A 55,524-nucleotide genomic window follows, 5' to 3' on the forward strand; every position below is an offset into this window, starting at 1 on the left:
GCCGTTGCCGCAATCGACCACGATCTTCATCGGCCGCGCCAGCCTGGTGTCGCTGACGATGCGCTGCAGATAGGCATGCTTGATATCGTGCCGGCGATAGCTGCCGCTTGGCACAGACACCGTCGCTTCGACGCTGCCGCTATCTATGGCCTGGTACAGCTGTTGGATCGTGTCGCCGTAGATCGCCTCGCCCGCCAGCACCATCTTGAAGCCGTTGTAATCGGGAGGATTATGGCTGCCGGTGACCATGATGCCGGACTGCGCGCCCAGCACATGGGTCGCAAAATACACCATCGGCGTCACGACAACACCGAGGTCGACGACATCGGCGCCGGCGTCGCGCAAGCCGGCAGCCAGCGCGGCGGCAAGTTCCGGCCCGGACAAGCGGCCGTCGCGGCCGATGATGACGGCTTTTTCACCCTTGGCGCGGGCGGCGATGCCGAAAGCCTGGCCGATCTGGCGCGCGATGCCGGCGTCCAGGGTTTTACCGACGATGCCGCGGATGTCGTAAGCCTTGAATATGGAAGGTTGGATCGGGAGCATGATGTTGTACCTGGTTGATTGCCTTAACAGCGTTTATAGATGTCTTCGAAACGCACGATGTCGTCTTCCCCCAGGTAGCTGCCCGACTGCACCTCGATCAGGTGCAGCGGCAGTTTCCCGGGATTTTCCAGCCGGTGGCGGACGCCGATGGGAATATAGGTGGATTCGTTCTCGGTAAGGAATTTCTCTTCCTCGCCGCAGACGATGCGCGCCGTGCCGCTGACCACCACCCAGTGTTCGGCCCGGTGGTGGTGCATCTGCAGCGACAGTTTGCCGCCGGGATTGACGGTAATCCGTTTCACCTGGAAGCGGTCGCCGCCGTCTATGCCTTCATAACAGCCCCACGGCCGGTAGACACGGATGTGGTTCATGTGTTCCGTGCGGCTGTCTTTCTTGAGCGCCTCGACGATTTTCTTGACGCCTTGCACCTGGTCCTTGTGCACCACCAGCACCGCATCCTTGGTTTCCACCACCACCGTGTCCTGCATCCCGATCACCGCCACGAAGCGGCTTTCGGCACGGATCAGCGAATCGCGGACACCGTCCGTGTACACATCGCCGCGCAGCACATTGCCGTCGGCATCGCCCTCCAGCACCTCCCACAGGGCGGACCAGGAACCGATATCGCTCCAGCCGATGGCAGCCGGCACCACCACCGCGTGCCGGGTCTGTTCCATGACCGCGTAATCGATGGACTCCGCCGGGCAGCCGGCGAAGGCGGCTTCATCCAGCCGGCAAAAATCGAGGTCATGGTAGGACGCCTCGAAAGCCTGCTTGCAGCTCGCGGCGATCGCCGGCCGGTACTCGCGCAGCTCCTCCAGGTAACGCGCCGGCTGGAACAGGAACATGCCGCTGTTCCAGCTGTAGGCGGGATCAGCCAGAAATTTTTCCGCAGTCGCCTTGTCCGGCTTCTCGACGAATTTTTCGACTGCATAACAACCGTCGATGCCGTTGAACGCGCTCTTGGCGCGGCGGATATAGCCATAACCGGTTTCAGCCGCGCCCGGCACGATGCCGAAGGTCGCCAGCGCTCCTTTTTCGACTGCCTGCGCCGCGCAGCTGACCGCCGCGTGGAACGCTTGCGCATCGCCGATCACATGGTCGGCCGGCAGCACCAGCATGACGGCGTCCTTGTCATGCTGCAGCAGGAAATGAGCCGCCACCGCGACCGTCGGCGCGGTATTCTTGCTTTCCGGCTCCAGCAGGATAGCCAGCGGCGCAATGCTGATGCCGCGCAGCTGTTCCGCCACCATGAAACGGTGTTCATTGCCGCAGGTGAGCAGCGGCGGCATCAGTTCAGGCCAGTCCGCCAGCCGCAGCAGCGTTTCCTGCAGCATCGAATGCTGCGAACGCAACGGCAGCAGCTGCTTGGGCATGGCTTCGCGCGAGAGCGGCCACAGGCGGGTGCCGGAACCTCCGGCCAGGATCACTGGATATATATTCATGCTCAGCTCACTTCAATGGCAGGTTCCGGCAGGCGGTCGCGCGCATCGCCCCAGTCGGGTACGCCTGCTTCGGGCAGGCGACGCATGTCGCCGGCGCGGTTTACGCTGTATTGCTTGAATACGATCGCTTCATCCAGGCGGGCGCCGCCCAGGATCCGCGTGTACTCGAACAGCACGCTGCGCACCACTTGCGTGTCGGAACAGATATGGCTGCCGTGCCCTATCCAGGTAGGGCCGACGATCTTGCAGCCGGCATCGATGCGGCAGCCAGAGCCGATGTATACCGGTCCTTCGATAGTGGTTCCCTCCCAGTCTATGCTGGTGTTGAGGCCGGCCCAGACGCCCTCGGCGATTTGCCTGCCCGGCATTTCCAGCTGCGCCACCTGGCCTTGCATCACATTCTGCAAGACGCTCCAGAAATCGGTCACGCTGCCGATGTCTGTCCAGTTGAAAAACCGCTGCTGCGCATAAAACGGCAAGCCTTTTTTCGCCATCAGCGGAAACAGCTCGGAGCCGATATCGAATACCGTATCGGCAGGAATCAGGTCGATCACTTCCGGCTCGAAAATGTAGATGCCGGTACTGGCGAAATTGGACAAGGCTTCATCCTGCTTCGGCTTTTCCTGGAACGACTGGACCCGGCCCTCCTGGTCCATCACCACTACGCCGTAATTGTCGACCTTGTCCCAGGGCACCTCTTTGGTGATGACGCTGGCCAAGGCGCCTTTTTGCTTGTGCTCGAACAGCGCCGAACTGAGATCGAGGTCGATCAAGGCGTCGCCGCAGATCACGATCACTGTATCGTCAAAAAACTGGCCGAACTGCTGGATCTTCTTGATGCCGCCGGCCGAACCCAGGGGTTCCGCCGTCACCTCGCCGAAGTCATTCACATAACCCTCGAACGAATAGCCTATCTGCACGCCGTACTGGCTGCCGTCGCCGAAGAATTCTTCGATCTTGTGGTGCAGGTGGCTGACGTTGACCATGATCTCGCGCACGCCGTAGCTGGCAAGATATTCAACCAGATAAGCCATCACAGGTTTGCCCAGGATCGGTATCATTGGCTTTGGCAGGTCGTAGGTCAGCGGACGCACACGGGTGCCTTTGCCGGCTGCTAGAATCATTGCTTTCATTTTTCACCTCACAAGTTGAATCAGGATTAGCTTCAGGTTTTCTGGTCAATTTTTCTGACTTCTGCTGCCATATTTCCGGCACAGCAGCAGGAACATCAGGATGTCTAAGGTATAGCGGCGCAACAGCCGCCGCGGTTCCAGGCACAGGCGGTACAGCCATTCCAGCCGCAGCCGTTGCACCAGCTGCGGTGCGCGCGGCTTGTAACCTCCCCAGAAATCGAACAGGGCGCCGACGCCGACCACGACTTTGGCGTTCAGCGCCTGGCGGTTGACGAGGATCCATTCTTCCTGCATCGGATTGCCTAGCGCCACCAGCACCACTTCCGCCTGTGAGCGGTTGATCAAGGCCACCAGGCCGGCGCGCTGCTCTTGCATGCCGCGGTAGCCGTCGCAGCTGCCGACCACCTTTTGTTTCAAGGTTTCGTTTACATGGGCGACTGCCTTGTCGAGGATTTCCGGCCTGCCTCCCAGCATGAACACGCGCTTGGGCTCGCCCGTGCCGCACAGGAGGCGGGGAATGAAATCGGTGCCGTTCAGGTTTTCCTTGAACGCTTCGCGGCCAAACAGGAAAGCCGCGATATCCATGCCGACGCCGTCGTTGACAATCGTCACCGAGGCGTTGCGCATTTTCTCCAGCAGGTGGTTGCAGCGCACGATGAAATTCGTATTGGCAAAAAACAGCGTTATCTTTTTATTGACCCACATCGCGTGCTGCAAGTACCTGGCCAGCACGTTGGTCGTGGTCTTGACCACCGGAAAACCGGCGATCGGGATTGTCTTCTTTGTATTCATGAAAAAACTCTCCTAAACGGCGTCCCCGGGGAAGAAAACCCGGCAAGACGCCTGAATCCATCACACTGCCGTCTATCGTGCGCGGCCCAGCCGCATAGCCGACAGCAATAATCCATGCCACGACGCGTTGACCGACCTGATCTGCCAGCCGGTGACAACCACCATGAACGGATACAACAAGCAGGCGATAAGGACACCGCCCGCAACCAAGGTCACATTGCTGATTCCCGGCGGCACCAGCCAGGCATATGCCGCCAGTCCAAGGACCAGGAAAGTGCTGCCCACCAGCGGCGGCGCCAGCGCGTACCACACCTGGCGCGCGTTGAGGCCGAGCTCGCGGTTGAGCAAAATTTGAGACAAGGGAAAAACCAGCAGGTAGGCGCCGCAAAACGACAGGCTCATGCCGAGCAGGCCGAAGCGGTAGCAGCTCACCGCCAGCGCAGTCGCCAGTATCAATTGGGCGATGCCGAGCCGTACCGGCAGGCGGTTCTTGCCTACGGCGAAAAACAGGTAGTCGTTCAGATGCACGATCGACGACAGCAGGTACAGCAGCGCCAGCGCGCTGACTACAGGTGCGGCAGGCAGCCACTTGGCGCCGAACACCGCCGCCACCAGCGGTTCGGCCAGCACTGCCTGGAAACACAGCAAGGGAGCGACGCAAAACAGCGTGATGCCGAGGATCTTCAGGTAACCGCGCCCCATCGCCGCCAGGTCCGAGCCGGCATCGGAGAACACCGGCAACGCCACTTTCTGCATGGAACTGGCGATCACCAGGTACACCGCCGAGGTCACCCGTTTTGCCAGGTTGTACAAGCCGGTGGCGTACGGTCCCAGGAACACGCTCACCAGCAGCGAATCGCCATTGGTATTGGCAAAATTCAGAATGCCGGTCAGCCCGACCTGGCGGATGTCGTGCCAGTATTTCCTGTTCAGCGCGCGGTCAAACACGATGCGCGGCAGCCAGCGGCTTTGCGCCACCACCAGCGCCAGCGCCAGCCCGGACGCTGCGACCTGCTGCACCACCAGCGACATCGCGCCCCAGCCGCCGGCAGCCAGTGCGATGCCGACCACGCCGCCGGTCATCACCGAACCGATCGAGCGGACCGCCAACTGGCGGAACATCATGTTGCGCACCAGCCTGGCCTCGTAGGCGCGCATCAGGCCGAAGAACAGCACCGACAGGCTCATGCCCTGCAATACCGCCTTCAGTTCCGGCGCCCGGTACAGCGACGACACCAGGCCTGCCGAAAAAAACATCAGGGCGGCAAGCAGCAAGCCGGCCAGCGCGCAGCAAGTGAACACCCAGGAGTAAAACCTGTCGTCCGGCAAGCCGGCACGTATCACCGGCATCGCAATCGCATCGAACACCACCAGCCGGGTAAACAGGATGAAAAGATGGGCGACCGTCAGCAAGCCGAATGCATCCGGCGCCAGGAAACGCGCCAGCACCGCAAAGATCACGAATGAAATGGCTTGCTGCGCGAGGTTATCCACGATCGACCAGATCGATCCGGACGCCAGGCCGCCGCCTACGCTTTTTTGATTCATGGCACTCCTAATCTCAGGCCAGGCATGGGGTTCTGCTCCGCTTGCTAGCCGCGCCAGCCGCGCACGCGGGCCAGCACGCTCAGGTATTTAAAGCGCGCCTTGAGGAAATCGCCCCTGGCCAGCGCCAGCGCGATGCCGCCGCAGGTCCGCAGGCAGGTAACGGGGAAATACCAGAACGGGTAATCGTTGATGCGCATCACGCGGCCGATCCCGGTTTCGTATTTCTTTTGCCGAAGGCAGGCGCTGGCGTCGAAATGCGCTGTCTTTACCGGGTGGTGCAAGGTCATGTCGGCCAGGAATTTCAGCTTGAAGCCGAGACGCAGGCTGCGCAGCAGGTAATCGGTTCCTTCGGCGGCGCCCCACACCGTGCCGGCGCCGACTCCCAGCGTTTCATCGAAGCCGCCGACGGCATCGACCACGCGCCGGCGCAGGAAAATGCTGAACTCGATCGCGCCGCGCCAGACGTTATAGCGGTTCAGCAGTGCGCTGCTTTCCAGCCAGCGTCCCTCGACCTTGCCGTCGCCGTCGGTGAAACGTCCGGTAATGCCGTCCAGTTCCCGATGGCTGGCCAGCACGGCGACCACCTTCTCCAGCAAGCCGGCCGGATACCAGCAATCGTCGTCGGGAAAGGCGATCACGTCGCCATCCACCAAGGCCAGGCCGGCATTGCGCGCGCGTGAGGCGCCATGCGCAGCCGAACGCACATGCCGCAGCGGAAATTTCTGGCGGTACAGGTCCAGCAGCGCCACCAGCCTGTCGTCGCCGTTCTGGTCGACCACGATCAGTTCAAAATTCCGGTAGTCTTGCGCGTCCAGCGATTCCAGGAAACGGGCAACTTCGTCAACGCGTCCTACCGTAGCCATTACCAGCGAAAATTTCATTTGTTTCCCTTTTCAATCTCGTTTCCGAGCGGGCAGTCCCAGCGGGCTGCCGTTCGTCCTAAGGCGATATGCCCTTCTTCAGGATGGCCGTTTGCGGCCGTTCGCCGTTGCTGTCGGGCTGCAGGCTGAATGGGTAAGTCCCCAGCCATTGCCCGGCGGCCCAGTAGGTCCAGCCGCCCCAGGCCGGGTTGCCCTTGATGGCATCCACCATCGCCGTCAAGGCTGCCAGGCACGACTGGTTGGCCGGCACGCCGAATTCGCCAAGGAACAGGCGACGCCTGGTCGAGGTCGCCCATAGGGCGACGTTGGCCATGATCGCGCTCAGGCGGGCCGGGTCCACGCAATCGTTGCCGGTGCCGGAAAAATTGGCATCGGCATACTGGTGGACTTCGATCATGTAGTTATCGGCGGGGTCGTGAAAGAAACGGAAGGCGTCGGCGTTCGAGACGGCGCCGTCTTTTGCATACCAGGAATGCGCCCCGCTCCAGCCGCCGCCGGGAACCAGGATCAGATGCCGCGAGCCTTTCCTGCGCAAGGCGTTCAGCGTCTCTTGCGCGGTTGCCGCCCATTCCGCGGTCGGCAGCTTGGCCGGTTCGTTCATCAGGCCGAAGGCGACATTGGCCGGGTCCTTGAAGCTGGCCAGCAGGCGCTGCCAGAGATCGACCAGTGCGGCGCGCGGCACTTCCGGCGAACCGATAGGCTTGCCGCGGTATTGGCCATAGTTGTGCACATCGAGGATCATGCACACGCCGATCGAACCGGCGGCCGCAACGCTATCCTTGATCCTCTGCAGTTCCGCCTGGTCCAGTTCGCCGAACAGCTTCGGCTGCACCCTCTCCCACAGGAACGGCAGGCGGAAGGTGTTCATGCCCATGGACTGGAACAGCCGCATTTCATCCAGGTCCGGGTACACATAGTCCGTAAACACCTTGCCAGGCAGTTTCTCGGCCGCGAACTCGGCGCCGCTCAGGTTGACGCCGGCCATCGGCTTGCCGTCCATGCAGCCGGCGGACGCCGCCTGGCAAAACAAGGCGCAGGCCAGGATTACTGAGGAAAACAGGAATTTGATCATCGGGTATCACCTCCTAAAGGCATGGACCGGTTGCCAGCCGCCATCGGAAACACGGCAAGGAATTTCCGCTTGAATAAGGAGCCCGCGGATTTGATCAGACGGGCGCCGGGTTTTTCGACCAGCCGGTAGTTAAGCCACGAAAACAAGAGGACAAGGACTGCAAAAGGAAGCAGGATGAAGAGTGAAAACGGCTCCGGATGGATTTTTCGCACCAGATAAATGACCGGCATATGCAGCAGGTAGATCGAGAAACTGCATTCACCGCATAAAACCATCAGCCTGTTTGCGAAAAAACCGTTACCGATGGCAGATGGAAAGGACAGGCTGAATACCAGGAAAGCGCCGAAAACAGCGGTCAGGATGCTGCTGTAGAACTCTTGATTGCCGGAGAATGGAAGAACCAGCCATCCCGCCACAATCGATCCGATCGCGGCCACCGATGCCGCATGCACCACGGCCAGCCAGCGCCGGTCCTGCGCCCGGCCCTGGATATGCGAGCGCATTGCGCCGGCAATCATGCCGAACAGGAAATAATGCAATTTCGAGCCGACGAAGGTGCCTGGAAAGCTATCCCGGTACGCCAGCAAAACAATGCTGCCCAGCGCCAGGAACAGCAGCCCGGCGACATCGGAGCGGATCAGGTAGCGGCTGCTCGCGGCCCAGGCCAGCACGAACAGGAAATAGAACTCCACTTCGGGCGTGATGCTCCAGAATACCGACGCATTGCCCGAGAAAAGAAGGTGGCGCAGGATATTCTTCCCTGATATCCCATAGACAAAATTCGGATCGATATTGACGTAGATGAAAAAGGAAACCAGGACAATCACAAGGTAGGCCGGCGCAATCCTGGAAAAACGGGAAACCGCATAATCGACCACATTGATCGCTGAAAACCGCTTCCCGAGATAAAGATAGGCCATGAGGAAGCCGCTCAAGGAAAAGAACACCGTCACGCCGACTTCGCCGAAAAGGTGGTTTTTCCAAGGCAGGGCAAACCAGTCGAGCGCATGGCCGTACACCACCAGCAGCGCCGCCAGTCCGCGCAATCCGGTGATGGCATCGATTTTTTCTCTATCCATGGATTGCACCAGATGCCTTGGGCTGCCGCCTCAACGCACCAGCTCCTTGTATACATCGATATATTTTTCCGCGATGCGCCGCCAGTCGTAACGCTCCACGAACTGCTGCATCTGCGCGCGCCGCTGGGCGTAATCGGCCTGCATCTCTTGATGCAGCATCAGCAGGCTCGCTATGTTCTGTTCCTCGGTCGGCGCCGACAGCAGCAGCCCTGCCCCCGATTGTTCAAGCAGGTTGCGGAATGGCGGGATGTCGCTCAAGACCGGCGTCAAGCCGGCGCTCATCGCTTCAATCGGGGCGATGCCGAAACCTTCATGGCGCGACAGGCAGATGAAGTAGCTGGATTGCGCAATCAGCGCCGCCAGCTCCTGGTCGGAAGGATTGGCCACGATCTGCACCGCATCCGCCAGCTGTTGCTGGCTTGCCCATGCGCGCAGTTCCTCGGCGCTGTGGTCATATTCGCGGCCGGCGATGATCAGCTTCCATCCCGGCTGGCGCCGCGCAAGCTGCTGGAACAAGGCCAGCGTTTCGAGCAGGCCTTTATTGATCGACCAGCGGCCGAAATAGATCAAGGTCCGGGTCGGCGCCAGCGCCGACTGGCCGCTGTATTTCTCGACGTTGACGCCGTTTTCAATCACCGCCAGCTTGGGCGGCTTGACGATGCCGGCAAACATGTCGCCGTCGTTGTCGCTGGTGGCGATGATCTTGTCGTAGGCCATGGACGAGGCGCGCGTGACCGTGTTGAAATAGACTTTCTTCAGCCCCGACGCGAACCTGGTGTGGAAAAAGCCGCCATGGGTCGACGCCACCAGCGGCCGCCGGTGCAAGGGACGGGTCAGCGCCAGGTAATCGAAAAAGAAATCGATGCCGTGCACATGGATGACATCGGCGTCCGCCACATGCTCCAGCACGCTTGGACAGAGCGGATACCGGCTGCTGCCGCGGAACGGCAGGCGCACCACGGCGACGCCGTTGACCATGGCTTCGGCGCCGAGGAATTCGGCCGAGTTCCTGAACAGGCGGTTGAGCGTAACCACCTTCGGCAGCTGGCCATGATGCTCGCGCTGCTGCCTGGCGATATTCTGCACCACGTCTTCCATGCCGCCGATCGAAGGGGAATACTGGCGCACGATGTGCGTGACTTTAATAGGCATTGTGTTGCTCCTTTGTTTTAGCCGATGGCCGTGCTGCGGCGCCGGCAGGCGCCGGATCGGCCACCTTGCCCGCGGCGCACCCGACCAGGAACCAGAGGATGCCGGCGGTTTTCAGCGCGAACAGCGAAGTGCCGCTGACACACAGGATCAGCGAGATATACAGCGTGATATAGATACGGAAGCGGTTGCCCCGCTCGTCTTCCATTTTCAGCATCCATAACGGCACCCATAGCAGGACACACAGCGGCAGGCCGAGCCGCGTCAGCAACGATGGGTATCCCATGTCGCCGAAATTGGTGTTGTAGCCGTCGAGACCCACCAGCATGCCGATATTCAGGTCCAGCAGCGTGCGGCCGCTGACGTACAGCCGGCCAAGGAAGCTGTCGCTGTACCTGCCGTCGAAGAACGCCCCGATCAGCAGCAGCATCAGCGCGCTCAGCAACGGCAGCACGATCGGCCAGGCGTTGCCGCTCTTGCCCAGCGGCGAACAGCGCAGCACGATCAGTGCGGCGACCGTGATCATGCCGTAGCGCGAATCGCTCATGACAATCATGAGGGCGGCGGCCAGCAGGAAGAAAATGGTGTCCTTGAACTCCTCGCGCCGCTTCGACAAGCCCCAGGCCGCAATGATCACCGCAAAATTGCCGAGCGAAACCGGCTCCAGGAATATCGACGATATGCGGTGGCTGCCAAGCAGCGCCGGCAGGATCGTGCGCCCTATCCCTTCGGGCCGGATGCCGTTCAGGCCGAGCACGCTGTCTTTTGCCCAGTTGGAGCCGGCGGCCAGGCCGCCCTGGTTGACGTAATAGGAAAAGATGTTGAAGATGCGCGAATAAATATCGAGGAAAAACCATTCGAGGAAACCGAAAGCCAGCACCAGCAGCACCGCCAGCTTGAGCAGGCGGTCGGCATACCTGGCGTCGCCGATCTGGCGCCCGATCCCGTAGAACAGGATGGGAATCATCACATCCCGGAATCCTTTCGGGTCCAGCTGGTTGCGCATGATCGCCAGCAGGAACAGGTAAGCGGCAGCCAGCGCCGCGACGGCAACCAGTTCCAGCCGGATGTTCTTGCTCAGCACCACCATGCATAACAGGTAGATGACAAATTCCGAAAACATCACGCCCGCGGTGGATATGGCATGGACGTTGGTATGCACCGCACACAAGACTGCCTGGTACAGCAGCGCGGCCATGAGTATCCAGGACGTCATCCGTTCCGCCGGGACGGATACGCCGGCCGAACGCGGAAAAATGAAATCCCTGATGTTTGCGAAACTCTGCATGCGATCGATGTCCTTTATCAGAAACTCACCAGCACCGAACCGACCACTTCCGTACCGCTGCGGCGCAGCTGGTCGCTGAAAGCGGTGAGGTCAGCCACCCGGGTGTGGTCTTTGCGCACCACCAGCAGCACACCGCCGGCGCGGGCCGCGATGGTGAGGACGTCAGCCGCGCTGGAGCAGGCCGGGGTGTCGTACAGGATGACGTCGAAGCGGCTGCGCAAAGTCTGGTTCAAGGCGTTGAAGCTGGAACGGTTGATCAGTTCCTGCGGATTGGGCACCGGCGAACCCGCCGGCAACAGCGACAGGTCTGCGAACGATTCGGCAACGGCGAGAGGCTCCAGGCCGGCGCGCCCGGCCAGCACATCGGCCAGCCCGTGCCCGGCGGCCAGGTTGAATATCCGCTGCTGGCGCGGATTGCGCAGGTTGGCGTCCACCAGCAGGGTCTGCAAGCCCAGCTGCGAAAATACGATGGCCAGGTTGGCAGTCATCAGGCTGGTGCCGTCGCCGGCGTTCACGCTGGCGATGGCGAGCGTCTTGCGCGAGGCGGTAAACCAGCGCAGCATCAGCTGGCTGCGCACCGAGCGCAGCATTTCGACTTCCGCGCTGAAGGGCTGATAGGCGGCGACCAGCGCCGCCGGGTAATTTCCCTGGTTTTCCTGGTAAGGATAGTCAAACTGCCGCGACAGCACCTGCTGGATATCCAGCTCGCTGACCAGGCCCAGCCGCTGCGCCGCTTCGCCGAAACGCAAGCCCTGCTCCTGCTGCAGGCGCCGTACGCGTTCCGCCTGCTCCTGTGTGAGCTTGCCTTGCTCGACCAGCATACGGCCGATGTTACTGTCCTTGCGCGGCGCCGAGTCGCTATAAAACGTGCCGCTGAAAAGAGGACTGACCGGTTTGTTCATGTTGTTTCACCTTTCCGGTTGGCGCGATCATCGCGATAAAAACAGATGGGGGAATGCAAGCCTGCGCGCCGGCTTCTGCCACACGATGGTGCCCAGCATCGGCGCATCCAGCACGCTGATGAGGTCATTGCCGGTCCTGATGCGCCGGTTCGCCAGCTCGGCCAGCACTGCCAAGGCCAGCCCCAGCATGCTGCCGAACAGCAGCGACAGCACCATGTTGAGCGGGATATTCGGGCTGAACGGGCGGGCCGGCACTGTGGCCGGACTCAGCACGGAGACGTCGGACTGGTTCGACCGGCCTTCCAGTTCGGTCTGGTTCAGGCGCTGGGCGGCGGCATCGTAAGCGTGCTGCGCGCTTTCGACATCCTTGGCCAGCACCGACAGTTCGTCGCGGGCGCGGTTGAGCTGCAGCACCTTGGCGGTCTGCGCCGTCAGCGCGGCGCGGATTTCGCCTGCGCGCTGGCGTTGGATGCGAGCGTTGTTGGCGGCGCCGGCATTGGTGGCGCTGATGCTGCTGTTGAGTTCAGAGCGCAGCTGGTCGACTTCCGCCTTGGCGGCCTGGTACTGCGGGTGGTTGCGGTCCAGGTTCTGCGACAGCAAGGCGAATTTCCCTTCTGCCGCCGCCAGCGACGCTTTCAGGTTCTGCACCAGCACGTTCGAAATCACGTCCGGCGAATCGCGGCCACCGCTGCCCATCGCCTGGCTGCCGCGCGACGAGGCTTCTGCCCCCTGCCCTTGCGCCAGCACCAGCTGGCTGGAGAGTTCGTTGAGGCGCGTGGTCTCGACATCCACGCGGCTGTCGGCGCTGACCAGGCCGTGTTCCTGCTGGTAGCGCGACATTTTCTCCTGGGCTTGCTCAAGTTCGGCGCGCAAGGCCGTGGTCTGCTGGGTGAAATATTTGGACGCCTGCCGTAAAGGCTCGACCTTGATCTGCAGGTTGAGCTGCTGGTAAGCCGCCGCGATGCCGTTCGCCGCCTGCGCCGTGAATGCAGGATCGCTGCCCTTGGCGGTGATTTCTATCATGCTGCTTTCGCGCGAAGGCGCCACATCCACCATCTTTTGCAAGGAATCCGCCAGCCACTCGCGGATCGAGCCCTTGCCGTTCGTCGCTTGCCGAAAACGCTGCCGGGTGACCGGATTATCGGCCAGCCCCAGCATGTCGACCGCCTTCAGCGCCACTCCTCTGCTGCCGACGAGATCGACCTGGGTAGCGATGTAGCCGGACACCAGCTGCGCCGGCAGCACCTGGCCGGACACCGGATCCGTACCCTTGTAATTGAGCAGCAGCGTGGTCGAGGTGCGATAAATCCTGGGCAAGTTGAAAGTGACTGCGGCGGTAGCCGCCACCGCGATCACCAAGGTCAGCAGGATCACCCCGTAGCGCGCGCGCAGGATGCTCAGAAGCTGTGGGAAAGTCATGGAAGCTCCTCTCTAGTGCGGCAGGTAAATGGCGGCACTTGGTTCAAAACAGGCTCTCTTTCACATACACGACGTCGTCCGTCTGCAATATCTCGTCGCGATTGGCGTCTATCATCACGGAATTGCCATGGCTGTCGCGGCGCTTGATGCGCACTCCGCGTTCGGTGCCGCGCGGCGTCAGTCCGCCGCCTATCGACAGGGCCTGAGCTATGGTCATGTTGCGTTCCAGCCGGTAGCCGCCGGGATGCTGCACTTCGCCGTAGATATAGAACTTGGGAGCACGGTCGACGTAGATCATGTCGCCGTTGACCAGGTCGAGGTTCGATTTCATGTCCGCGGCCTGGATCATGTCCTGCAGGTTGACCACCTGCTTGCTGCTCTTGCCGTTGCGGGTGCGGATCACCACGGCGGTATCGCCGCCTTCCGGGCCGACGCCGCCGGCCATCGCCAGCATGTCGGTCACGCTGCGCTTGCCGGCGATCGGGTAGCGGCCCGGATGCAGCACCTGGCCGAGCACCGACACCTGCTGGCTCTGCAGTTCAGTGACTGTGACATTGACCTCCGCCTTGCGCAGGAAACCGCCGCCGGTCAGCATGTCGGAGATTTTTTTCTCCGCTTCCGCAGTCGACAGACCGCCGATGCTGACCGCGCCTATCAGCGGAAACGTAATGTTGCCGGCGTCGCCGACCTTGGTTTCAAGGCTCAGGTCCGGGTTGCCGAACACCGAGATCTTCAAGCTGTCGCCGGCGCCGATCGGCGTATCGGCCGCACTGGCGGAATTGCTGGCGAAGGCCAGCAAAAGCAGCAGCAGTACACATGCATAGATTCGTCTCATCATGATGGCCACCTCATTCATTTATTATTCCTTCCGGTCAGCAATTCCAGGTTGTTCATTCGAGTCCCGCCACGCCAGACATCTCGATGCTCTTGCGCACCACAGGCTGCTGCTTGCCGGGCGGCGTCGCCACGACCGGCGAACCTTTGCTGTCGATGCTGTCAGCGGGTTTCTTCACGTATTCGAGCTTGGCGGTCGAGCGCAAGCGAGTGATTTCCGAAATGGCTATTTCCTGCATTTTCTTGTTCATCAGGTAGCGCTCGATCTGCGGCGCCGCGGCGTCCGGCGTGACCGGGCTATCCCTGAGTTCGGTCAGGGCGCACAATAAGTCGCGCTCCCCGTCCTTCATGACAAACAGATGGTTCCGGCCCAGCCTCTGCAGCCGGCTGCCGACTTCCGGCGGCAAGTCGGCGCTGCTGTAGGAGTAATGCCTTTGCACATGCGCGACCTTGTTTTGCCGGAGCCATGCAGCCACCTGGCTCAGCGATCTCGACGAATCCATCATGGCCTTCAGCGGCGCGCTGAAATCCGGGTCGGCGATGATCAGCTGTTCGACTTCAAACACCTTGCGATGTGCAAACATCTCTGGATGGGCCTGGAAATAGCTGTCAATTTCGGCCTTGCCAGGCTGTTCCTGGTCTCCGCTCCTGGATTCAAGATAAGCCTGCACGACGGCCTGGGTCTTGAAGCGTTCGATAATCTGTATCAATGCCGGATCGCGGTCGATCTTGTTGCGCAAGGCTTCATCCAGCAGCAGCTGGCGGTCGATCAGCGCTTCCATGGCTTGCTCGCGCGTGGCTTGCCGCGGCGCGGCGCTGTCGTCCTGCAGCCTGCCTGCATACTGCAGCTCAGCCTCAAGCTGCGGCGCAGTGATCTCTTCGCCGTTGATCCTGGCCACTACCTGGCCGTTTTTCTTTTTCTGATCGTCGCAGGCGGTTAAATTCATTACGGTAAGCAGCATCAAGATGCCTATTCCTTTCGCGCCAAACATGTTGTTGATGAGAGACCTGCGGCCGATACGTTCAGAGCACATCAAATTCCGACTCCTGTTGACAAAACAATTCCTATGGTCGCCGCCGCGGCCAGCACTCCGGCATGGCCGCGGCGCGCGATCAGGCGGCATGCTGCCCGCCCAGCCGCGACGCCGAACCGAACCCGATCGAGGTGCGCATGGGGCGGCGGCGGATCTGGTACAGCAAGAGGCTGAGCGCGATCAACAGCATCGCCCAGCGCGCAGGTTTCTGCGGTTGCTTTGCCTTGAAGTCCTTCAGGAAATAAAACAGCAGGTCGTCCGAGGCCTTCATGCCGGTCGCCATTTTCCTCGGCGCCTGCACCTGCTCCTGCCTGGGGCTGTTCGAAAAGGCTACGGGCACGAGCCCTGCGGCGGGCCAGGCGCGGCCGGTCCGTGCAGCGAAAATGTCCGGCTGCGCCGCTGCCACGGGCCGCACCGTTTCCATCTCTGCAATCGCAGAAGCGGAAGCGGCAGCTTCGGTTTCCTGATGGTAGCCATACACCGCCGACGCGCTTCCCGCTGCCGGCTGGCCGTCCAGCTGGAACACCGGCGCAGCCGCCATGCCGGGGCCGCAATAGGCGGCCAGCAGCAGGCTCATCGAAAATACAATTCCTCGCATGATTTTCTCCTGGAAAAATACATCGCATTTCTTGGACTGTCCGATTCGGACAAACAGAAAAAAATCTCCTCCATGCCTACCTGCGTTTATTTAGTAAGCGTTATCTTTCTTCAGCACTTCTTTAACGGTGCGCACGATGATCCACAGGTCCAGCGCCAGCGACCAGTTGCGCAGGTATTCCAGGTCGAACTCGATGCGCGACCGCATTTTGTCCAGCGTGTCGGTTTCTCCGCGGTAGCCGTTGACCTGCGCCCAGCCCGTAATGCCTGGTTTCACCTTGTGCCGCAGCATGTAGCCCTTGATCAGCTTGCGATACATTTCGTTGTGGGCCACTGCATGCGGGCGCGGTCCGACGATGCTCATGCGGCCTTGCAGCACGTTGAAGAACTGCGGCAATTCATCCAGCGACGTACGCCGCAGGAAGCCGCCGAATCGTGTCACGCGGGCATCGTTCTTTTTTGCCTGGTCCACTACCGCGCCGTCTTCGGCGACCGTCATCGAACGGAATTTATAGACAACGATTTCTTCTCCGTTCAGGCCGTAGCGGCGCTGCGCGAAAATGATCCGCCCTGGCGATGAAAGCTTTACGCCGATCGCGATGGCGAGCATGACCGGCAGCAGCATGATCTGGATCAGCAGCGCCAGGACGATGTCGCTGCCACGCTTGAGGACGCCGCGCAAACCGATGAAAGGCGTCTCGCAAATGCCGATCACGGGAATCCCTGCGATATGGTCGAGCCGTGCCTGTATCAGGCCGAAGGTATAGATGTCCGGCACGAAATAGACGGACGCCGTGGTGTCGCGCAATTCCTCCATCAGCGCCAGCACCCGCGGCTGGGCCGACATCGGCAGGCAGATGAAGATGGTGCGGATCTTGTTGGCCCGCACATAAGGTCCGACATCTGCGATGGCGCCAAGATGCGGGCAATCCATGCCCGCCGGCCGGACTGCCTGGTCGCGGTCGTCGAAATATCCGCGCATGTCGATGCCGGCATTGCTGCCGGAAGACAGGCATTTGAGAACATCGTCGATCGGATTGTTGGAGCCGACGATGATCGCCGACCGCAGCTTCAGTTCTTTGCCGAAATGGAAGGCCAGCATATACGCCGTCAAGCGGCTCGCCAGCAGTGCAAAAGGCGCCAGCGCAAACCAGGCCAGGATCACGCGGTCCGAGAATTCGTAGCGCAACCCGGTTCCCTGGCCTATCAGGATCAGGATGATGACGGTGATTGCCCAGCCCATGAAGATATCGCCGGCATAGGCCAGCTGCTTGCCGATATGCAGGGTGCGGTAGAGGTCGATCTGTTCGTAGACGTAGGAAGAAATGAAGAAGGCGATAATCATCAGCACCAGGTAGTCGCCGGTAAATATTTCATCCTGGGTCAGGACGATCAGGTACAGCGACCCGAGGATGATGAGCGGATCAAGCAGGCGCTTGAAAAATGAAACCAGCGGAATGTCGTTCTCGGTCATGTCCTGCCTCTAGAAAGCATAGCGCGTGTTAAGCGTCACGCCGTTGCTGACAAAACCGCCCGGCCCGTTCTTCAGGGTTTGCGTGCTGCGGATGCCCGACAGCTGGACGCGCCAGCGTTGCGTCGGGTTGTAGACCACGCTCAGCGCGGTATCGCGCAATACGTCGTTCTGATTGAGAGAACCGAGGGTGCCGGTGCCGGACGAGGGACCGAAATCCCGTTTCTGGTATTTGACCTGCGCCACCAGCTTGATTTTTTCCGAATACTGCCAGGCGGAAGCCAGGCTGGCGCCCCGGTTCAGGGAATAGACGGTGGACAGGTCATCCACCGCGCCGATCTCGCGCCAGCCGGACACGGTGACGCCGATTTTCCCGGTCGGCGACCAGTCTGCGGAGAGGCGGGAATTGACGCCGCTGAAATTCCTGACCGCAGCCGCATCCTGTTTCCGGCTGACCCAGCCGCCCAGGAAATGCAGCTGCGTCTTGCCGCTGAGCAGCCAGTCGATCTTGGCCTTGACCTCATCCTGGTTATAGCCGTTAAACACCAGCAAGCCGTTGTCCTGTTCGGGATTCGGAAAATCGGCGTGCGTATGGCGCAGCTGCACGCCGAACGTGCTGCCGCTGGCGGCCAGGTAATCCAGTCCCACTTCGGTCTGGTTGCGCGTATTGTCGAGCGGTTGCTGCGACTCCAGGTCGTATTTCAGCTTGGTGTAGGTCAGCCCGCCACGCACGCGCCAGCTCGGATGGAACAGCCAGGAGCCGTCGGCATAGACATTTTCCTCGGTCCGTATATTCCGTTCCAGCAGATGGAAGTCGATGAACGGCGTCAGTCCTTGCGAATAACTGGCGCCGAGGTTTCCTTCGAAATGGTCGCCCGCATGCCAGTTCCAGTTCGCCGCCAGGTTCTTGTCGTAGTGGTCGAGCTGGCCGAAACGGTTGTAATCCACTTTGGCCGCGCTCAGGTTCGCCGTCAGGTGCTGGCGGCTGAGCGTCTTGTCCACCGCCAGCCCGAACAGGTAGCGCTGCGTGGTGTCGGACAGTCCGCTGCCTATTCCCATCGCCTGCGCCGCTGCGGAATTCTGCAGCCTCAGCGGGTTGCTGTCGTGGCCGATGCTATAGCCGACATAGGGCGTAATCGCATCTGCAGGCGGCTGGATGATGTCGGCCGGCGGCATGACGTCGGTCGGCACCAGGTCGGAAGCAACGGCCTGCGCTGCCGCGCAGGAGCATATCGGGATCAGGATGACAATCTTCCACGGCACCCGGCACGGCTCGGTTTTTGAACGCCTGTTCATTACATACCTCTCTGACGCAGTGGCTGCGTCGCAAATGCATCGATCCAAGCCGGCTGGAAATTTTTATGTTTTTACCGGGCAAGTGACGCGGCAGGATGGGCCGCTTATGGATCGATTCGCTTTCTTGAAAAACCTGCAAGCGATCAAATATCGGATCTTTCGAAAAGACCGTCTCCTGCCCTCGTCGCGGGCGGAGTTCCGATCTGGCTTTCAGTGCGCTAAAACTGTGCGGCAGGCAACAATGCCTGCCGCATCCGAGCTGCTAACGGCTGCTGCGTATCGAATGAAATATGAGCGGGTGGAAAGAAAAACAGGAAATGCCGGACATGCGCACATCGATTTTCAAGGAGCGATCCTGTCCATCCATGGCACAGGAAGCAGCTTCAAAGTGATTGGTGTCATCACAGAGAGATTGAGATGTTTTCAGCATGTTATTCCCCTTAACGAGATGCGTATCGGCCGACTGCAGCCAGTACTGGAATCTGAATAAAGTTGAAACCAAAGGTCGGTTTCTTACGGTCTGAGAACGCCAGAATTCGGTCTGTATTTCTGGAAAAGTTGCACTGCGAACGCATGTTGCAGGACAACATAATGACCTTGATGGGAGAGCCTTAGTTCATTCCTGAAACGATTTGTTACATGTTTCCGAAAGTCAGTTCTCACGTTGACAACAACTCCGTTGACTGTTTGAAAATACAGATCAACATTAAATTTCCAATTCAACAAACATCTTTGTTGACCCTTTACAAGCCAATAAATATAAGGCTTCTACAAGGTTTCACATTATTCTTCGTGAATCTTCATGCACTCATATTAGGACGCAAAAATAAATTTTCCAACCGCGGCTTGTGCAGCTACGAATACTTTGACAGTCATTCATCGACGCAGGTTTCATCTAAAAAAAAATTATTGTGCGAGGCAGCAAATATGTCAAAAAATTTTCTTTACATAAACGGCGACTGCGGATTAAATCAGATCCCCTCGATAAATGCTATAAATCGTATGTCCATTAAAAAATCTCTTTTTCCATAACCTCGCGAAAGGAAAAATAAAAATGTGGATCAACTCTGTGGATCTTGCGGTGATGCATTGGCTGTCCCAATTCACCGCCATGTCGGCCCCCTTCAACCAGATCGTCCATTACATCTCCGGTTCCAACCTGTTCAAGGGCTTGCCCATCATCGGCATGCTCTGGTATTTCTGGTTCAGCGATGCTGACCCTAAATCGGACACCAGGCGCGTCATCATCGGCACATTGATCAGCTGCGTGGTTGCGGTGCTGATCGCCAGGACCGCGAACAATATCGGCCCCTATCAGCCGCGTCCTTTTGCCAACGCCGTGCTGGCATACCATGAGTTCATCGGCTTGCCTGTGCCTGAGAGCCAGGCCTTGTATATATGGAGCTCTTTTCCGAGCGACCACGCTACTTTGTTCTTCAGCCTGGCCACCGGGATTTTCCTTATTTCAAGACGCGCCGGCTGCCTGCTCTATCTCTATGTGCTGGTGTTCATCGCCCTGCCCAGGGTATACCTCGGCCTGCACTATCCGAGCGACATCGTGGCAGGCGCAATACTGGGAATAGCGTGCGTCGCATTGGCGGTTCGCGGCAGCGCAAGGAAACTGTACGAAGCGCGCAGCATGGCGCTGCTAGCCAGATACCCCGCGCTTTTTCAGACTGCGCTGTTCATCGCCAGCACTGAAATAGGCGTATTGTTCGGCGACGTGCGGCTGCTCGTGGAGGGGATAGTGAAGTACTTTCCCAGGTAAGCACGACAGGCGCGGCATGACTGATATTCGACCTTGATAAAGTTGCGCAACGCAAGTATATTGGTTGCGAAACGCAACCTTATGCGATCTTATGCAACTTTATCGAGGACGCCATGAGCTATTTCAATTTTCCGACGAAACCGAAAGAACACACGATCCTCGAACTGCGTGAATTTTCCCGGAAACTGGTGCGCGAACTGGGTTTCATGCGGCCTTCCTTGGCGGAGAGCGATCTTGCGCCGTCGGCGGTGCACGCCATCATCGAAATCGGCCTGGTGCCAGGGATCCAGGCGCGCAACCTGGCTAGCGTGCTGCGCCTGGACAAGTCGAATGCCAGCAGGCAGGTTGCAAAACTTGAGGCGTCAGGATTGATCATGCGCGAGAGCGCAGACGACGACGGCCGCTCTTTCAGGCTCCACCTGACCGCCGCGGGTCAGAAACTGCGCAAGAAAATCGACCGCTTTGCCAGCGAACAGGTATCCAGCGCTTTGCGGCAACTGGCGCCTGCCGACCAGCAAACACTGGTCCGCTCGCTTGGACTTTACGCGGATGCGCTGGCGCTGAATAACGCCGGCGAGACGCCACAGCCAGCCAGGTCGATCGACGAACAAATCGTGCAAGGCTACCAGCCCGGATGCATAGGCGATGTGGCAAGCCTGCATGCGCGCTTCTATTCGCAGACATCGGGCTTCGGCGTGTTCTTCGAAAGACGGGTGGCCACGGAACTGGCCGAATTCGCCCAGGCCCTGCCCGCCGACGGCAAAGCACTCTGGCTCTATGTCGAAAACGGCAGGACGCTAGGTTCGATTGCGATAGACGGCGACACAGCCGGCGGCATTGCGCACCTGCGCTGGTTCATTGTCGACGACGCATTGCGCGGCGCCGGTGTCGGACGCCGCCTGCTCTCGCTTGCCATGGATTTTGTCGACCAGCGCTTTAACGAAACATGCTTGTGGACCTTCAAGGGCCTGGACGCGGCGCGCCATCTATACGAATCGGCAGGCTTCAAGCTGGCCGATGAAGCCGAAGGATCACAGTGGGGAACCGTGGTTGTCGAACAGCGGTTTAGCCGCCGCTCGGCGAAAAAAAGGCGCTGACAGCATACCGCCCGTCATTCTGCGCTCGATGCAATGCCGGCTCAGAATCAAGAGCAGCACCGGGCAATGCTTGAAAGACGCGGAGCAGCCCTACGTCTTTTGTCGTAAGATGCCGATACGGTACCGAATACTCCCTCCCCGGCCTGCACGCCGAACAACAAGAGGAGCCGCCATGCTTCAGGCGCCAGGTTCGATACCGCACTGACGTCGCCGTGTGCTCCATGCAAGACTGGCGTTTCCCGTAAAACGGCGATGTCTGCAGGGAAAACACCCCTTCCTTTCATGGAGATCCTCATGAGCCAATACCAGATCGCAGTCGTCGTCGGCAGCCTTCGCCGCGATTCATTCAACCGCAAGCTGGCGACCGCCATAGCAAAACTGGCGCCGTCCGAATTCGTATTCAAGCAAGTCCAGATCGGCGACCTGCCGCTCTACAACCAGGACGACGACGCCAACCAGGCGGAAGCTGTCAAGCGCCTGAAAGCCGAGATCACGGGAGCCCAGGGCTTGCTGTTCGTCACGGCTGAATACAACCGCTCGATCCCCGGCGTGCTCAAGAACGCCATCGACCATGCATCCCGTCCTTATGGCCAGAGCGCCTGGGCCGGCAAGCCTGCCGGCGTCATCGGCGTATCGCTCGGCGCCGTCGGCACCGCCCTGTCGCAACAGCATTTGCGCAATGTCCTCGCCTACCTGGATGTGCCGACACTGGGCCAGCCCGAAGCGTTCGTCCAGGCCAAGGACGGCTTGTTCGACGCAGCCGGCGATATCGGCGCAGACAGCAAACCTTTCCTGCAAGGCTGGATGGACAACTACGTTTCCTGGGTCAAGAAACACAACAGCTGAACAAGTCTTCGCTCTCGCCGCCGCCCATGCTGCTCACGCAACGGTGTGGCGGCTGCCCGGCGTGCTCCATGCATTTGCCGGCGCGACAATTCCTTTCAATACAACAAACTGAACGATCCTCCACAGCGGCGCCGTGGCCGGTGGAAAGAACAGGCAACCCACTCCCCTCCCCACTCTGTTGGTTAGCGTACAGATCAAGCCGCGTCAGCTCCCCATACTGAGCGCTCTGGCGGGGGTTAATTCATGCGAGGAGGTCTTGCCATCGATCAATCAATCATCTGGTACCTGATCGTCGGCGCGCTGCTGTTGTCCATGGGCTTGATGGCGTCATTGCTGGATCGCCTGCCGGTCAGCCCGGCGATGTTCTACCTGCCTGTCGGCTACATCCTGGGACCGGCGGTGAGCGGCCTGATCAATGTCGCGCCGGACCAGCACGCCGAATTGCTGGCCACGCTGGCCAAGCTGGCATTGCTGCTGTCCCTGTTCACTGTCGGCCTGAAGCTGCGCATGCCGTTCCGCGACCGCATCTGGCGGCTGCCGCTGCGGCTGGGCGTGCTGGCGATGCTGGTCACGATTCCGCTGGTGGCGCTGGCCGGCATGTTCGTGTTCGGCCTGCCGCTGGGCGCCGCCATCCTGCTCGGCGGCATCCTGGCGCCGACCGACCCGGTGCTGGCCTCCGACGTCCAGATCAAGCATGTCAGCGACCGCGACCGCATCCGCTATAGCCTGACCGGCGAAGGCGGCCTCAACGACGGCACCGCGTTTCCATTCGTCATGCTGGGCTTGTCCTTGCTGGGCGTTCCCCTGGCTGCCGCTTATACCAATGACTATGCAATGCTGCATGTCGCCTGGGGCGTGGCCGCCGGACTGGTCGGCGGCTGGCTCTCCGGCTGGCTGCTGGGACGCCTGGTGGTCGGCTTGCGGCGGCGGTTCCGGCTAGCGCTGGGAATGGAAGAATTCCTTGGCATCGGCCTGATTGCGCTTTCCTATGGCGCAACGGAGGCGATCCATGGCATCGGCTTCCTGGCGGTGTTCGCCGCCGGCCTGGCGATGCGGCGCATCGAGTCGACCAACAGCGGCCTGCAGGGAGTCGATCCCAATCAGGCCCCGGCCGTGGCGCATGTGCCCCATGCGGGCGACAAGGAAGAGGTGGCGACCCATCCGGCCAAGGCTTCCGCCTACATGACGGAAACGGTGCTCGGCTTTAACATGCAGCTGGAACAGTTTGCCGAATTCCTGATGGTGACCCTGACCGGCATCCTGCTGTCGCACATCGGCTTTTCCGCTGCGGGAGCGCTGCTTGCGTTATTGCTGTTTTTTATCATCCGGCCGCTCTCGGTGGCGCTGGCGCTGACAGGCGCCAGCGTCACGCCCTTGCAGCGGCGCCTGCTGGCATGGTTCGGCATCAAGGGCATCGGCTCCCTGTACTACCTGATGTTCGCGCTGCAATATCCGTGGACCGCGCCCAATGGCTATCGTTCGCCGGCGCTGGCGCCGCATGTCAGCTCCATGGTGTTGACGGTGGTGGCGATGTCGATCGTCATGCACGGCATTTCCTCGACGCCGCTGATGGATATGTACCAGCGCCGCCGCCGGCGCTAAATCATGTCCGCACCGCTTGCCGGTAGCTTGCGGCCGGATGCCTGCCAGGCAAAACCGGCTGCCCGGCCTCGAACAGTTTTTCGCGCAGGGTCCCTGGCTCGTAGTCCAGCTTGTAAGAACCGCGCGCCTGCAGCTCGGGAATCACCAGGTTGACGAAATCTTCAAAACTCTCCGGCGCTACCGTGCGCGTCAGGTTGAAGCCGTCGATATCGGTATCCCTTACCCACGCCTCCAGCTGGTCCGCAACCTGCTGCGGCGAACCGACGATGGTCACGTAACGGCCGCCCAGCGCCAGCTGGTCCAGCAGCTTGCGCACAGTCCATCCGGCGTCGGCCGCCGTCACCGCCTTGGCGGAAGACTGGATCGCATTGCTGCTGGCCGGCTTGATGGCTTCGTCTATGCCGTACTTGGAAAAATCGAAACCGGTGCCGCTGGCAAAATGCGCCAGGCCGGCTTCCGGGTTGGCGTAGCGGTAGTATTCGGCATATTTTTCCCGTGCTTCGGCGGCGGTCGGCGCAACGATCACGGAAATGCCCATGAAGATTTTCAGGTCATGCCGGTAACGGCCGGCCAGTTGCGCCTGGTCGCGCAAATCGCTGACCAGCTTGCGCGTCGCCTCCGGTTTCTGGCTGGAGATGAACACGCATTCCGCATGGGCTGCGGCGAACTGCTGGCCGCGGTCCGAAGCGCCGGCCTGGTACAGCACCGGCGTGCGCTGCGGCGAGGGTTCGCTCAAGTGATAGCCGTCTACCTGGTAATGCTGGCCGCGATGCGCGATCCTGTGCACCTTGGCCGGATCCGCATACACCCGGCGCTGGCGGTCGCGCAGCACGGCGCCGTCCTCCCAGCTGCCCTCCCATAGTTTGTATAGCACCTGCATGAATTCTTCGGCGCGCTCGTAGCGCGCATCGTGCTCAGGCTGTTCGATCAGACCCATGGCGCGTGCGGCGCTGTCGAGGTAGCCGGTGACGATATTCCAGCCTATCCTGCCGCGCGTCAGGTGGTCCAGGGTCGACATGCGGCGCGCGAACAGGTACGGCGCTTCGTAAGTCAGGTTGACGGTGACGCCGAAACCGAGATGCCTGGTCACCGCAGCCATCGCCGACACCAGCAGCAGCGGATCGTTGACCGGCAGCTGTATCGATTCGCGCAAGGTCAGGTCAGCCGAGCCTTGGTAGACGTCGTAGACGCCGACGATGTCGGCCAGGAACAGGCCGTCGAACTTGCCGCGTTCCAGCAGCTGGGCCTGCTCGGTCCAGTATGCGATGCTGGTGTAGTCGCTGGAACGGTCGCGCGGATGGGTCCACAGGCCATGGTTGATATGCCCGACGCAGTTCATGTTGAACGCGTTGAGGCGGATTTGTTTCTTCGGCATGCTGTGGCTTAGATGGCGCCGTGGCGCGGTGGATTTTTATGGTTCAGGTAATAGTTGCCGACGGCATGGTATTTCCAGCGCACCGGATCGTGCAGCGTGTGGGTGCGCGCATTGCGCCAGTGCCGGTCGAGATTGTGCTCGGACAAGGTCGCCTGGGCGCCGGCCAGCTCGAACAGCTTGCTGCCGGCGGCCAGCGATATTTCCGTGGTCAGGACCCGTGCTTCGGCGACCGCGATCGAGGCGGCGGCGACGCTGTCGGCGTCCGGCGCTGCAGCGGCGCGGTCCACGGCCTCTCCGGCCAGTTCAAGCAGCGCTTCGGCGCCGGCCAGGCGCACCGCAAGGTCGCCAAACTCGCGCACGGTCAAAGGATCGTCTATCGCACGTTCGACCTTGCTGTCGATCCAGGCCCGCGAACGGGTGCGCACGAAGATGGCCGCATCGTGCAGCGCCGCCCGGGCGATGCCGACGTCGATCGCCGCATGCAGCAGTTGCGCCACAGGCCCGAGCGAGGTCGGACGTTCAAAGGCGCTCTGGAACGGCAGCACTTCCTCCGCCTCGACCCGGACATTGTCCAGCACCACCGAACCGCTGCCGGTAGTGCGCTGGCCGAAACCGGACCAGTCGTCGATCACGTTGACGCCGGCGGCGCCGCGTTTGACGATCGCCAGCTGCTGCACGCCGTCGTCGTCGATCACCGACACCGGGATGCGGTGCGCATACAGCGCGCCGGTTGCATAGAATTTGCGGCCGTTGATGCGGAAACCGTCGCCATCCTTGCCCAGGCGGGTGCGCCGTTCCTGCGAAGTGCGGGTGCCGAGTTCTGCCAGCGCATTGCCGAAACGTTCGCCTGCCAGGATCCGTTCAAAATAAAAACGCTTTTGCGTTTCGCTGCCGTTCACGCGCAGGATCTCGACCGCATAAAAATGATTTTGCGGAATCTGTCCGAGCGAGCCGTCAGCCGCGGCAATGGTGGCGATCACTTCCGCCAGCGTGGCGAACGAAACGCCGGCGCCGCCGTAGGCGCGCGGCACCGAAATCCCCCACAGGCCGGAGCGGGAGAACTGTTCCAGTTCATGCAGCGGCAACTGGCGCTGGCGGTCGCGCTGGCTGGCTTCCTTGACGAACGAGGCCGCCAGCGCGCGCGCCGCGGCGAGCGCCTGGATATCGTCGAGGATGTGCACCACCGGGCCGTCGGCGGATTTGATGGATGTAGTCATGGTCTCAGTTCCAGGAGTGGCGCGCAGGCGCGATGCCGTTCAGCAGGTAGTTGCCGATGGCGTGCAGCTTCCAGCGCACCGGATCGTGCAAGGTGTGGGTGCGCGCATTGCGCCAGTGCCGGTCCAGGTTATGTTCAGCCAGGGTGGCGGCGGAACCGGCCAGCTCGAACAGCTTTTCGCTGGCGTGCAAAGCGATCTCGGTCGTCAGTACCTTGGCCTTGGCGACAGCAATCGAGGCGCGCGCCGACGCTTCGGCATCGATCGTCACCGCGGCGACCTGGTCAAGCAGGCCGGCGGCTTTCGCCAGCAGCGCGTTGGCCGCATGCAGGCGGATCTTCAGGTCGCCGATATCGCGGATGACATAAGGATCGTCGCTGGCGCGCTCCACCCCGCTGTCGGCCCAGGGGCGGGAGCGGGTGCGCACGAAATGGATGGCGTCGTCGACCGCGGCTTCGGCGATGCCGGCGTCGATCGCCGCCTGGATCAGTTGCGAGACCGGACCTTGTATGCCGGCCTGCTCGGCTTGCCTATGCAGCGGCAATACGTTTTCAACCGCCACCGGCAGGTTATCCAGCAGCACCGTGCCGCTGGCGGTGGTGCGCTGGCCGAAGCCGGACCAGTCGTCGACGATGGTCAGGCCGGGCGTGCCGCGTCTGACGAATACCAGCACCACGCGCCCTTGTTCGTCGAGCGCCTTGACCGGCACCCAGTGCGCAAACAAGGCGCCGGTGGAATAGAATTTCTTGCCGTTCAGGCGATAACCGTTAGGCGTTTCCAGCAACCGTGCTTTCATCTCCAGGATGTTCTGGGTGCCGCGCTCCGGCCCGGCGTTGCCGATCCGCTGGCCGGCCAGCACGTCGGCGTAGATGCGCGTTTTCTGCGCGGCGTCAGCGCTTTGCGCGACCACGCCGAGGATGCCGAAATGGTTTTGCGGGATCTGCCCCAATGCCGGGTCGGCTGAGCACAGCACGCGGAACACTTCGGCCAGTGTACGGTAGGAAACCTCGGCGCCGCCGAATGCGCGCGGCACGCTGATGCCGCCCAGGCCGCTAGCTGAGAATTTTTCGATTTCCGCCCACGGCAAGCGCCGTTCGCGGTCGCGCTCGCTGGCGCCGCTGCGGAACTCGGCGGCCAATGCGCGCGCGATGTCCAACGCTTCCTGGTCGCTGCCGATGCGATGCGCCGGAAGGACCCGGGGTAACAGGTCGGCCTGGTTTTCTTCAATTGCGATTGTCGCGGTAGACGACATGGATCACCTCTTCTGTGGCGCTACACTACAACGCAACTCGTGATTGCGTCGTGTTGCGGAAGAGGAAACGATAGCTTGCGGGCGCAAGCCGCGTCCAATAAGAAAAACGTAAAAGAGTATGCGAAAAACGTTTTACCGGTTTTCACAAGCTGCGGCCTGGATCTGGCGGCAATGACGGAAATGGCTGGGTGAGCCTGGAGCCGCGGTCAGTCATCCATTACATCGAAGGACCGCGGCCAAGATACAGAATGGCGGAAAGGGAAGGCAGTAACGATTGCTACGCCGGAAGCATCAGACTGCGTCGGGGCCGGTTTCACCAGTGCGGATGCGGATTACCTGCTCGATATTGCGCACGAAGATCTTGCCGTCGCCGATCTTGCCGGTGCGCGCGGCCTTGATGATGGCGTCCACTGCGCGTTCGGTAAGGGCATCGTCGATCACCAGTTCGACTTTCACCTTGGGCAGGAAATCGACCACGTATTCGGCGCCGCGGTACAGCTCGGTATGGCCTTTCTGGCGGCCGAAGCCTTTTACTTCAGTCACGGTCAGGCCGGTGACGCCAACTTCGGCGAGGGCTTCACGCACCTCGTCCAGCTTGAAGGGTTTGATAACGGCGGTAATTTGCTTCATGACAACTCCTTTAGGCATTAAAACATAAATCTTTGCAGCGAACGCATCCCAGGCGGGACGCGTCCAGTTGAAGCGCAAGCTAGAAGAGTATATGAAAAACCCGGTTTGTCTATACGCCCAAATCAATAAGTGTATTTAAAACACAGTGCTTTGCACCGGGAATCCCGCATTGCCTGCGGCGCGCCGGCTGTCAGCCGGGAATATTGTCCAGGTCATCCAGCCAGACAGTCGCCTCCGAATCGCTCGGCGCGCGCCAGTCGCCGCGCGGAGACAGGGAGCCGCCGCTGCCGACCTTGGGTGCGTTGGGCACGCAGGAACGCTTGAACTGGCTGGTGCGGAAAAAGCGGTCGAGGAAAATCGCCAGGTTGCGCTTGATCGCCGCCAGGTCGTACTGGTTGCGGACCACCTTGGCGTCGTTAGGCCAGTTGCCCGCGCTCTTGTCTTGCCAGGCCGAGAGCGCCAGGAAAGCGACTTTCGACGGCGCAAACCCGTAGCGCAGGATGTAGTACAGGTTAAAGTCCTGCAACTCATACGGCCCGATGACGTTTTCCGTGATCTGCTCGGGCTTGCCGCTGGCCTTGCCAGGCACCAGTTCGGGGCTGATCTCGGTGTCCAGCACATTAAGCAACACGTCCGAACCCTGGCCGCCGATGGCGCCGGTCTCGGCCACCCAGCGCACCAGGTGGCTGATCAGGGTCTTCGGCACGCTGGCGTTGACGTTGTAGTGCGACATGTGGTCGCCCACGCCGTAGGTGCACCAGCCCAGCGCCAGCTCGCTCAGGTCGCCGGTGCCGATGACGATCGCGTTGTTGAAGTTGGCCAGGCGGAACAGATGGTTGGTGCGTTCGCCGGCCTGGACGTTCTCGAAGGTGATGTCGAACTGCTCCTGGCCGTCGGCATAAGGATGGCCCAGGTCTTTCAGCATCTGCAGGCAGCTCGGGCGGATATCGATTTCGGCTGCGCTGGCGCCGACCACTTGCATCAGCTGCCTGGCCTGCAGCAGGGTGCGCTCGCTGGTGGCGAAACCCGGCATGGTATAGGCCAGGATATTCGCGCGCGGCAGGTTCAGGCGGTCCATCGCCTTGGCGCAGACCAGCAAGGCGTGGGTCGAATCGAGCCCGCCCGAGACGCCGATCACCACCTTGGATATCTTGCTGGCGGACAGGCGCTGCACCAGCGCCTGCACCTGGATGTTGTAGACCTCGGTGCAGCGTTCGTCGCGCCGCTTGGGATCGGCAGGAACGTAAGGGAAACGCTCGACGGTGCGCGCCAGCGGCAAAGCCTTGTCGAGCGGCAGGGCCAGCTCGAAGCGGATCACCTCGAACCTGGCGACTTCGCCCGCATGGCGCCGCACCGACTGGCCGAAAGTAGTCTGGCGCATCCGCTCGCGCGACAAGCGTTCGAGGTCGACATCGGCAAAGATGGTGTGCGAGTCGTCCAGGAAACGCTCGGACTCCGCCAGCAGCTCGCCGTTTTCGTAGATCAGGCCCTGGCCGTCCCAGGCCAGGTCGGTCGACGATTCGCCCTTGCCCGCCGAGGTATACAGGTAGGCCGACAGGCAGCGCGCGGATTGCTGCGCGACCAGCTGGTGGCGGTAGCCCGCCTTGCCGACCACCACGTTGGAGGCGGACAGGTTGACCAGCACGCTGGCGCCGGCCAGCGCCGCAAACGACGATGGCGGAATCGGCACCCACACGTCTTCGCAAATCTCGACATGGAATTTCAGCAGCGGCAGGTTGCTGACTTCAAACAGCAATCCTGTGCCGAACGGAACGCTGGCGCCGAACAGTTCGACTTCGCTGGTTGCAGCATTTTCAGCCGGGCTGAACTGGCGCATTTCGTAGAATTCACCGTAGTTCGGCAGGTAGCTTTTCGGGACGATGCCCTGGATGCGGCCGCCTGCAATCACCACCGCGCAATTGAACAGCTGGTGGCCGACGCGTAAAGGCAGGCCGACGATCAGCGCCAGCGAGAGCGTGGCTGAAGCTTCAACCACCGTGGCCAATGCCGCTTCGCAGGCATCCAGCAGAGCGCGCTGGTGGAACAGGTCGTCGCAGGTATAGGCAGACAAACCCAGCTCCGGAAACGCTGCCAGCACGGCGCCTTGCTGTTCTGCCTGCCTGGCCAGCGCGATGGTCTCGGCGGCGTTGAAGGCGGGGTCGGCTATCCGGCATTTCGGGATGGCGACGGCGACGCGCGCGAAATCATGGGAGTAAAGGTTCAGAAATTTGTTGGTTGTCATCATTCTTCCTGCGCTCTGCTTGATTGGCCAATTATCGCATGCTAATGCCTTGCCCTTGGGCGCGTGCGGCAGAACGCCGGCGGCGGTGCTAAACTCATCGCTTTCGCCACCCACATTCACAGCTCGCCACGTCCTTGATTAACAAGACAACAACCAAGACCTCCACGCGCATTGTTTCATCCCTGAGCGAAGTCGGCCAGGCGGCATGGGACGGACTGCTGGCCTTGCAAGCCGACGCCAATCCCTTCCTGTCGTTCGCCTTCCTGCATGCCTTGCATGAAAGCGGCAGCGCCTCGGAAAAATCCGGCTGGCAGCCGCAATACCTGACCCTGTGGGAAGAAAGCAGTAACCCAGGCTGCAACCCGCCGCAGCTGATCGCAGCCCTGCCCCTGTACGTCAAATTCCACTCCTACGGCGAATACGTGTTCGACTGGGCCTGGGCCGACGCCTACCAGCGCAACGGCCTGGAGTATTACCCGAAACTGCTGTCGGCGATCCCGTTCACGCCGGTCACCGGCGGGCGCCTGCTGGCGCGCGACGAACCGGCGCGGGCGGCGCTGGTCGAGGTGCTGCGGTCCTTGCGCAAGGACACGCAGACCTCATCCACCCACATCCTCTATCCGCCCGCCGAACAGGCCGCGGCCCTGCAACAGGCAGGTTTCATGCTGCGCAGCGGGGTCCAGTTCCACTGGCTGAACCCGGGCTACCGCGACTTCACGGCGTTTCTCGATACGCTGGAACGCAAGAAGCGCAAGAACATCCTGGCCGAACGGCGCAAGGTAGCCGACGCCGGCGTGCGGCTGCGCCGGGTGCGCGGCACGGACGCGACCGAAGCGGACTGGATCTTCTTCAACCGCTGTTATGCGCAGACCTATGCCGAGCATCGCTCCACGCCTTACCTGAACCTGGATTTTTTCCTCAGGATAGGGGCCGGCATGCCGCAGAATATCCTGCTGATCGTGGCCGAACGCGACGGCCGGCCGATTGCCTCGTCGCTGCTGATCCATACCGGCCAGACCCTGTACGGCCGGTACTGGGGGGCGCTGGAGTTCGTGCCCTGCCTGCATTTTGAAACCGCCTATTACCAGCCGCTGGAATTCTGCATCGAGCAAAAGATTGCCTGCTTTGAAGGCGGCGCCCAGGGCGAACACAAGATGGCGCGCGGTTTCCTGCCGCAAAAGACCTGGTCGGCGCACTGGCTGGCCCACCCCGCTTTCGCCGATGCGGTGGCGAACTTCCTGGAACGCGAAGCCGACGGCATCGACAGCTATATGGATGAGCTGAATGACCGTAACCCCTTCCGCGCGGCTTCACTCTAACTTCCTCACGCCACACTGCCATGCAACCCACCGACATCCTGCTAGCCTTGCTGACCGTCACGATCTGGGGCATGAATTTCGTCGTGATCAAGATCGGCCTGGCAGGCTTGCCGCCGCTGCTGTTTTCCGCGCTGCGCTTCGTGTTTGCCGCGCTGCCGCTGGTGTTTTTCATCAAGCGGCCGCCGATTCCCTGGCGCTACCTGATCGGCTTCGGCCTGTTCCAGTTCGCCCTGCAGTTTTCCTTGCTGTTCTCGGGCATGCAGCTGGGCATAGGCGCCGGCCTGGCGTCGCTGGTGATCCAGCTGCAGGCGTTTTTCACGATCGGCCTGGCGGTGCTGCTGCTGGGCGAACGGCCGCTGCTGACGCAGTTGCTGGGCGCGCTAGTGGCGCTGGCCGGCATCGTGCTGGTGGCGACGCACCTGGAAGCGAAGGCCACCGTGATCGGCTTCCTGCTGGTGATCGGCGCCGGCCTGAGCTGGGCCAGCGCCAATATCGTCACCAAGAAAATCGGCAAGATCAATCCGCTGGCGCTGATGGCCTGGGGTTCGCTGATGGCGGCGCCGCCCTTGCTGCTGGCCTCGGCCTTGCTCGAAGGCCCGGCCGCCTGGCACAACGCCTTTGCCCGTTTCGGCTGGGTTTCAGTGGCGGCGGTGTTTTACCAGTCCTATCCGAACACCATCGTCGGCTACGGCATCTGGACTATCCTGATGCGCAAATACCCGGCCGCCACGGTGGCGCCGTTCTCGCTGCTGGTGCCGCTGGTGGGCATGCTGAGCGCCGCCGCCGTGCTGGATGAATCGCTGCAATGGTGGAAAATCGTCGCCGCCCTGCTGGTGCTGGCCGGCCTGGCCTTGAACCAGTTCGGCGGGCGCCTGCTGCTGGCGCTGAAGGCCAGGGCGTGAGACGTTTCAGGACGGCCGCTGCAAGCCCTGCTCTACCGCTTCCAGGAACAGCCTGACCTTGGACGACAGGTAGCGGTTCGGCAGGTAGATGCCGTACAGCCGGCGGCGCGGCAACGGCGCGTATTGCGGCAGCAGCTTGACCAGCTTCTTTTGCGCCAGGTCGGCGCCGATCATGTAGTCCGGCAGCAAGCCTATGCCCATCCCGCGCAGGATGCATTCGCGCAGCCAGACGCTGTTATTGCAGTTGATGTGCGGATCGATGCCGATTTCGTGGTGCTGCCCCGGCTTGCCGCCGATTTCCTCGAACTGCCACACGTCCTTGGCTGACATCACGTTGTCGGCCAGGCAGTCATAGGCCGGCAGTTCGGCCAGCGTCTGCGGCTGGCGGCGCGTGGCGAAATATCCGGCGCTGCCGACCACGCTCCAGTCGATCTGGTGCAGCAGGCGCGCATGCACATTCTCCGGCGGCGTGGTGGCGATGCGCAAGGCGACGTCGATGCCGCGCTCGGCCAGGTCGAAGAACAGGTCGGACAGCGTCAGCTCCAGTTCGATCTCCGGGTGCCGCCGCATGAAATCGCAGATGATGTCCGGCAGGCAGGCATTGGCGAAATTGGCCGGCGCCGTCACCCGCAAGATCCCCTGCGGCGAATCCTGGCGGCGCAATACCTCCTGCTCCGCTTCCGCCACATCCGACAGGATGGTCTTGCAGCGCCGGTAAAACAGTTCGCCGGCTTCGGTCAGGCTGAGGCTGCGCGTGGTCCGCTGCAGCAGGCGCACCCGCAGCTCGCGCTCCAGCGCGCTGACCTGTTTGCTGATGTGCGAATTGGACACTTCCAGCCGTGCCGCCGCAATCGAAAAGCTGCCGTGGTCCGCCACGGCGGCGAACGCCACCATTCTTTGCAAATCGATCATATTTTTTATAGAGAAACAATGATTTTATAAAAGCATCTTTAATCATCATACAGAAACAATAGACTTGCTTCATCCTTCCCTTACGGAGCAATTCAACATGCAACCTACCGACATCCTGCTTGCTGTACTGACCGTCTCCATCTGGGGCTTCAATTTCGTCGCGATCAAGATCGGCCTGCAAGGCTTGCCGCCTATCCTGTTTTGCGCATTGCGCTTTATCTTTGCCGCGCTGCCCCTGGTGTTTTTCATCAAGCGGCCGGCGATTCCCTGGCGCCTGCTGATCGCCTACGGCGGCTTGCAGTTTGCCGGCCAGTTTTCCTTGCTGTTCTACGGGATGAAGCTGGGATTTGCGCCGGGCCTGGCGTCGCTGGTGATGCAGCTGCAGGTTTTCTTCACGGTCGGACTGGCGGTTCTCATCCTCGGAGAACGGCCGCGCGCGGCGCAGGTTTCAGGCGCCCTGATCGCCTTTGCCGGCATGGGCCTGGTCGCCGCGCACCTGGACGGCGCCGCTACCGTCATCGGCTTCCTGCTGGTGGTGGGCGCCGGCCTCAGCTGGGCCGCCGCCAATATCGTCACCAAGCAGATCGGCAAGGTCAATCCGCTGGCGCTGGTGGCGTGGGGTTCGCTGCTGGCGGCGCCCGGCCTGCTGCTGGCCTCGCTGGCGATCGAAGGGCCGGCAGCCTGGCAGGATGCCGCCGCCCGCTTCAGCTGGATCTCGGCCGGCGCCGTGCTGTTCCAGTCTTATCCGACCACCATTCTCGGTTTCGCCATCTGGTCGACCCTGATGCGCAAATACCCGGCGGCCACGGTCGCTCCGTTTTCGCTGCTGGTGCCGGTGGCCGGCATGCTGAGCGCAAGCCTGGTGCTGGGCGAAGCGCTGCAGCCATGGAAAATCATGGCCGGGCTGCTGGTGCTGTGCGGTTTGCTGCTGAACCAGTTTGGCGGGCGCCTGATGCTGCTGGTGAAAGCGGCTAGGTAATAAAAAAAGCGCACCGGGGTGCGCTTTTTTATTAAACCCGGGACAAATTACGCCGCGACGGATTTCTTGTAAGACTCAACGCCAGACAAGATTTCCTTGCGCGCCTCATCCGGACCGAACCAGCCGTCGATCTTGACCCATTTGCCCTTTTCCAGGTCTTTGTAGTGCTCGAAGAAATGCTGGATCTGTTTCAGGCGCAGTTCATTCATGTCTTCCGGCTTTTGCCAGTGCGTGTAGATGCTCAGCACCTTGTCTACCGGCACCGCCAGCAGCTTGGCGTCTTGGCCGGCTTCGTCCGACATCTTCAAGACGCCGATCGGGCGGCAGCGCACTACCACGCCTGGGAACAGCGGGAACGGAGTGATCACCAGCACGTCGACCGGATCGCCGTCGTCCGACAAGGTTTGCGGGATATAGCCGTAGTTGCAAGGGTAATGCATGGCAGTACCCATGAAACGGTCGACAAAAATCGCGCCGGATTCCTTGTCGACTTCGTATTTGATCGGATCGGCATTCATCGGGATCTCGATGATGACGTTGAAATCGTTTGGCAAATCGCGCCCGGCCGATACTTGATTCAGACTCATGGTGTGCTCTCGTCAATAATTAAAAATTCGCTACAAAACCTTCTCAGCCTGAAATTATAACGGCTCAATGCCCTATCGTGCGATGCAACATCGACTTAGTTGCGGTAAAGACAGCGATTCGCCCGGATGGATAACCATAAGGCAACGACCTTGCACATCTTCCTGTTTTGACTTATATTTCAGTAATTACTGAAAACTCAAAACATCATGACGCCTCCCAACACCACCCCGCCCGCAAGCAGCCCGCTTACTCCCCTCACGCCGCTGACCCAGCGCTTCATCTCGCATTTCGGCGAAATGGGCAGCCGCTGGGGCATCAACCGCACCGTCGGCCAGATCTACGCCTTGCTGTATGTGCTAGGCCAGCCGCTGAACGCCGACCAGATTGCCGACTACCTGACCTTCTCGCGCTCGAACGTCAGCATGGGCCTGAAAGAACTGCAGTCCTGGCGCCTGGTCAAGCTGCTGCACCAGCCGGGAGACCGCCGCGAATATTTCGAGCCGCCCAAGGATATCTGGGACATTTTCAAGACCCTGCTGGAAGAACGCCGCCGGCGCGAGATCGAACCGACCCTGTCGATGCTGCGTGACGCCTTGCTGGAAAATCCCGCCAACGACACCGACAAACTGGCGCAACAGCGGATGCGCGAGATGTACAATCTGATCGAGCTGTCCAGTTCCTGGTTCGACGATGTGCAACGCCTGTCGCCGGAAACGCTGGCGTCGCTGATGAAGATGGGTTCCAAAGTCAAGAAACTGCTGGATGTGCGCGACAAGTTCCGCGTCGGCTCCGGCGGCAGCAAGAGCCACCACGATCACCCCGATGTGCAGCTGACGGTTCAGCTAAAGGAATAGACGCATGCAGTCTTTCTCCGCCAACAAAAGATTCACGCGGCTGCCGCTGGCAGTCGAGATCACCCTGATCCTGGTCGTTAAGATCGCCCTGCTGACGCTGCTCTGGAAAGCTTTCTTCTCCGAGCCGCAAACCAAGAAAATGCGCATGCCGACCAACCTGGTCGAACAGCATTTCCTGAGCCAGCCGCCCGCTGCACCTGCATCTTCCACACCCTCCCACCCTTCCCCTTCGGAGACCCGCCAATGATTCCTATTGATGAAGTCGTCGCCCTGTCCCGCCTGCAATTTGCGGCGACCGCGATGTTCCATTTCCTGTTCGTGCCGCTCACCCTGGGACTGGCCTGGATCCTGGTCATCATGGAGTCGGTGTACGTGATGACCGGCAGCCCTATCTATAAAGACATGACACGCTTCTGGGGCAAGCTGTTCGGCATCAACTTCGCCATGGGGATCGCCACCGGCATCACGCTGGAATTCCAGTTCGGCACCAACTGGTCCTACTATTCGCATTATGTCGGCGACATTTTCGGCACGCCGCTGGCGATCGAGGGCATGATGGCCTTCTTTCTCGAATCGACCTTCGTCGGCCTGTTCTTCTTCGGCTGGGACCGCCTGTCGCGGGTCCAGCATCTGCTGATCACTTTCCTGGTGGCGCTGGGTTCCAGCCTGTCGGCGCTGTGGATCCTGATCGCCAACGGCTGGATGAACAATCCGGTCGGCGCCGAATTCAACTATGAAACCATGCGCATGGAGCTGACCAGCATCGTCGACGTCATCTTCAATCCGGTGGCCCAGGTCAAGTTCGTGCACACCCTGTCGGCCGGCTACGTCGCCGCCTCCATGTTCGTGCTCGGCATCTCCGCCTTCTACCTGCTGAAAGGACGCGACACCGCGTTTGCCCTGCGTTCGTTCGCGATTGCCGCCGGCTTCGGCCTGGCGTCGACCCTGTCGGTGATCGTGCTGGGCGACGAATCCGGCTATACCGCCGGCGAAGTCAACAAGGTCAAGATGGCGGCCATGGAAGCCGAATGGCATACCGAACCGGCGCCGGCCGGCATCACCGTGTTCGGCTGGCCGAACGAGAAAGAGCAGCGCACCGATTTTGCCTTCAAGATTCCCTATGTGCTGGGCCTGATCGGCACCCGCTCGGTGGACAAGCAGATCAGCGGCATCCATGACCTGAAAAAAGAACACGAAGTACGCATCCGCAACGGCATGCTGGCGTATGCCGCCCTGACCCGCCTCAAGGGCGGCGACAAGTCGCCGCAGGCGATTGCCGATTTCGACAAGCTGAAACACGATCTCGGCTACGGTTTGCTGCTGAAAAAATACACGCCGAAGGTAGTCGATGCTACGCCTGAGCAGATCGCCATGGCGGTCAACGACACGTTTCCCAAGATCGCGCCGATGTTCTGGTCGTTCCGCCTGATGGTCGGCCTCGGCATCCTGTTCCTGTTCATTTTCTCTTGCTCTTTCTACTTCCTGATCCGCAAGAAACTGGCCCGGCAGCGCTGGCTGCTGCGGCTGGCGATGTACAGCATTCCGCTGCCGTGGGTCGCAATCGAACTCGGCTGGCTGCTGGCCGAATACGGCCGCCAGCCATGGACCATCTCGGGCGTGCTGCCGACCCACCTGTCGGCCTCGACCCTGCAGCCTGGCAGCCTGTATTTCAGCCTGGCCGGTTTCCTCGGCTTCTACAGCTTCCTGTTCGTCATTGAAATGATACTGATGGTGAAGTACGCACGGCGCGGCCCAAGCAGCCTGCATACCGGCAAATACCATTGGGAATTGCTGGACAAGCCCAGCGCCAGCCACGACCACACCGCCAAGGCCTAAGGGGAACAGCATGATCTTTGACTATGAAACACTGAAAGTGATCTGGTGGGGTTTCGTCGGCGTATTGCTGATCGGCTTCGCCCTGACCGACGGCTTCGATTTCGGGGTCGGCATGCTGCTGCCTTTCATCGGCAAGACCGACGGCGAACGGCGCGTCATCATCAATTCCATCGGCAGCACCTGGGAAGGCAACCAGACCTGGTTCATCACCGCCGGCGGCGCCATCTTCGCGGCCTGGCCGCTGGTGTACGGCGCTGCGTTTTCCGGCTTTTACGTAGCGCTGATGCTGCTGCTGTTCTCGCTGTTCTTCCGCCCGGTCGGCTTCGATTACCGCAGCAAGGTGGCCGATACCCGTTGGCGCAACGCCTGGGACTGGGGCCTGTTCGCCGGCGGGTTCGTGCCGCCGCTGATTTTCGGCGTGGCGTTCGGCAACCTGTTCCTCGGCGTGCCTTTCCACTACGACGACACCATGCGGGTCGAATATACCGGCAACTTCTTCCAGCTGCTCAATCCGTTCGGACTGCTGGCCGGCCTGCTGAGCGTGTCCATGCTGCTGATGCACGGCGCCGCCTACCTGCAAGTCAAGACCGACGATGTGATCGCCCAGCGCGCCCGCGGCGTCGCCAGAATCGCCGGCCTGGCCACCGCCGCGCTGTTCATCGCCGGCGGTTTCTGGGTCGCCTACGGCATCCACGGCTATCGCATCAGCGCCATGCCGGACATGAACACCGCCTTCATGCCGACCGCAAAAACCGTGGTTACCGTCGCCGGCGCCTGGTTCGACAACTATGCGCGCTGGCCGGCAACCTGGGCATTGCCGATCGTGGCGGTCGCCGCGGCTTTGCTGTGCACGGCATTCAGCAGCGCCGGCAAGTCCATGGCGGCCTTCCTGTCCAGCGGAATCAGCGTCACCGCCGTGATCCTGACCGCAGGCGCTTCGCTGTTCCCGTTCATCATGCCGTCCTCGCTCGACCCCGGCAGCAGCCTCACCATCTGGGATGCCGTATCGAGCCACAAGACGCTGGGCATCATGTTCTGGGTGGTGGTGATCATGCTGCCTATCATCATGCTGTACACCACTTGGGTGTACCGGGTCATGCGCGGCAAGGTCACCCTCAAGCATATCGAAGACAACGAGCACACCGCTTACTGACCGGACAAGGGAGAAACTTATGTGGTATTTCGCATGGATATTGGGAGTCGGCCTGGCGCTGGCGTTCGGCATCATCAACGTCATGTGGCTGGAAGCGAACTACGCGTTCGGCAGCCGCGACGAAGAAACCACCCGCGAGCGGTTTGAAAGCGCGGCGGCCGAGTACGAAGCCAGGACGCGTAAGAAATGAACGGCACCGCGCTCCTCGTCATGCCGAGCCCGAGCTGCAGCGCACTGTTGCCCGGGCATGATTTTGTCGACGCTTACCAGGTCCAGGCTGGCATGCCGGGCCTGGACGCGCGCCAGGCAGCCGAGGCTGTCCTCAGGAATCCGCCTGCCTGGATAAAACGGTTGGTGTCGACACGCAACCGCGTGGTCAGGCTGTTCCAACTGAAAACAGTTGAGATAGGCGTGGATGATGCGGGTGCCCCGCAGCCCACGATAGGCGGTTTTCCTGTCGTTGCGCAATCACCGCAAGAGGTAGTGTTAGGGTTCGACGACAAGCACCTGGATTTCAGGGTCAGCGTGACGGTCGCACCTGCGGGCACCGCCGGCACGCTGGTGACCGTCAGCACCGTAGTCAAGACCAATAATCTCCCGGGACGAACTTATCTTGCGGCGATCATGCCTTTTCACCGGATCATAGTCCGTCATTTGCTGGAACACGCCCGCTTCGACCGAGCCGCCTAGCCAGCTTGCGTTTCGGCTTGCGTTTCGGCTTCCGTTGCCGCCGCAGCGACGTCACCATCTTCGCTGCGGCCTCCGTCGCCGCCGGCGCTAATCGCTATGGCCACCTGCTCCAGCTTGGTCACCGCCACATTCAGCGAATCGTTGACCTGCGCCTTGGTGTGCCCGGGCATGGTTTCCGCTATCTGCGCCACGGCTCCTGCCAAATCGATTACTGCCAGCGTCAGGTCGGCAATCAGGTCGCGCTCATTCGTCATCTTCATCGTCCAGTGTCATGCGGGGGACGGCATTATTACATTACACTGTCAAATGCAAAACCGCCGGGCAATAAAAAAACGCACACACTGGAACCTGAATCTTGGACCAACATCATCAAAAGACGACCTTGGCATTGTTTTGCAAGGTGGTCGACAACTACGGCGACATCGGCATCTGCTGGCGCCTGGCGCGGCAACTGGAACAGGAACACGGCATCGGCGTGACCCTGTGGGTAGACGACCTGCAGAGTTTCCAGCGGATCTGTCCGCAAGTCGCCACCGACCGCGAGACGCAGCAGGTGAGCGCCGTCACGATACGCCACTGGCGCGGCCAGGACGGCGTGTTTACGGCCGCCGACATAGCAGACATCGTGATCGAATTTTTTGCCTGCGACATACCGCCCGCCTATATCGCGGCGATGGCGGAACGTGTGCCGCATCCGGTATGGCTGAACCTGGAAGGGCTCAGCGCGGAAGCATGGGTGGAAGGCTGCCACACATTGCCTTCACCGCAATCGCGCTCCTTGGTCAAATATTTTTTCTTCCCCGGCTTCACCGGCAAAACCGGCGGCCTGCTGCTTGAATCCGGCCTGCTGCAACAGCGCCAGGCATTCCTGGATGACCAGGCCGCCATGGCGGCCTTTCTGCGGCAGCTTGGCGTCACGCCGGCCGAAATGGCATCCCGCAAGGTCTCCCTGTTCTGCTATCCGCAGGCGCCGGTTGCGGCCGTGTTCAAGGCATGGCAAGGCGGCGGCAAGGCGATTGCCTGCCTGGTGCCGGAAGGCGTTGCCGTCGACACCGTCGAGGCATTTCTGGGACAAGCGGCGCAAGCCGGCGCCAGCGCAACGCGCGACGCATTGACCGTGCGGGTGCTGCCCTTCCTTCCCCAGCAGGACTACGACAAGCTGCTATGGGCCTGCGACCTCAATTTTGTGCGGGGCGAGGATTCCTTTGTGCGCGCCCAGTGGGCCGGCAAACCGTTTGTCTGGCATATCTATCCGCAAGACGAAGACTTGCATCACGTGAAATTGAACGCATTCCTGCAGTCATATGCGGCCACAACGGAAAAGCTGGCCGAATTTTCCCTATGCTGGAACGAAGCTACGAAAGCAGCGGTGGACTGGTCGGCGCTATGGCCGGCATTTGCAGCCGACATGCCAAAAATTGCCATGATGGCCATGGATTGGCAGCAGCAAATGTTGGCAAATGGTGACTTGGCCGGCAATTTACTGAAGTTTGCCGAAACAGTTAGGTAAGGCGCGCAAAAAAATAGGTTAAAATATACGGCTAATTTTTGACGCAATTAAAAATTCAATCATACGTTGGCTTGCGGCGTTTTTTGCCAGTAGGCTACAGATGATTCTCAAGTAACCTACTTTTTACGTATATTCGCTATGAAACCTGCAAAAGAAATTCGTGTTGGCAACATCATCATGGTTGACAGTAAGCCTATGATCGTCTTGCGTTCTGACGTCAACGGTTCGAGCCGCACGGGCTTCACCTACAAGTGGAAACTGAAGAACCTGCTGACCAACGCTCCGATGGAAAACGTTTTCCGCGGCGACGACAAGTTCGACGTAGTTGTGCTCGACAAGAAACCGGTGACCTATTCGTACTTCGCCGATCCCCTGTTCGTGTTCATGGACACCGACTACGAACAGTATGAAATCGAAGAAGAAAACCTGGGCGACGCCCTGCACTACCTGAAAGACGGCATGGAATGCGAAGCCGTGTTTTACGACGGCAAGGCAATTTCGGTCGAACTGCCGACCACCATCGTGCGCCAGGTTGTCTACTCGGAACCAGCGGTCAAGGGCAACACTTCGGGCAACGTCCTGAAAGAAGCCAAGATCGAAAACGCCATCGAAGCGAACCAGCACATCGTCATGGTGCCGCTGTTCGTCAGCTCCGACGACATGATTGAAATCGACACACGCACCAACGAGTTCAAGAAGCGCGGTTAATACCTTCCCGCCCATAAAAAAAACGCTGCCGATTTATCCGCAGCGTTTTTTTTCGCCTGGTCAGGATTCAAACTTGACCAGCAATTGGCGCAGCAATCCCGCCAGCTGCTCCCTGTCCGCTCCGCCCAGTTCAGCCAGCAAGCGATGCTCGTTGGCGACATGGGTCGCCACCGCCTTCTCGATCAATTCCAGTCCGCTCGGGGTCAGGCTGATCAGGACACTGCGCCGGTCGTCCGGGTTATGCGCGCGCTCCACCAGGCCGGCGCGCTCCAGGTGGTCGATGCGGTTGGTCATGGTGCCGGAAGTGATCATCAGCGACTGCAGCAAGGCGTTGGGCGACAGCCGGTACGGCTGGCCGGCGCGGCGCAGGGTTGCCAGCACGTCGAACGACCAGTTGGTCAGGCCGAACTGGTCCAGCCCCTCGTTCACTCCCCGCTCCAGGTAATGCGCCAGCCGGCCGATGCGGCCGACGACGCCCATCGGCGAGCTGTCCAGGTCGGGCCGTTCGCGCCGCCATTGCTCAAGAATCTTGTCGACTTTATCCATTGCCATTCAAACAGCCTGCTTCCCGTGAATTAGTAAGGTCAAAGCCGATATCTTGACATCAAGAGAAGTTGATGTAAAATGTATTTATCTTGATATGAAGATAGTTCACATAAAGATTAATGCCATGAAGAAAACGAACTCCGCCCTGAATGACACGCTGCTCACCGCCATCGCCCCGGCGATCTGGGGCAGCACCTACCTGGTCACCACCCAGTTGCTGCCGGCCGGACACCCATTGATGCTGGCGATGCTGCGTGCGTTGCCGGTCGGACTGTTGCTGCTGGCGCTGCTGCGGAAACTGCCGAGCGGCATCTGGTGGCTGCGCGTGTTTGTACTCGGCGCCTTGAATTTCACCGTGTTCTGGTCGCTGCTGTTCGTATCGGCCTATCGCTTGCCGGGTGGCGTTGCCGCTACGGTCGGCGCGATCCAGCCCTTGATGGTGCTGCTGTTTTCCTGGCTGCTGTTCCGCCAGCTGCCGCGCCGCCTGGCCCTGGCCGCAGGCGCGGCAGGCATCGCCGGGGTGGCGCTGCTGGTGCTCACGCCGTCGGCCAGGCTGGACGCCATCGGTATCGCCGCCGGCTTGCTGGGTGCACTGTCCATGGCGATCGGCACTGCGCTCAGCAAACACTGGCGCGCGCCGGTAGCGCCGCTCACCTTCACCGCCTGGCAGCTGACTGCCGGCGGCCTGCTGTTGCTGCCCTTGGCGCTATGGCTGGAACCGCCGCTGCCTGCGCTCGACACGAAAAATATCGTCGGCTTCCTCTACCTGGGCCTGGTCGGCGCCGGCCTGACTTACTGGCTGTGGTTCCGCGGCCTGCAAAAAATCCAGCCGGCCGCGGCCGCTTCGCTCGGCTTGCTGAGTCCGGTGACAGCGACCGTGCTCGGCTGGCTGGTGCTCGACCAGCACCTGTCGCTGCTGCAGATACTGGGCGCAGCGATCATCCTTGCCAGCGTCTGGCTTGGCCAATGGTCGGCACAGCCGGCAGGACCAGCCGCCGCTCCTGCCAAGCGGGCCGCCGGTTATTGACTCAAGGTCTCGGCCAGGTTCTTGTTGTTGAAACCGAAGCTGGCGATCACCGCCAGGCTGGCCAGCGCCAGCGCGCCGCCCAGCCACAAGGTAGCCGGGATGCCGAGCGAATCGACCACCACGCCGCCGGTGGATGAGCCCACCGCAATCGCTACCTGCACGATGCTGACGAACAGCGCGGAACCGGCTTCCGGCAGATCAGGCGACGACAGCTGCAGCCAGATGCTGGCGCACAGAGGAATGGCGCCGAATGCCACGCCCCAGGCCAGCACCATGGTCACGACGCCGGCCTGGGATGCATGCAGCAGCGGCAACGCGAGCAATGCCACCATCAGGATCGCCACCATGGAAAACAAGGACAGCTGCAGGTTGCGGGAGACGGTGGTCGAGATCCCGAAGTTGGAAACAAACCCGACGAAACCGAAGCCCAGCAATACCGACGTAATTGCCGGCAGGCTGAATCCTGCGCTTTGCACCAGGAACGGCGTGACATAGGTGTAGGCAGAAAAGTGCGCGCCGAACACCAGCGCTACCATCAGCAGGCTCTTGCGGATGGTGGCGCGGCCCAGCAAGGCGCCCAGGTCGCTGAAGCGTATCGCCGCTTTTGACGGCAGCGAAGGCAGCAGCAGTGCTTGCGCAGCCAGCGCCACGGCAGCCAGCACACCGGTGGCGATGAATGATGCGCGCCACGAAGCCAGGGTGCTGATGAAGGTTCCAAGCGGCACCCCGATCACGGTGGCGAAGGTGACGCCGGTGAGTATCATCGCGGTTGCCTTAGCCGCATGCTCTTCTTTTACCAGCCGCGCCGAAGTCGCCAGCGCCAGCGTCCAGAATCCGCCCAGCGCCGCGCCCAGCAGGGCCCGGCCCAGCAGCATCGTGCCAAAGCCGGGCGCCATCGCCGAGATCAGGTTGGACGCCAGCAGCAGCACCGACAGCATCAGCAAGATCAGGCGACGGTTGATGCGCCCTGCTCCCAGCATCAGCGCCGGCGCCGAGATTGCTGCAATGACGCCTGGCGTGGTCACCATCAAGCCGGCGGTGCCGGGCGAGACGCCGAGGTCGCGCGCGATTTGCGGCAACAGCCCGACGGGCAGGAATTCGGTCGTGACAAAAGCAAACGCGCCTATCGCTACCGCCACCACCGACAGCCACGAACGCAAAGGCGATGCCGCGCTGCTGGTGGCATGCACCGGCAGATCGAGGAGGCTGTCGTTCTGGGCGCTGATCGCCGCCATATTTTTTTCCATGTGAAACTCCTGTTCGTTACGTCCGATAGAACTGACTGAAATCAATAAAAATGCAGCCGGTGCTGGCCACCCGTACCGGCTGCCCTGCATCAGGTTTGCTGCGGATTCATCTCGCCACAGCTAAACTGTATTATTTTTTAATACAGTTTAAAATATAAAAATAGGATCAAATTTCGATCCGGCACTCAATTCACTGCGTAACTGCCAAATTAACTGTATATGATTTTTATACAGTTAAATATAAAAAAAACCACTACTTGCCTGGCTTGTCGGCAATCTTGTTGACCAGCTCGGACAATTTCCTTTCCCGCAAAATATCCAGCAAAGCCCCTTCGACTTCCGACACCACCGGATCAAGCACCATATCCATGCCGCAGCTGACCGGACAGCAAAGGTCTTTCGAGCGCGTATTGTGTTTCAGCACCGGCCCTTCTTCCACCGCCTGGTAGATCTCGGCCAGGTTGATGTCCGACGCCGGCCGCGCCAGCTGCACGCCGCCGCCCTTGCCTTCCTTGGTCAGCACCAGCCTGGCCTTGCTCAGCTTGCGCAGCAGTTCACGCACAAAAACGGGATTGGTATTGACGCTGGCAGCAATGGCCGTGGAGGGGTAAAACACTTCCCCGCCCTTGGTAGCGTACTCGACGCTGACTAAAATATGTGCCGCCACGGCAAATCGACTCGACTTCATACTGTAATATTATTCGATACAGATATTGCCGGTCAAGTAATTTTGCTGCATAAGCTTATGCAGGGCGGGAACGAACGCCAAGGCAGTGTCACAATGAGCGAACCGCCACAAAATACGTAATGGAGAGCGAATGCCCAAATATCTCGACAGGGCTGCCGTAGTACAGCTGGAGGATTTGCCGAATATCGGCAAGGCTGGCGCTGCCGACCTGCGCCGCATCGGCATTCAGAACCCAGGTCAATTGGTCGGCCAATCGCCGCTGCAGATGTACGACACCCTGTGCGCCAAGACCGGCGCCCGGCACGATCCGTGCGTGATCGACGTGTTCATGTCGGCGGTGCGCTACATGGAAGGCGCCGAAGCGCTGCCGTGGTGGTCATACACGGCAGAACGCAAGCGCCTGCTCAAGTCAGGATAACCAGAGCTCATTTCATCAATATTCGTGAGATGCGTTCTAGGGCCTGTTAACATTTAATTTGGGAGATGCGTTCAAAGCAAAACGTGTGGTGGCAAGGCGCGTGGCGCAGCAGGGGCTGGCCGCCCCTGCAAGCCATGCAACGCGGCCAGCGCACGTTTTGCTTTGAACCCTTCGGGAACGGCTGCAGGCGTCGCATGCCGTTGTTGCAACTCCTTGCCGTAGCACCGCTACGTCGCGTCGCTGCGCCTAGGCACGCAACGCCTGCCGCGCGTTCGCACTCCCAAATTAAATGTTAACAGGCCCTAGGCTCCTTCGGCCTTGGCCAGCATATTGAAAATGCTGGAAAAATCCAGCCCGCCGGCGCCACTCTTGCTGTGGATGTCGTACAGGTTGCGCGCCAGCGCGCCGAGCGGCACGCTGCTGCCGGTGGACAAGGAATTTTCCACCGCCAACCCCAGGTCCTTGAGCATCAGGTCGACGCCGAAACCGCCGGCATAACCCTTGGACGCCGGCGCATTTTCCATCACGCCCGGACACGGGTTGTACACTTCCAGCGCCCAGTTGCGGCCCGAGCTTTTCGCCATGATTTCCGACAGCACCTTGGGATCCATGCCGTTCGCCATGCCCAGCCGGATCGCTTCGCAGCTGCCTATCATGAGTATCCCCAGCAGCATGTTGTTGCACATCTTGACGGTCTGGCCGCTGCCGTTGTCGCCGGCATGGAAGATCGCCTTGCCCATTTTTTCCAGGTAAGGCTTGGCAAGCGCAAAACCGTCAGCGGAACCGCCGACCATGAAGGTCAGCGTGCCGGCGGCAGCGCCGCCGGTGCCGCCCGAGACCGGCGCGTCGAGCATGGTGAAACCCTTGTCGCGCGCCGTTGCCGCTACCTTGCGGGCGGCGTCGGGAGCGATGGTCGAGCAGTCGATCAGCAATGTGCCCGGCGCCACCTGCGCCAGGATGCCGTTGGGGCCAAGGTAGGCGCCCTCGACGTGGCGGCTGGCCGGCAGCATCGTGATGACGATCCTGGCTGCCGCCACCGCGGCCGGCAAATCGCTGCCGGTGCTGCCGCCGCCGGCGACAAACTTGTCGACGCTGGCCGCCACCAGGTCATGGCCGCTGACCTTGCAGCCGGCTTTCACCAGGTTCAGCGCCATCGGCAAACCCATATTGCCGAGGCCGATAAAAACGATGTCGCTGCTCATGTCAAAATCTCCTGTGGTCCGTGGGATGCTGCTGCATCATTTCATCGAAATCGTCGTGTTGATCTCGCCGCCGTCCGCGTCCGGCGCAAACCAGCGCGCGGTCACGGTCTTGGTCTGGGTCCAGAACTGCACCGCCTGCTTGCCGTTAGGGCCGAGGTCGCCCAGCTTGGAAGCGCGCGAACCGGTGAAGCTGAAGTAAGCCACCGGCACAGGGATCGGCACGTTGATGCCGACCTGGCCGACATCAATCTCGTTCTGGAACTTGCGTGCCGACCAGCCCGACGACGTGAAGATCGACGTGCCGTTGCCGTTCGGGTTGGCGTTGATGAAGGCAATCGCTTCATCCAGCGTTTCGAGTTCGACCACGCACATGGCCGGGCCGAAAATCTCTTGCGTATAGATATCCATCTCGGCAGTCACGCCGGAAAAAATGGTGGGGCCGACAAAATTGCCGTCAGGGTAGCCTGCCACCTCGCAGTTACGGCCATCCAGCAACAGCTGCGCGCCCTGCTCCACGCCCGATCCGATCAGGCGTTCGGTGCGCGCCTTGGCGGCTTTCGACACCATCGGCCCGAGGTCCGCCTTGCGGTCGCTGCCCGGCCCGATCTTCAGGCCGCGCGAACGCTCGACGATTTCCGGCAACCAGGAACGCGCCTTGCCCACCAGCAGCACCATCGAATTCGCCATGCAGCGCTGGCCGGCAGCGCCGAACGCCGCGCCCAGCAGGTTGTTGATGGCCTGGTCCTTGTTGGCGTCGGGCAGCACGATGCAATGGTTCTTCGCGCCCATCATGCATTGCGCGCGCTTGCCGGCTTCGCTGGCGCGGCGATAGACATGGGTGCCGACGCTGGTCGAACCGATGAAGGAAATCGCCTTGATGTCGGGATGGTCGCACAGCATGTTGGCCACATCCGGGCCGCCGTGCACCACGTTCAATACGCCCGGCGGCAAGCCAGCCTGCTGCGCCAGTTCAACCAGGAACAGCGAGGATGAAGGATCTTGCTCGGACGGTTTCAGGATAAAGGTATTGCCGCAGGCAACCGCGACCGGGAACATGAAGCACGGCAGCATCACCGGGAAGTTGAACGCCGTGATGCCGGCGCCCACGCCCAGCGGCTGGTTGATGGTGTAGACATCCACGCCGGTAGCGGCATTCTCGGCCAGCTCGCCCAGCTGCAGCGAGGTGATGGAACAGGCATGCTCGACCACTTCCAGGCCGCGCATCACTTCGCCTTCGGCATCCGGCAAGGTCTTGCCGTGCTCGCGCGTGATCAGCTCTGCCAGCGGCGCGATGTTTTCACGCAGCAGCTGCTGGAACTTGAGCATGATGCGCATGCGCTGCGCCAGCGAAGTGTTGCGCCAGCCAGCGAACGCCTGCTTGGCGTTGGCGACCGCATGGTCGACTTCGGCCTTGGTGGCGAACGGCACGCGCGCTACCACCTCCTGGGTCGCCGGATTGAGGACATCGCGCCATTCGGTGCTGGCCGACTGGACGGCTTTGCCGCCGATATGCAAAGGAACATTCGGAACGCTGGGAATATTGGTAGACATGATGGCTTCCTCGAACAATTGAAACAATAAAAAATGAACGGCGTCGCACCGCAGCGCGGGCGCCTTGCTGGTCTTACTTGACCAAGGGACAGGACGCGTCCATCGGCTTGAAAGCTTGTTGCGCCGGGATGGTCGACAGCAGCTTGAGGTAATCCCAAGGCGCTTTCGATTCGGCCGGCGTTTTCACCTGGTACAGATACATGTCATGGATCACGCGGCCGTCCGGGCGGATGGAAGCGTTGCGCATGACGGCGTCCTGGATCGGGATCTCGCGCATTTTCTGGGTCACGATTTTCCAGTCGTGCGATTTGGTCGCGGCTGCTGCTTTCAGGTATTGATAGACGCTGGAATAGACGCCGGCGTGCACCATGGTCGGCTTGTTGCCTTTGTAAAGCGTTTCAAACCGCCTGGAGAAGGCGCGCGTTTCGTTGTCGAAATCCCAGTAGAAACCGTCGGTGTAGACCAGGCCCTGGGCATCGTTCAATCCCAGCGCATGCACGTCCGACAGGAATACCAGCAAGGCCGCCAGGCGCTGGTTTTTGGTGCCGATGCCGAACGAACGCGCCTGCTTGATCGCATTCACCGTGTCCTGGCCGCCGTTGGCCAGGCCGATCACCTGCGCCTTGGAACTCTGCGCCTGCAGCAGGAACGAGGACAGGTCGCTGGCGTTGAGCGGATGGCGGATCGAGCCGACCACGGTGCCGCCGAGGCGCTTGACGACATCGCCGGCATCCTTTTCCAGCGACTGGCCGAAGGCATAGTCGACGGTGACGAAGTACCACGATTTCTGTCCCATCCTGGTCAGTGCGGCGGCGGCTCCGGCTGCCTGCGAGTAGGTGTCGAACATCCAGTGGAAACCGTTGGGCGCGCATTCGGCGTTGGTCAGCACCCCGGTCGCCGGGCCGCTGTACATGGCGATGCCGCCCTTGTCGCGGATCAGTCGCTGCACTGCCAGCGCCACCGAGGAGTTGGTGAGGTCGGCGATGGCGTCGACCTTGTCGCGGTCTATCCATTCACGCGCCTTGGAGGCGCCGATGTCGGCCTTGTTCTGGTGGTCCGCGGTCAGCAGTTCGATTTTCATGCCCTTGCATTCGGCCTTCAGGCAATCGTCGATCGCCATCTTGGCCGCCACCACCGAACCGGGCCCGCCCATCGCCGAATACGGCCCCGACATGTCGGTCAGGATGCCGACCTTGTAGGTATCGCCTTCCTGGGCCAAGGCCTGGCCGCCGGCGAGCAAACCTGTTAACGAAAAGATCACGGCCGAACTGCATGCAAGCAGCTTATTGCGCCCCGCATTTATCCACATCCTGGTCTCCTGTCTTTTAGCCGGTTCCGCCACGGTGGATCCTGGGCTGATTTTTATGAATTTCTATATAGGTATACTGCATGTGCATTATTATTGGGACAATAGACAATAATCCACAACAGCTTTGCATTTATGCAAAGCGAGGAGATGCAGGTGAAATCGACAAATGCCATGCTGGACTGGGATAACCTGCGCGTGTTCCTGGAGCTGACGCGCAGCCAGGGCCTGGTGGAGGCCGCAAAGAAACTCGGCATAGACCACTCGACCGTGTCGCGCCGCATGCGCCGCTTTGAAGAACAGGTCGGCAGCCAGCTGTTCGAGCGCAACAACCAGGGTTATACATTGACCGCGGAGGGCCATCGGCTGATCGAATATGCGGAGCGGGTCGAGAGCACGGTATACGCCGCCGCGGAAGAACTGAGCGGCCACAACCGGCTGCTGTCGGGACAGGTCCGGCTCGGCGCTACCGAGGGCTTCGGCACTTTTGTGCTGGCGCCGCACCTGGCGCATTTTTGCGCCCGGCATCCGCACATCACGGTCGACCTGCTGCCGGTGCCGCGCTTCGTCAACCTGTCCAAGCGCGAAGCCGATATCGGCGTCACCATCGAGCGTCCGCAAAGCGGCAATTACGTCGTCACCAAGCTGACCGACTATCTGCTCAAGCTGTACGCCACCCGCTCCTACCTGGAGACGCACGCGCCCATCAAGACCTTGCAGGACTTGAACAGCCATGCTTTCATCGGCTACGTCGACGACCTGGTGTTCAGCGAAGAACTGCGCTACAAAGACAACGTGGCGCCAGCCGCTTTCCGCGCGTTCCGCAGCACCAGCGTGATTGCCCAGTACACGGCGGCGCGCAGCGGCCAGGGGCTGGCGATCCTGCCCTGCTTCCTGGCGCAGCAAAGCGACGACCTGGTGCCGGTGCTGGACGGCCAGGCCGACATCCAGCGCGCATTCTGGCTGGTGGCCGCCACCGAAACCCGCAATGTGGCGCGGGTAGCCGCGCTGTGGCGTTACCTGCGGGAAGTGATCGAACCCAACCGGCCGTTCCTGATGGGGGAATCGCGGCACATGACCTACTCGGATACAATTGTCCCGGCCTGAATCGCTCCCCCGAATTGCTCCCTCAACTTGCCCCCGACTTCCCATGATTTTGACTGGCCCCGAACTCGCCCGCGCACTAGAGCAGGCCGAAGCAACACATTTGAGCCGGCAGGTGGCGGCCTGCCGAGAGTTTGGATACAAGGACGCGCGCGCCATCGCCATCGCCGGCGGCGTCGCCGCGCTCACCGATCCGGCTTTCGGACGCAAACTCAACCACGTCACAGGACTGGGCATGGGAGCGCCGGTGGACTCCGGCGAGCTGGCGCGGCTGGAAGCCGAGTACGCCGCCCATGGATTGGAGACGCAGGTCGATGCCTGTCCTCACGCTGACAGCAGCACGCTGGCGGTCCTGGCCGAGCGCGGCTATGCGGCCAACGCTTTCAGCAATACCTACGTGCGCCACCTGGCGCCGGCGGATGCCTATGCAGCGGCCGCCAGCGGGATAGAGGTAATCGCCGACAGGGTTCTGGTGGAAGCCACGTTTGCCGGCGACTCGGTGGCCGGATTCTCGGTGCAGGCGGTAAATCGCCCGCCCGTCTTGCTGGAGACGCTGGCGCGGATTGCCTTGCAACGAAGCGATACGCTGCTGTTCGCCGCGACCGTGGACGGCAAGGTAGCCGGCACGGCCGGCATGAGCCTGATCGAGACGCCGGCGGGACTGCTGGCGCATTTGTATATCGCCAGCACGCTGCCGGCGTACAGAGGACGCGGAATCCAGCTTGCGCTGCTGCACGCGCGGCTGGCGGCGGCCCGCAACGCCGGCTGTACGCTGGCCAGCGTCACGGCGCGGCCGGCGAACACCAGCGCGCGCAACACCGAGCGCGCCGGCTTTAGCCTGGCTTACACCAAAACGACCTTCGCCAAGCGCCCGGTTTAAGCGCCGGACTCGTTGATTTCCACCGCGATGCCATCCTGCTGCACCGTGATCGCACCGGGCTCAAAGGTCTTGCCGTTGAGCCGCAGCTGGTCGCTGGTGAAGGTATAGATCGGGTAATTATTCAGCACCTGCTGCGCCACGACCGCGCCGATCTGGCTCAGCTGCGGCTTGTATTGGGCGGGCACGTTGCTGAAATCGATATTGTCGACAGTAGGATTGTCCAGCTGCACGGCGCGCGTGGCCCGGTCATACTTCAAGCCGCTGCTGAGCGTGATCGCGCCATTCAACGTCCCCGCCAGCAGCAGCGGGCTAAGCACGCTGACATGCACCCGCGTCAATACCCGGTTTTGGTCCGGGTTGAGCGTCAGGCGCGGGTTCTTCAGGCCGACATTGAACACTTCCGCATAACGCAGCTGCTGCGGGAACTTGCTGTCGATGGCAGTCTGCAGCTGCTTTTGCGAAAACGTGTATTCGTTGGACCAGATATTGTAGCCGGCCCAGGCGCCGGCCGCGGCAGTCATGGCGCCAAGGGCCAGCATGGTCTTCACCAGTATGCGTCGTTTGGTATGCATTGTTTCCTGTCGCCTCCGGCCTGCCGTGCAAATAGTTGCCGCATGCCATCAGCCTTTGTGTTGCTCAAGCTTGTAGTATAGATGGATATCTTCAGGTGCAAGGCGATACAGCTCATCATGTTCCAACGCGCCAAGGCGTAGGGCGCCAATAGCGAAGCGTATTGCGCCGCATGTTTGATCGACATCATGCAGTATTCTCTTATCGCTATTCACGCCAATTCATTTGACATCCCGTACCCTGGTGAGGCATCACATGCGGCGTAATACGCTCCGCTTGTATGGTTAGAAATGACGCTTTCTGGGAAACTAGAAGGTGCCGGAGTGGAGGGACAACGCTTCGCATCTGCGGTTTTCACTGACAGACTGTATTAGATCTCTCCCACTCCACCTCTCCAACGTCGATGAGGAATCCAGCGGCCGTTAATGGCCTGCCAGCCCGGACCGCCGATATGTGCAAGCTAACGTGAAGAGAGGGCCACTCCGACAATTCTCACTCTAGCCATAAGGAGGCATTCATGCAATCCCCCCTGTTTATTGGTGTTGATGTCGCAAAGGCAGAAGTCGTCCTTGCCTGTTCACAAAACAGCTTTCCAGTGCAGACGGTGGCAAATGCTTTGCCGGCACTACGGAAATTTCTTAACACTTTGCCGCCAAGTACACACATTGCGATGGAGGCCACTAGTCTCTATCACCAGGATCTGGCAGATTTAGCAGTGAAGATGGGTTTCTCTGTCTTTGTTCTCAATCCGAAAGATACCTGGCACTATGCCAAAGGCATCGGCATGCGAGCCAAGACTGACCGGGTGGATGCGCAGATGATTGCTCGGTATGTAGCGCACGAAGTGGCGCATCTGCGCGCCTATGAACCAGCCACGCCAGAACAGAGGGCCATGGATCAATTGCTCAAGCGGTGGGCCAAAATCGTCTCCTTGAAGACCGCTCTTCGCCTGAGCTGCGATGGCGTGCCCTCACTGAACGCCAAGGCCACAAAGTTGATCGCCGGCTTCACCGAATTACTCAAGCATATCGACTGCGAAATTGCTGCGTTGAATAATGCAATTCCACAGCGCGCCGAACAAATTGAGCGCTTGAAATCTATCGCCGGTGTCGGGCCCTTAACCAGCGCCTGGCTGGCCAATTTATTGGATCGGGTCAAATTCAAAAACAGCGATGCCGCTGTAGCATTTGTCGGCATGGATCCACGTCCTTGCGACTCCGGCCAAAAGCGGGGACGGCGGCGTCTGTCCAAGCGCGGTCCGTCGGAAGGTCGACGGCTCTTGTTCAATGCGGCAATGGCAGCAGCAAAATCACCGATTTGGGCACCTACCTATGCCCACTATCGCCAGCTCGGGTGGGCTTCCACTGCGGCCATCATGATCATTGCGCGCAAAATCCTGCGCATCGCTTACATCTTGACGAAGAACGGATCAAGCTTCGACCCGCACTTCGTTTCCATAAAAGCTTGACCAAAACCATAGAATCTATTACGCCCTACACGGGTAGTTTCGGCCATTTCTTTCATGCCACATCTGGTAACTTTTATCTTTTTGCCAGCCTCAACTCAGCGCCACCAATCCCAATTTTTCAATGAATACCAAAATTCATCGCCATACTTCAACGCTAGAGTCCCGCATATAAGTATAGAAAGCACTATCACAGCGGCAGCCCATCCAAACGACGACAGCACAAGCTCAAAGACGAGGAAAATTCCTAAAAAAATGCCAAATAGAGCACCGCAGCCAAAACGGGTTATTTTCTCTGATTCACTTAGTTCTTGGTCTTCATTAGTTTCCATAGTTGCCCACTAAGTCGTTCGATTTCTCGCTTTGTTTAAAACCGTGACATACAGGCTACAACCAGCTTCTGGGCGGCAGCGTACTGATGATGAGCGACCACTTCTGGTATAGAGACAAGAAGGTCCTGTTGCGATAGCAAAGAATCGACGTCAAGCATTTCACCAAAAATTCGAAGCATGCAACTCATTTCATTACCGTGCTTTAGAAGAAGCGGGAAGTGTAGTCTTTAACACTAAAAGATACCGGGGCAATTTGACATCTTGTTTTAACCGGCCTTCCATTCGTGTTTTAGGAGGGCGAAGCTGTATTCATCGGACCAGGCGCCCTTGAAGAAAATATTTTCCCGATAATGCGCTTCGCGCCGGAATCCTTGCTTCTCAAGGAGGCGCACCACGCTTGCATTCCGCGCATTCACGGTGGCGACAATCCGGTGTTTCTTCAGATCGTCAAACAACAAGCCGATAACCCTGGACAGGGCTTCGGTGGCGTAGCCCTGGCGTTGGCAGCTGGAATCGAAAGTCACGCCGAGCTCGGCTTGCCGGCCGCCGTCGAAGAAATGCACCGCTACGTCTCCCGCCAGCACCGCGTCTTCCTTGCGTTCTACTGCAATCTGAAACCAGGTCTGGTCGGCATCGAACGCCAGCTCGCGCTGCTGCTCAAGAAAAGCCGACGCGTCCGCCGCCGAGAACGACGACCAGCTCTGGTAGCGGGCTACCTCGGGTTGATTGCGGTAGCCTGAAAATGCCGGCAGGTCATGCTGGGTGAACCTTCTTAATATCAATCTCTCGGTGGTCAGCGGGAATATTTCCATGTGCAGGTTACGTCCTTAGATAGTCATTCTTTTTTGTTTTGCCCGGCCGAGGCGCCTGCCTGGACCGTCTGGCCCGAAAAAACCAAGGGCAAGCATCAAGACTGGAAGAACTTGCGGAGTTTTTGCCGCATGTTTATACTTTCTCGTTCGTTTGCGATGGGAGCAATCCTTCCGCCAGGCGATAATGTGTTCCGTAACGCCGTTTCCGTCAATCCTGCCTTGGGCGCACCGCCTTGGCGCACCGCCTTGGCACAAAGACGAGCGGCACAACCTTGCCGATGGTGATGTCGTGCGTAAAATCATTTCCTGAAATCTTCCGCAACCTGCGGATTCGATCCGAATGCAAACCCCGCCATCGCAGCCCACCTCCGCGACGGCGATCACAGCTGACGCATCAGCGATAAACATGCGCCTTG

At 60.5% G+C, this 55,524-nt stretch carries 56 protein-coding genes; 21 read left to right on the forward strand and 35 right to left on the reverse strand.

Annotation, left to right across the window (positions count from 1 at the left end; translation table 11 throughout):
• The 17 genes from V8G57_RS22850 to epsL all read right to left on the reverse strand — a co-directional run.
• A partial coding sequence (locus tag V8G57_RS22850) for a phosphohexomutase domain-containing protein (RefSeq protein WP_484038982.1) occupies positions 1–543 on the reverse strand: 543 nt, incomplete at its 3' end.
• A gap of 23 nt (positions 544–566) precedes the next feature.
• A complete protein-coding gene (locus V8G57_RS22855) occupies positions 567–1,988 on the reverse strand; it encodes a mannose-1-phosphate guanylyltransferase/mannose-6-phosphate isomerase (RefSeq protein ID WP_342831345.1) in 1,422 nt (473 codons plus the stop codon).
• 2 nt (positions 1,989–1,990) lie between these two features.
• Positions 1,991–3,121: a nucleotidyltransferase family protein gene (locus V8G57_RS22860; RefSeq protein WP_092393407.1), complete on the reverse strand. Its 1,131-nt coding sequence runs from the start codon at positions 3,119–3,121 to the stop codon at positions 1,991–1,993.
• A 45-nt stretch (positions 3,122–3,166) separates the two neighbouring features.
• Positions 3,167–3,913, reverse strand: coding sequence for a WecB/TagA/CpsF family glycosyltransferase (locus tag V8G57_RS22865; RefSeq protein WP_092393405.1), 747 nt, complete (start codon positions 3,911–3,913; stop codon positions 3,167–3,169).
• Between the two features lie 72 nt (positions 3,914–3,985).
• Positions 3,986–5,461 (reverse strand): lipopolysaccharide biosynthesis protein, encoded by a 1,476-nt coding sequence (locus tag V8G57_RS22870; RefSeq protein WP_342831346.1) that lies wholly within the window; start codon positions 5,459–5,461, stop codon positions 3,986–3,988.
• Between the two features lie 44 nt (positions 5,462–5,505).
• A complete protein-coding gene (locus V8G57_RS22875; RefSeq protein WP_342831347.1) occupies positions 5,506–6,342 on the reverse strand; it encodes a glycosyltransferase family 2 protein in 837 nt (278 codons plus the stop codon).
• A gap of 58 nt (positions 6,343–6,400) precedes the next feature.
• A complete protein-coding gene (locus V8G57_RS22880; RefSeq protein WP_342831348.1) occupies positions 6,401–7,414 on the reverse strand; it encodes a glycoside hydrolase family 5 protein in 1,014 nt (337 codons plus the stop codon).
• Positions 7,411–8,493, reverse strand: a complete 1,083-nt coding sequence (locus tag V8G57_RS22885) for an acyltransferase family protein (protein WP_092393393.1) — start codon at positions 8,491–8,493, stop codon at positions 7,411–7,413. Before V8G57_RS22885 ends, V8G57_RS22880 begins: the two co-directional genes overlap by 4 nt.
• A gap of 30 nt (positions 8,494–8,523) precedes the next feature.
• Positions 8,524–9,645: a glycosyltransferase family 4 protein gene (locus V8G57_RS22890; protein WP_092393390.1), complete on the reverse strand. Its 1,122-nt coding sequence runs from the start codon at positions 9,643–9,645 to the stop codon at positions 8,524–8,526.
• Positions 9,635–10,930, reverse strand: a complete 1,296-nt coding sequence (locus V8G57_RS22895) for a polysaccharide polymerase (RefSeq protein WP_342831349.1) — start codon at positions 10,928–10,930, stop codon at positions 9,635–9,637. The genes V8G57_RS22890 and V8G57_RS22895 overlap by 11 nt, the downstream gene beginning before the upstream one ends.
• A 17-nt stretch (positions 10,931–10,947) precedes the next feature.
• A complete protein-coding gene (epsG, locus tag V8G57_RS22900; RefSeq protein ID WP_342831350.1) occupies positions 10,948–11,832 on the reverse strand; it encodes a chain length determinant protein tyrosine kinase EpsG in 885 nt (294 codons plus the stop codon).
• Between the two features lie 27 nt (positions 11,833–11,859).
• On the reverse strand, positions 11,860–13,251 hold the full coding sequence (epsF, locus tag V8G57_RS22905) for a chain length determinant protein EpsF (protein ID WP_092393381.1): 1,392 nt from the start codon (positions 13,249–13,251) through the stop codon (positions 11,860–11,862).
• Positions 13,252–13,294: 43 nt separating this feature from the next.
• A complete protein-coding gene (gene epsE, locus V8G57_RS22910) occupies positions 13,295–14,086 on the reverse strand; it encodes a polysaccharide export protein EpsE (RefSeq protein ID WP_254784903.1) in 792 nt (263 codons plus the stop codon).
• 55 nt (positions 14,087–14,141) lie between these two features.
• The gene (locus tag V8G57_RS22915) at positions 14,142–15,047 is read right to left on the reverse strand and encodes an EpsD family peptidyl-prolyl cis-trans isomerase (RefSeq protein WP_175500871.1); all 906 of its coding nucleotides are present in this window, start codon (positions 15,045–15,047) and stop codon (positions 14,142–14,144) included.
• Positions 15,048–15,198: 151 nt separating this feature from the next.
• Positions 15,199–15,717 (reverse strand): hypothetical protein, encoded by a 519-nt coding sequence (locus tag V8G57_RS22920; RefSeq protein WP_139219986.1) that lies wholly within the window; start codon positions 15,715–15,717, stop codon positions 15,199–15,201.
• A 90-nt stretch (positions 15,718–15,807) separates the two neighbouring features.
• Positions 15,808–17,190 (reverse strand): undecaprenyl-phosphate glucose phosphotransferase, encoded by a 1,383-nt coding sequence (locus tag V8G57_RS22925; protein WP_092393370.1) that lies wholly within the window; start codon positions 17,188–17,190, stop codon positions 15,808–15,810.
• Between the two features lie 9 nt (positions 17,191–17,199).
• The gene (gene epsL / locus V8G57_RS22930) at positions 17,200–18,450 is read right to left on the reverse strand and encodes an XrtB/PEP-CTERM-associated polysaccharide biosynthesis outer membrane protein EpsL (RefSeq protein ID WP_342831351.1); all 1,251 of its coding nucleotides are present in this window, start codon (positions 18,448–18,450) and stop codon (positions 17,200–17,202) included.
• Between epsL and V8G57_RS22935 the strand changes: the two genes are divergently transcribed.
• The 5 genes from V8G57_RS22935 (at position 18,431) to V8G57_RS22955 (ending at position 23,796) form a co-directional block, all read left to right on the forward strand.
• Positions 18,431–18,973, forward strand: coding sequence for a hypothetical protein (locus V8G57_RS22935; RefSeq protein WP_342831352.1), 543 nt, complete (start codon positions 18,431–18,433; stop codon positions 18,971–18,973). The two genes, epsL and V8G57_RS22935, sit on opposite strands and share 20 nt — an antisense overlap.
• Positions 18,974–19,537: 564 nt before the next feature.
• The gene (locus V8G57_RS22940; RefSeq protein ID WP_342831353.1) at positions 19,538–20,251 is read left to right on the forward strand and encodes a phosphatase PAP2 family protein; all 714 of its coding nucleotides are present in this window, start codon (positions 19,538–19,540) and stop codon (positions 20,249–20,251) included.
• 113 nt (positions 20,252–20,364) lie between these two features.
• On the forward strand, positions 20,365–21,348 hold the full coding sequence (locus tag V8G57_RS22945) for a bifunctional helix-turn-helix transcriptional regulator/GNAT family N-acetyltransferase (RefSeq protein ID WP_342831354.1): 984 nt from the start codon (positions 20,365–20,367) through the stop codon (positions 21,346–21,348).
• Positions 21,349–21,642: 294 nt separating this feature from the next.
• Positions 21,643–22,194, forward strand: a complete 552-nt coding sequence (locus V8G57_RS22950) for an NADPH-dependent FMN reductase (protein ID WP_342831355.1) — start codon at positions 21,643–21,645, stop codon at positions 22,192–22,194.
• Between the two features lie 243 nt (positions 22,195–22,437).
• The gene (locus tag V8G57_RS22955) at positions 22,438–23,796 is read left to right on the forward strand and encodes a cation:proton antiporter (protein ID WP_342831356.1); all 1,359 of its coding nucleotides are present in this window, start codon (positions 22,438–22,440) and stop codon (positions 23,794–23,796) included.
• A 1-nt stretch (position 23,797) separates the two neighbouring features.
• On the opposite strand, the gene V8G57_RS22960 is transcribed toward V8G57_RS22955, so the two are convergent.
• From V8G57_RS22960 to V8G57_RS22980, 5 genes are all read right to left on the reverse strand, one after another.
• Positions 23,798–25,171, reverse strand: a complete 1,374-nt coding sequence (locus V8G57_RS22960; RefSeq protein ID WP_342831357.1) for an LLM class flavin-dependent oxidoreductase — start codon at positions 25,169–25,171, stop codon at positions 23,798–23,800.
• 8 nt (positions 25,172–25,179) lie between these two features.
• The gene (locus V8G57_RS22965) at positions 25,180–26,388 is read right to left on the reverse strand and encodes an SfnB family sulfur acquisition oxidoreductase (protein ID WP_342831358.1); all 1,209 of its coding nucleotides are present in this window, start codon (positions 26,386–26,388) and stop codon (positions 25,180–25,182) included.
• Positions 26,389–26,392: 4 nt separating this feature from the next.
• Complete coding sequence (locus V8G57_RS22970) at positions 26,393–27,637, reverse strand: SfnB family sulfur acquisition oxidoreductase (protein WP_342831359.1); 1,245 nt, start codon at positions 27,635–27,637, stop codon at positions 26,393–26,395.
• 291 nt (positions 27,638–27,928) lie between these two features.
• The gene (locus V8G57_RS22975) at positions 27,929–28,267 is read right to left on the reverse strand and encodes a P-II family nitrogen regulator (protein ID WP_038487829.1); all 339 of its coding nucleotides are present in this window, start codon (positions 28,265–28,267) and stop codon (positions 27,929–27,931) included.
• A gap of 190 nt (positions 28,268–28,457) precedes the next feature.
• Positions 28,458–30,509, reverse strand: a complete 2,052-nt coding sequence (locus tag V8G57_RS22980) for an NAD(+) synthase (protein ID WP_425458322.1) — start codon at positions 30,507–30,509, stop codon at positions 28,458–28,460.
• 134 nt (positions 30,510–30,643) lie between these two features.
• Here V8G57_RS22980 and V8G57_RS22985 point away from each other — a divergent pair, with 134 nt between their 5' ends.
• Together V8G57_RS22985 and V8G57_RS22990 are read left to right on the forward strand one after the other, a co-directional pair.
• Positions 30,644–31,828: a GNAT family N-acetyltransferase gene (locus V8G57_RS22985; protein WP_342831361.1), complete on the forward strand. Its 1,185-nt coding sequence runs from the start codon at positions 30,644–30,646 to the stop codon at positions 31,826–31,828.
• 20 nt (positions 31,829–31,848) lie between these two features.
• Positions 31,849–32,730 carry an EamA family transporter gene (locus tag V8G57_RS22990; RefSeq protein WP_342831362.1) on the forward strand — a complete coding sequence of 294 codons (882 nt, stop codon included), beginning with the start codon at positions 31,849–31,851 and terminating at the stop codon, positions 32,728–32,730.
• A 6-nt stretch (positions 32,731–32,736) separates the two neighbouring features.
• Here V8G57_RS22990 and V8G57_RS22995 read toward each other — a convergent pair whose 3' ends face one another.
• On the reverse strand, positions 32,737–33,642 hold the full coding sequence (locus V8G57_RS22995; RefSeq protein WP_342831363.1) for a LysR family transcriptional regulator: 906 nt from the start codon (positions 33,640–33,642) through the stop codon (positions 32,737–32,739).
• Between the two features lie 97 nt (positions 33,643–33,739).
• On the opposite strand from V8G57_RS22995, the gene V8G57_RS23000 reads away from it, so the two are divergent.
• Complete coding sequence (locus V8G57_RS23000) at positions 33,740–34,621, forward strand: EamA family transporter (protein WP_342831364.1); 882 nt, start codon at positions 33,740–33,742, stop codon at positions 34,619–34,621.
• A gap of 47 nt (positions 34,622–34,668) precedes the next feature.
• Here the strand turns inward: V8G57_RS23000 and ppa are convergent, their stop codons facing one another.
• Positions 34,669–35,208 (reverse strand): inorganic diphosphatase, encoded by a 540-nt coding sequence (ppa, locus tag V8G57_RS23005; RefSeq protein WP_014006739.1) that lies wholly within the window; start codon positions 35,206–35,208, stop codon positions 34,669–34,671.
• 207 nt (positions 35,209–35,415) lie between these two features.
• On the opposite strand from ppa, the gene V8G57_RS23010 reads away from it, so the two are divergent.
• Genes V8G57_RS23010 through V8G57_RS23035 form a run of 6 tightly spaced genes read left to right on the forward strand, consistent with a single transcriptional unit; the run spans position 35,416 to position 39,742 of the window.
• Complete coding sequence (locus V8G57_RS23010) at positions 35,416–36,063, forward strand: GbsR/MarR family transcriptional regulator (protein WP_342831365.1); 648 nt, start codon at positions 35,416–35,418, stop codon at positions 36,061–36,063.
• Positions 36,064–36,067: 4 nt separating this feature from the next.
• On the forward strand, positions 36,068–36,310 hold the full coding sequence (gene cydP, locus V8G57_RS23015) for a cytochrome oxidase putative small subunit CydP (RefSeq protein WP_092393324.1): 243 nt from the start codon (positions 36,068–36,070) through the stop codon (positions 36,308–36,310).
• Positions 36,307–37,899 (forward strand): cytochrome ubiquinol oxidase subunit I, encoded by a 1,593-nt coding sequence (locus V8G57_RS23020; protein ID WP_092393321.1) that lies wholly within the window; start codon positions 36,307–36,309, stop codon positions 37,897–37,899. The genes cydP and V8G57_RS23020 overlap by 4 nt, the downstream gene beginning before the upstream one ends.
• Before the next feature lie 10 nt (positions 37,900–37,909).
• A complete protein-coding gene (cydB, locus tag V8G57_RS23025; RefSeq protein ID WP_092393318.1) occupies positions 37,910–39,052 on the forward strand; it encodes a cytochrome d ubiquinol oxidase subunit II in 1,143 nt (380 codons plus the stop codon).
• A 19-nt stretch (positions 39,053–39,071) separates the two neighbouring features.
• On the forward strand, positions 39,072–39,242 hold the full coding sequence (gene cydX, locus V8G57_RS23030; RefSeq protein ID WP_092393316.1) for a cytochrome bd-I oxidase subunit CydX: 171 nt from the start codon (positions 39,072–39,074) through the stop codon (positions 39,240–39,242).
• Positions 39,239–39,742: a DUF2867 domain-containing protein gene (locus V8G57_RS23035; RefSeq protein ID WP_342831366.1), complete on the forward strand. Its 504-nt coding sequence runs from the start codon at positions 39,239–39,241 to the stop codon at positions 39,740–39,742. The genes cydX and V8G57_RS23035 overlap by 4 nt, the downstream gene beginning before the upstream one ends.
• Here V8G57_RS23035 and V8G57_RS23040 read toward each other — a convergent pair.
• Positions 39,739–40,002, reverse strand: a complete 264-nt coding sequence (locus tag V8G57_RS23040; RefSeq protein WP_342831367.1) for a hypothetical protein — start codon at positions 40,000–40,002, stop codon at positions 39,739–39,741. The genes V8G57_RS23035 and V8G57_RS23040 overlap by 4 nt on opposite strands.
• Positions 40,003–40,097: 95 nt before the next feature.
• On the opposite strand from V8G57_RS23040, the gene earP reads away from it, so the two are divergent.
• Positions 40,098–41,252: an elongation factor P maturation arginine rhamnosyltransferase EarP gene (earP, locus tag V8G57_RS23045; protein ID WP_342831368.1), complete on the forward strand. Its 1,155-nt coding sequence runs from the start codon at positions 40,098–40,100 to the stop codon at positions 41,250–41,252.
• Positions 41,253–41,390: 138 nt separating this feature from the next.
• On the forward strand, positions 41,391–41,960 hold the full coding sequence (locus tag V8G57_RS23050) for an elongation factor P (protein WP_342831369.1): 570 nt from the start codon (positions 41,391–41,393) through the stop codon (positions 41,958–41,960).
• 60 nt (positions 41,961–42,020) lie between these two features.
• On the opposite strand, the gene V8G57_RS23055 is transcribed toward V8G57_RS23050, so the two are convergent.
• Entirely contained in the window at positions 42,021–42,506 is a 486-nt protein-coding gene (locus V8G57_RS23055; protein ID WP_175500878.1) for a MarR family winged helix-turn-helix transcriptional regulator, read from the reverse strand.
• A gap of 124 nt (positions 42,507–42,630) precedes the next feature.
• On the opposite strand from V8G57_RS23055, the gene V8G57_RS23060 reads away from it, so the two are divergent.
• Entirely contained in the window at positions 42,631–43,533 is a 903-nt protein-coding gene (locus V8G57_RS23060) for an EamA family transporter (protein ID WP_092393298.1), read from the forward strand.
• Here V8G57_RS23060 and V8G57_RS23065 read toward each other — a convergent pair.
• Positions 43,527–44,780 carry an MFS transporter gene (locus V8G57_RS23065; protein ID WP_175500869.1) on the reverse strand — a complete coding sequence of 418 codons (1,254 nt, stop codon included), beginning with the start codon at positions 44,778–44,780 and terminating at the stop codon, positions 43,527–43,529. The genes V8G57_RS23060 and V8G57_RS23065 overlap by 7 nt on opposite strands.
• A gap of 253 nt (positions 44,781–45,033) precedes the next feature.
• Positions 45,034–45,468: an Rrf2 family transcriptional regulator gene (locus V8G57_RS23070; RefSeq protein ID WP_342831370.1), complete on the reverse strand. Its 435-nt coding sequence runs from the start codon at positions 45,466–45,468 to the stop codon at positions 45,034–45,036.
• Positions 45,469–45,598: 130 nt separating this feature from the next.
• Between V8G57_RS23070 and V8G57_RS23075 the strand changes: the two genes are divergently transcribed.
• Positions 45,599–45,886, forward strand: coding sequence for a helix-hairpin-helix domain-containing protein (locus V8G57_RS23075; protein ID WP_342831371.1), 288 nt, complete (start codon positions 45,599–45,601; stop codon positions 45,884–45,886).
• A gap of 302 nt (positions 45,887–46,188) precedes the next feature.
• Here the strand turns inward: V8G57_RS23075 and mmsB are convergent, their stop codons facing one another.
• From mmsB to V8G57_RS23090, 3 genes are all read right to left on the reverse strand, one after another.
• A complete protein-coding gene (gene mmsB, locus V8G57_RS23080) occupies positions 46,189–47,088 on the reverse strand; it encodes a 3-hydroxyisobutyrate dehydrogenase (RefSeq protein ID WP_342831372.1) in 900 nt (299 codons plus the stop codon).
• A 36-nt stretch (positions 47,089–47,124) separates the two neighbouring features.
• A complete protein-coding gene (locus tag V8G57_RS23085) occupies positions 47,125–48,639 on the reverse strand; it encodes a CoA-acylating methylmalonate-semialdehyde dehydrogenase (RefSeq protein WP_342831373.1) in 1,515 nt (504 codons plus the stop codon).
• 73 nt (positions 48,640–48,712) lie between these two features.
• Entirely contained in the window at positions 48,713–49,948 is a 1,236-nt protein-coding gene (locus V8G57_RS23090; RefSeq protein ID WP_425458323.1) for an ABC transporter substrate-binding protein, read from the reverse strand.
• 171 nt (positions 49,949–50,119) lie between these two features.
• On the opposite strand from V8G57_RS23090, the gene V8G57_RS23095 reads away from it, so the two are divergent.
• Entirely contained in the window at positions 50,120–51,052 is a 933-nt protein-coding gene (locus V8G57_RS23095) for a LysR family transcriptional regulator (protein ID WP_092393577.1), read from the forward strand.
• Positions 51,053–51,095: 43 nt separating this feature from the next.
• Positions 51,096–51,929 (forward strand): GNAT family N-acetyltransferase, encoded by an 834-nt coding sequence (locus V8G57_RS23100; RefSeq protein WP_342831374.1) that lies wholly within the window; start codon positions 51,096–51,098, stop codon positions 51,927–51,929.
• Here the strand turns inward: V8G57_RS23100 and V8G57_RS23105 are convergent.
• Positions 51,926–52,501 carry a DUF1439 domain-containing protein gene (locus V8G57_RS23105; RefSeq protein ID WP_342831375.1) on the reverse strand — a complete coding sequence of 192 codons (576 nt, stop codon included), beginning with the start codon at positions 52,499–52,501 and terminating at the stop codon, positions 51,926–51,928. The two genes, V8G57_RS23100 and V8G57_RS23105, sit on opposite strands and share 4 nt — an antisense overlap.
• Positions 52,474–52,689: a hypothetical protein gene (locus tag V8G57_RS23110; protein WP_342831376.1), complete on the reverse strand. Its 216-nt coding sequence runs from the start codon at positions 52,687–52,689 to the stop codon at positions 52,474–52,476. Before V8G57_RS23110 ends, V8G57_RS23105 begins: the two co-directional genes overlap by 28 nt.
• Before the next feature lie 327 nt (positions 52,690–53,016).
• On the opposite strand from V8G57_RS23110, the gene V8G57_RS23115 reads away from it, so the two are divergent.
• The gene (locus V8G57_RS23115; protein WP_342831377.1) at positions 53,017–53,967 is read left to right on the forward strand and encodes an IS110 family RNA-guided transposase; all 951 of its coding nucleotides are present in this window, start codon (positions 53,017–53,019) and stop codon (positions 53,965–53,967) included.
• Positions 53,968–54,062: 95 nt separating this feature from the next.
• Here the strand turns inward: V8G57_RS23115 and V8G57_RS23120 are convergent, their stop codons facing one another.
• Positions 54,063–54,296: a hypothetical protein gene (locus tag V8G57_RS23120; RefSeq protein ID WP_139219983.1), complete on the reverse strand. Its 234-nt coding sequence runs from the start codon at positions 54,294–54,296 to the stop codon at positions 54,063–54,065.
• Positions 54,297–54,562: 266 nt separating this feature from the next.
• Positions 54,563–55,108: a GNAT family N-acetyltransferase gene (locus V8G57_RS23125; protein ID WP_342831378.1), complete on the reverse strand. Its 546-nt coding sequence runs from the start codon at positions 55,106–55,108 to the stop codon at positions 54,563–54,565.
• Positions 55,109–55,524: the final 416 nt, after the last annotated feature.

The organism is Collimonas rhizosphaerae (assembly GCF_038896935.1).
Lineage (GTDB): Bacteria > Pseudomonadota > Gammaproteobacteria > Burkholderiales > Burkholderiaceae_D > Collimonas > Collimonas rhizosphaerae.

Bases quoted from the DNA above. Each gene is read 5' to 3' on its own strand.
- V8G57_RS22855 (WP_342831345.1), bottom strand. From the start codon at position 1,988: ATGAATATATATCCAGTGATCCTGGCCGGAGGTTCCGGCACCCGCCTG.
- V8G57_RS22860 (WP_092393407.1), bottom strand. From the start codon at position 3,121: ATGAAAGCAATGATTCTAGCAGCCGGCAAAGGCACCCGTGTGCGTCCG.
- V8G57_RS22865 (WP_092393405.1), bottom strand. From the start codon at position 3,913: ATGAATACAAAGAAGACAATCCCGATCGCCGGTTTTCCGGTGGTCAAG.
- V8G57_RS22870 (WP_342831346.1), bottom strand. From the start codon at position 5,461: ATGAATCAAAAAAGCGTAGGCGGCGGCCTGGCGTCCGGATCGATCTGG.
- V8G57_RS22875 (WP_342831347.1), bottom strand. From the start codon at position 6,342: ATGAAATTTTCGCTGGTAATGGCTACGGTAGGACGCGTTGACGAAGTT.
- V8G57_RS22880 (WP_342831348.1), bottom strand. From the start codon at position 7,414: ATGATCAAATTCCTGTTTTCCTCAGTAATCCTGGCCTGCGCCTTGTTT.
- V8G57_RS22885 (WP_092393393.1), bottom strand. From the start codon at position 8,493: ATGGATAGAGAAAAAATCGATGCCATCACCGGATTGCGCGGACTGGCG.
- V8G57_RS22890 (WP_092393390.1), bottom strand. From the start codon at position 9,645: ATGCCTATTAAAGTCACGCACATCGTGCGCCAGTATTCCCCTTCGATC.
- V8G57_RS22895 (WP_342831349.1), bottom strand. From the start codon at position 10,930: ATGCAGAGTTTCGCAAACATCAGGGATTTCATTTTTCCGCGTTCGGCC.
- epsG (WP_342831350.1), bottom strand. From the start codon at position 11,832: ATGAACAAACCGGTCAGTCCTCTTTTCAGCGGCACGTTTTATAGCGAC.
- epsF (WP_092393381.1), bottom strand. From the start codon at position 13,251: ATGACTTTCCCACAGCTTCTGAGCATCCTGCGCGCGCGCTACGGGGTG.
- epsE (WP_254784903.1), bottom strand. From the start codon at position 14,086: ATGAGACGAATCTATGCATGTGTACTGCTGCTGCTTTTGCTGGCCTTC.
- V8G57_RS22915 (WP_175500871.1), bottom strand. From the start codon at position 15,047: ATGCTGCTTACCGTAATGAATTTAACCGCCTGCGACGATCAGAAAAAG.
- V8G57_RS22920 (WP_139219986.1), bottom strand. From the start codon at position 15,717: ATGCGAGGAATTGTATTTTCGATGAGCCTGCTGCTGGCCGCCTATTGC.
- V8G57_RS22925 (WP_092393370.1), bottom strand. From the start codon at position 17,190: ATGACCGAGAACGACATTCCGCTGGTTTCATTTTTCAAGCGCCTGCTT.
- V8G57_RS22935 (WP_342831352.1), top strand. From the start codon at position 18,431: ATGACAATCTTCCACGGCACCCGGCACGGCTCGGTTTTTGAACGCCTG.
- V8G57_RS22940 (WP_342831353.1), top strand. From the start codon at position 19,538: ATGTGGATCAACTCTGTGGATCTTGCGGTGATGCATTGGCTGTCCCAA.
- V8G57_RS22945 (WP_342831354.1), top strand. From the start codon at position 20,365: ATGAGCTATTTCAATTTTCCGACGAAACCGAAAGAACACACGATCCTC.
- V8G57_RS22950 (WP_342831355.1), top strand. From the start codon at position 21,643: ATGAGCCAATACCAGATCGCAGTCGTCGTCGGCAGCCTTCGCCGCGAT.
- V8G57_RS22955 (WP_342831356.1), top strand. From the start codon at position 22,438: ATGCGAGGAGGTCTTGCCATCGATCAATCAATCATCTGGTACCTGATC.
- V8G57_RS22960 (WP_342831357.1), bottom strand. From the start codon at position 25,171: ATGCCGAAGAAACAAATCCGCCTCAACGCGTTCAACATGAACTGCGTC.
- V8G57_RS22965 (WP_342831358.1), bottom strand. From the start codon at position 26,388: ATGACTACATCCATCAAATCCGCCGACGGCCCGGTGGTGCACATCCTC.
- V8G57_RS22970 (WP_342831359.1), bottom strand. From the start codon at position 27,637: ATGTCGTCTACCGCGACAATCGCAATTGAAGAAAACCAGGCCGACCTG.
- V8G57_RS22975 (WP_038487829.1), bottom strand. From the start codon at position 28,267: ATGAAGCAAATTACCGCCGTTATCAAACCCTTCAAGCTGGACGAGGTG.
- V8G57_RS22980 (WP_425458322.1), bottom strand. From the start codon at position 30,509: ATGACAACCAACAAATTTCTGAACCTTTACTCCCATGATTTCGCGCGC.
- V8G57_RS22990 (WP_342831362.1), top strand. From the start codon at position 31,849: ATGCAACCCACCGACATCCTGCTAGCCTTGCTGACCGTCACGATCTGG.
- V8G57_RS22995 (WP_342831363.1), bottom strand. From the start codon at position 33,642: ATGATCGATTTGCAAAGAATGGTGGCGTTCGCCGCCGTGGCGGACCAC.
- V8G57_RS23000 (WP_342831364.1), top strand. From the start codon at position 33,740: ATGCAACCTACCGACATCCTGCTTGCTGTACTGACCGTCTCCATCTGG.
- ppa (WP_014006739.1), bottom strand. From the start codon at position 35,208: ATGAGTCTGAATCAAGTATCGGCCGGGCGCGATTTGCCAAACGATTTC.
- V8G57_RS23010 (WP_342831365.1), top strand. From the start codon at position 35,416: ATGACGCCTCCCAACACCACCCCGCCCGCAAGCAGCCCGCTTACTCCC.
- cydP (WP_092393324.1), top strand. From the start codon at position 36,068: ATGCAGTCTTTCTCCGCCAACAAAAGATTCACGCGGCTGCCGCTGGCA.
- V8G57_RS23020 (WP_092393321.1), top strand. From the start codon at position 36,307: ATGATTCCTATTGATGAAGTCGTCGCCCTGTCCCGCCTGCAATTTGCG.
- cydB (WP_092393318.1), top strand. From the start codon at position 37,910: ATGATCTTTGACTATGAAACACTGAAAGTGATCTGGTGGGGTTTCGTC.
- cydX (WP_092393316.1), top strand. From the start codon at position 39,072: ATGTGGTATTTCGCATGGATATTGGGAGTCGGCCTGGCGCTGGCGTTC.
- V8G57_RS23035 (WP_342831366.1), top strand. From the start codon at position 39,239: ATGAACGGCACCGCGCTCCTCGTCATGCCGAGCCCGAGCTGCAGCGCA.
- V8G57_RS23040 (WP_342831367.1), bottom strand. From the start codon at position 40,002: ATGAAGATGACGAATGAGCGCGACCTGATTGCCGACCTGACGCTGGCA.
- V8G57_RS23050 (WP_342831369.1), top strand. From the start codon at position 41,391: ATGAAACCTGCAAAAGAAATTCGTGTTGGCAACATCATCATGGTTGAC.
- V8G57_RS23055 (WP_175500878.1), bottom strand. From the start codon at position 42,506: ATGGATAAAGTCGACAAGATTCTTGAGCAATGGCGGCGCGAACGGCCC.
- V8G57_RS23060 (WP_092393298.1), top strand. From the start codon at position 42,631: ATGAAGAAAACGAACTCCGCCCTGAATGACACGCTGCTCACCGCCATC.
- V8G57_RS23065 (WP_175500869.1), bottom strand. From the start codon at position 44,780: ATGGAAAAAAATATGGCGGCGATCAGCGCCCAGAACGACAGCCTCCTC.
- V8G57_RS23070 (WP_342831370.1), bottom strand. From the start codon at position 45,468: ATGAAGTCGAGTCGATTTGCCGTGGCGGCACATATTTTAGTCAGCGTC.
- V8G57_RS23075 (WP_342831371.1), top strand. From the start codon at position 45,599: ATGCCCAAATATCTCGACAGGGCTGCCGTAGTACAGCTGGAGGATTTG.
- mmsB (WP_342831372.1), bottom strand. From the start codon at position 47,088: ATGAGCAGCGACATCGTTTTTATCGGCCTCGGCAATATGGGTTTGCCG.
- V8G57_RS23085 (WP_342831373.1), bottom strand. From the start codon at position 48,639: ATGTCTACCAATATTCCCAGCGTTCCGAATGTTCCTTTGCATATCGGC.
- V8G57_RS23090 (WP_425458323.1), bottom strand. From the start codon at position 49,948: ATGTGGATAAATGCGGGGCGCAATAAGCTGCTTGCATGCAGTTCGGCC.
- V8G57_RS23095 (WP_092393577.1), top strand. From the start codon at position 50,120: ATGCTGGACTGGGATAACCTGCGCGTGTTCCTGGAGCTGACGCGCAGC.
- V8G57_RS23100 (WP_342831374.1), top strand. From the start codon at position 51,096: ATGATTTTGACTGGCCCCGAACTCGCCCGCGCACTAGAGCAGGCCGAA.
- V8G57_RS23105 (WP_342831375.1), bottom strand. From the start codon at position 52,501: ATGCATACCAAACGACGCATACTGGTGAAGACCATGCTGGCCCTTGGC.
- V8G57_RS23110 (WP_342831376.1), bottom strand. From the start codon at position 52,689: ATGATGTCGATCAAACATGCGGCGCAATACGCTTCGCTATTGGCGCCC.
- V8G57_RS23115 (WP_342831377.1), top strand. From the start codon at position 53,017: ATGCAATCCCCCCTGTTTATTGGTGTTGATGTCGCAAAGGCAGAAGTC.
- V8G57_RS23120 (WP_139219983.1), bottom strand. From the start codon at position 54,296: ATGGAAACTAATGAAGACCAAGAACTAAGTGAATCAGAGAAAATAACC.
- V8G57_RS23125 (WP_342831378.1), bottom strand. From the start codon at position 55,108: ATGGAAATATTCCCGCTGACCACCGAGAGATTGATATTAAGAAGGTTC.